51 protein-coding genes (2 of these 51 only partly in view) are annotated in these 57,204 nt (G+C 71.7%); 16 read left to right on the top strand and 35 right to left on the bottom strand.

The annotated features are described in order from the left end of the window. The 9 genes from ACBJ32_RS44325 to ACBJ32_RS44285 all read right to left on the bottom strand — a co-directional run. Positions 1 to 251, bottom strand: the start of a protein-coding gene (locus ACBJ32_RS44325) for an MBL fold metallo-hydrolase (protein WP_375131940.1). Its footprint begins 496 nt before the window's first position; the window shows 251 of its 747 coding nt (coding positions 1-251); its start codon is at positions 249 to 251; its stop codon lies off the left edge, out of view. Further along, a complete protein-coding gene (locus ACBJ32_RS44320; RefSeq protein ID WP_375131939.1) occupies positions 248 to 1,018 on the bottom strand; it encodes a hypothetical protein in 771 nt (256 codons plus the stop codon). The genes ACBJ32_RS44325 and ACBJ32_RS44320 overlap by 4 nt, the downstream gene beginning before the upstream one ends. Positions 1,019 to 1,034: 16 nt before the next feature. After that, complete coding sequence (locus ACBJ32_RS44315) at positions 1,035 to 1,661, bottom strand: helix-turn-helix domain-containing protein (RefSeq protein WP_357877638.1); 627 nt, start codon at positions 1,659 to 1,661, stop codon at positions 1,035 to 1,037. A 14-nt stretch (positions 1,662 to 1,675) separates the two neighbouring features. Next, entirely contained in the window at positions 1,676 to 2,821 is a 1,146-nt protein-coding gene (locus tag ACBJ32_RS44310) for a pyridoxal phosphate-dependent aminotransferase (protein WP_375131938.1), read from the bottom strand. Between the two features lie 101 nt (positions 2,822 to 2,922). Beyond that, positions 2,923 to 3,363, bottom strand: a complete 441-nt coding sequence (locus tag ACBJ32_RS44305) for a hypothetical protein (protein WP_357877644.1) — start codon at positions 3,361 to 3,363, stop codon at positions 2,923 to 2,925. Between the two features lie 8 nt (positions 3,364 to 3,371). Further along, entirely contained in the window at positions 3,372 to 5,099 is a 1,728-nt protein-coding gene (locus tag ACBJ32_RS44300; protein ID WP_375131937.1) for a tetratricopeptide repeat protein, read from the bottom strand. A 200-nt stretch (positions 5,100 to 5,299) separates the two neighbouring features. Beyond that, positions 5,300 to 6,547, bottom strand: coding sequence for a DMT family transporter (locus tag ACBJ32_RS44295; RefSeq protein WP_375131936.1), 1,248 nt, complete (start codon positions 6,545 to 6,547; stop codon positions 5,300 to 5,302). Between the two features lie 320 nt (positions 6,548 to 6,867). Continuing rightward, positions 6,868 to 7,356 carry a GNAT family N-acetyltransferase gene (locus ACBJ32_RS44290; protein ID WP_375131935.1) on the bottom strand — a complete coding sequence of 163 codons (489 nt, stop codon included), beginning with the start codon at positions 7,354 to 7,356 and terminating at the stop codon, positions 6,868 to 6,870. Continuing rightward, positions 7,353 to 8,903 carry an XRE family transcriptional regulator gene (locus ACBJ32_RS44285; protein WP_375131934.1) on the bottom strand — a complete coding sequence of 517 codons (1,551 nt, stop codon included), beginning with the start codon at positions 8,901 to 8,903 and terminating at the stop codon, positions 7,353 to 7,355. The genes ACBJ32_RS44290 and ACBJ32_RS44285 overlap by 4 nt, the downstream gene beginning before the upstream one ends. Positions 8,904 to 9,177: 274 nt before the next feature. On the opposite strand from ACBJ32_RS44285, the gene ACBJ32_RS44280 reads away from it, so the two are divergent. The 4 genes from ACBJ32_RS44280 (at position 9,178) to ACBJ32_RS44265 (ending at position 12,817) form a co-directional block, all read left to right on the top strand. Then, positions 9,178 to 9,462, top strand: a complete 285-nt coding sequence (locus ACBJ32_RS44280) for a hypothetical protein (protein WP_375131933.1) — start codon at positions 9,178 to 9,180, stop codon at positions 9,460 to 9,462. Between the two features lie 552 nt (positions 9,463 to 10,014). Continuing rightward, positions 10,015 to 10,878: a mechanosensitive ion channel family protein gene (locus ACBJ32_RS44275; protein WP_357877662.1), complete on the top strand. Its 864-nt coding sequence runs from the start codon at positions 10,015 to 10,017 to the stop codon at positions 10,876 to 10,878. Positions 10,879 to 10,888: 10 nt separating this feature from the next. Further along, a complete protein-coding gene (locus ACBJ32_RS44270) occupies positions 10,889 to 11,269 on the top strand; it encodes a globin (protein ID WP_375131932.1) in 381 nt (126 codons plus the stop codon). 18 nt (positions 11,270 to 11,287) lie between these two features. Beyond that, complete coding sequence (locus ACBJ32_RS44265; RefSeq protein ID WP_375131931.1) at positions 11,288 to 12,817, top strand: alpha-amylase family glycosyl hydrolase; 1,530 nt, start codon at positions 11,288 to 11,290, stop codon at positions 12,815 to 12,817. Here the strand turns inward: ACBJ32_RS44265 and ACBJ32_RS44260 are convergent. The 3 genes from ACBJ32_RS44260 to ACBJ32_RS44250 are packed head-to-tail and all read right to left on the bottom strand — an operon-like array spanning position 12,780 to position 15,831. Next, positions 12,780 to 13,943: an MFS transporter gene (locus ACBJ32_RS44260; RefSeq protein ID WP_375131930.1), complete on the bottom strand. Its 1,164-nt coding sequence runs from the start codon at positions 13,941 to 13,943 to the stop codon at positions 12,780 to 12,782. The two genes, ACBJ32_RS44265 and ACBJ32_RS44260, sit on opposite strands and share 38 nt — an antisense overlap. Next, positions 13,940 to 14,377, bottom strand: coding sequence for a thioesterase family protein (locus ACBJ32_RS44255; RefSeq protein WP_357877674.1), 438 nt, complete (start codon positions 14,375 to 14,377; stop codon positions 13,940 to 13,942). Before ACBJ32_RS44255 ends, ACBJ32_RS44260 begins: the two co-directional genes overlap by 4 nt. 23 nt (positions 14,378 to 14,400) lie before the next feature. Then, complete coding sequence (locus tag ACBJ32_RS44250) at positions 14,401 to 15,831, bottom strand: MFS transporter (RefSeq protein WP_375131929.1); 1,431 nt, start codon at positions 15,829 to 15,831, stop codon at positions 14,401 to 14,403. 74 nt (positions 15,832 to 15,905) lie between these two features. Between ACBJ32_RS44250 and ACBJ32_RS44245 the strand changes: the two genes are divergently transcribed. Beyond that, positions 15,906 to 16,805, top strand: a complete 900-nt coding sequence (locus ACBJ32_RS44245) for an SDR family oxidoreductase (RefSeq protein WP_375131928.1) — start codon at positions 15,906 to 15,908, stop codon at positions 16,803 to 16,805. A gap of 6 nt (positions 16,806 to 16,811) precedes the next feature. Further along, on the top strand, positions 16,812 to 17,630 hold the full coding sequence (locus ACBJ32_RS44240) for a MaoC/PaaZ C-terminal domain-containing protein (RefSeq protein ID WP_375131927.1): 819 nt from the start codon (positions 16,812 to 16,814) through the stop codon (positions 17,628 to 17,630). 237 nt (positions 17,631 to 17,867) lie between these two features. On the opposite strand, the gene ACBJ32_RS44235 is transcribed toward ACBJ32_RS44240, so the two are convergent. Further along, a complete protein-coding gene (locus tag ACBJ32_RS44235; protein ID WP_357877685.1) occupies positions 17,868 to 18,479 on the bottom strand; it encodes a helix-turn-helix domain-containing protein in 612 nt (203 codons plus the stop codon). A 109-nt stretch (positions 18,480 to 18,588) separates the two neighbouring features. Between ACBJ32_RS44235 and ACBJ32_RS44230 the strand changes: the two genes are divergently transcribed. Together ACBJ32_RS44230 and ACBJ32_RS44225 are read left to right on the top strand one after the other, a co-directional pair. After that, the gene (locus tag ACBJ32_RS44230) at positions 18,589 to 19,743 is read left to right on the top strand and encodes an acyl-CoA dehydrogenase family protein (protein ID WP_375131926.1); all 1,155 of its coding nucleotides are present in this window, start codon (positions 18,589 to 18,591) and stop codon (positions 19,741 to 19,743) included. Positions 19,744 to 19,748: 5 nt separating this feature from the next. Continuing rightward, the gene (locus ACBJ32_RS44225) at positions 19,749 to 21,830 is read left to right on the top strand and encodes an acetate--CoA ligase family protein (protein ID WP_375131925.1); all 2,082 of its coding nucleotides are present in this window, start codon (positions 19,749 to 19,751) and stop codon (positions 21,828 to 21,830) included. 129 nt (positions 21,831 to 21,959) lie between these two features. Here ACBJ32_RS44225 and ACBJ32_RS44220 read toward each other — a convergent pair whose 3' ends face one another. From ACBJ32_RS44220 to ACBJ32_RS44205, 4 genes are all read right to left on the bottom strand, one after another. Beyond that, complete coding sequence (locus tag ACBJ32_RS44220; protein ID WP_357877694.1) at positions 21,960 to 22,211, bottom strand: SCO4226 family nickel-binding protein; 252 nt, start codon at positions 22,209 to 22,211, stop codon at positions 21,960 to 21,962. 64 nt (positions 22,212 to 22,275) lie between these two features. Beyond that, entirely contained in the window at positions 22,276 to 23,403 is a 1,128-nt protein-coding gene (locus ACBJ32_RS44215; RefSeq protein ID WP_375131924.1) for a thiolase, read from the bottom strand. Beyond that, on the bottom strand, positions 23,400 to 23,807 hold the full coding sequence (locus ACBJ32_RS44210; protein WP_357877700.1) for a Zn-ribbon domain-containing OB-fold protein: 408 nt from the start codon (positions 23,805 to 23,807) through the stop codon (positions 23,400 to 23,402). Before ACBJ32_RS44210 ends, ACBJ32_RS44215 begins: the two co-directional genes overlap by 4 nt. A gap of 56 nt (positions 23,808 to 23,863) precedes the next feature. Further along, a complete protein-coding gene (locus ACBJ32_RS44205; RefSeq protein ID WP_375131923.1) occupies positions 23,864 to 24,376 on the bottom strand; it encodes a VOC family protein in 513 nt (170 codons plus the stop codon). A gap of 220 nt (positions 24,377 to 24,596) precedes the next feature. On the opposite strand from ACBJ32_RS44205, the gene ACBJ32_RS44200 reads away from it, so the two are divergent. Continuing rightward, a complete protein-coding gene (locus ACBJ32_RS44200; protein WP_375131922.1) occupies positions 24,597 to 24,902 on the top strand; it encodes a hypothetical protein in 306 nt (101 codons plus the stop codon). 159 nt (positions 24,903 to 25,061) lie between these two features. Further along, entirely contained in the window at positions 25,062 to 26,381 is a 1,320-nt protein-coding gene (locus tag ACBJ32_RS44195; protein WP_375131921.1) for an MFS transporter, read from the top strand. 153 nt (positions 26,382 to 26,534) lie between these two features. On the opposite strand, the gene ettA is transcribed toward ACBJ32_RS44195, so the two are convergent. The 11 genes from ettA to ACBJ32_RS44140 form a co-directional block, all read right to left on the bottom strand. After that, positions 26,535 to 28,199 carry an energy-dependent translational throttle protein EttA gene (gene ettA, locus ACBJ32_RS44190; protein WP_375131920.1) on the bottom strand — a complete coding sequence of 555 codons (1,665 nt, stop codon included), beginning with the start codon at positions 28,197 to 28,199 and terminating at the stop codon, positions 26,535 to 26,537. Between the two features lie 200 nt (positions 28,200 to 28,399). After that, a complete protein-coding gene (locus ACBJ32_RS44185; RefSeq protein WP_375131919.1) occupies positions 28,400 to 29,557 on the bottom strand; it encodes a GGDEF domain-containing protein in 1,158 nt (385 codons plus the stop codon). Between the two features lie 888 nt (positions 29,558 to 30,445). Continuing rightward, on the bottom strand, positions 30,446 to 31,453 hold the full coding sequence (locus ACBJ32_RS44180; protein WP_375131918.1) for a single-stranded DNA-binding protein: 1,008 nt from the start codon (positions 31,451 to 31,453) through the stop codon (positions 30,446 to 30,448). 335 nt (positions 31,454 to 31,788) lie between these two features. Beyond that, complete coding sequence (locus ACBJ32_RS44175) at positions 31,789 to 33,411, bottom strand: GTP-binding protein (RefSeq protein WP_375131917.1); 1,623 nt, start codon at positions 33,409 to 33,411, stop codon at positions 31,789 to 31,791. Further along, on the bottom strand, positions 33,408 to 36,020 hold the full coding sequence (locus ACBJ32_RS44170; RefSeq protein ID WP_375131916.1) for a dynamin family protein: 2,613 nt from the start codon (positions 36,018 to 36,020) through the stop codon (positions 33,408 to 33,410). Before ACBJ32_RS44170 ends, ACBJ32_RS44175 begins: the two co-directional genes overlap by 4 nt. After that, positions 36,017 to 37,249, bottom strand: a complete 1,233-nt coding sequence (gene cobA, locus ACBJ32_RS44165) for a uroporphyrinogen-III C-methyltransferase (RefSeq protein ID WP_357877726.1) — start codon at positions 37,247 to 37,249, stop codon at positions 36,017 to 36,019. Before cobA ends, ACBJ32_RS44170 begins: the two co-directional genes overlap by 4 nt. A 79-nt stretch (positions 37,250 to 37,328) precedes the next feature. Further along, entirely contained in the window at positions 37,329 to 38,279 is a 951-nt protein-coding gene (gene speB, locus ACBJ32_RS44160; RefSeq protein WP_375131915.1) for an agmatinase, read from the bottom strand. An 89-nt stretch (positions 38,280 to 38,368) separates the two neighbouring features. Further along, entirely contained in the window at positions 38,369 to 39,439 is a 1,071-nt protein-coding gene (cobT, locus tag ACBJ32_RS44155) for a nicotinate-nucleotide--dimethylbenzimidazole phosphoribosyltransferase (protein WP_375131914.1), read from the bottom strand. A gap of 87 nt (positions 39,440 to 39,526) precedes the next feature. Then, entirely contained in the window at positions 39,527 to 40,372 is an 846-nt protein-coding gene (locus ACBJ32_RS44150) for a sirohydrochlorin chelatase (RefSeq protein ID WP_357877735.1), read from the bottom strand. 70 nt (positions 40,373 to 40,442) lie between these two features. Continuing rightward, positions 40,443 to 41,618, bottom strand: coding sequence for a precorrin-6Y C5,15-methyltransferase (decarboxylating) subunit CbiT (locus ACBJ32_RS44145; RefSeq protein ID WP_375131913.1), 1,176 nt, complete (start codon positions 41,616 to 41,618; stop codon positions 40,443 to 40,445). 132 nt (positions 41,619 to 41,750) lie between these two features. Next, a complete protein-coding gene (locus ACBJ32_RS44140; protein ID WP_375131912.1) occupies positions 41,751 to 42,830 on the bottom strand; it encodes a GNAT family N-acetyltransferase in 1,080 nt (359 codons plus the stop codon). Between the two features lie 77 nt (positions 42,831 to 42,907). Between ACBJ32_RS44140 and ACBJ32_RS44135 the strand changes: the two genes are divergently transcribed. After that, positions 42,908 to 43,315 (top strand): DUF2795 domain-containing protein, encoded by a 408-nt coding sequence (locus tag ACBJ32_RS44135; protein WP_357877744.1) that lies wholly within the window; start codon positions 42,908 to 42,910, stop codon positions 43,313 to 43,315. A 3-nt stretch (positions 43,316 to 43,318) separates the two neighbouring features. Next, positions 43,319 to 44,341, top strand: coding sequence for a Vms1/Ankzf1 family peptidyl-tRNA hydrolase (locus ACBJ32_RS44130; protein ID WP_375131911.1), 1,023 nt, complete (start codon positions 43,319 to 43,321; stop codon positions 44,339 to 44,341). Between the two features lie 63 nt (positions 44,342 to 44,404). Here ACBJ32_RS44130 and ACBJ32_RS44125 read toward each other — a convergent pair whose 3' ends face one another. The 3 genes from ACBJ32_RS44125 to ACBJ32_RS44115 are packed head-to-tail and all read right to left on the bottom strand — an operon-like array spanning position 44,405 to position 47,068. Continuing rightward, positions 44,405 to 44,962 (bottom strand): lactate utilization protein C, encoded by a 558-nt coding sequence (locus tag ACBJ32_RS44125; protein WP_375131910.1) that lies wholly within the window; start codon positions 44,960 to 44,962, stop codon positions 44,405 to 44,407. Beyond that, on the bottom strand, positions 44,949 to 46,340 hold the full coding sequence (locus ACBJ32_RS44120) for a lactate utilization protein B (RefSeq protein WP_357877753.1): 1,392 nt from the start codon (positions 46,338 to 46,340) through the stop codon (positions 44,949 to 44,951). Before ACBJ32_RS44120 ends, ACBJ32_RS44125 begins: the two co-directional genes overlap by 14 nt. Further along, positions 46,337 to 47,068 (bottom strand): (Fe-S)-binding protein, encoded by a 732-nt coding sequence (locus ACBJ32_RS44115; protein ID WP_357877756.1) that lies wholly within the window; start codon positions 47,066 to 47,068, stop codon positions 46,337 to 46,339. Before ACBJ32_RS44115 ends, ACBJ32_RS44120 begins: the two co-directional genes overlap by 4 nt. Positions 47,069 to 47,156: 88 nt before the next feature. Between ACBJ32_RS44115 and ACBJ32_RS44110 the strand changes: the two genes are divergently transcribed. Continuing rightward, positions 47,157 to 47,855: a FadR/GntR family transcriptional regulator gene (locus ACBJ32_RS44110; protein WP_375131909.1), complete on the top strand. Its 699-nt coding sequence runs from the start codon at positions 47,157 to 47,159 to the stop codon at positions 47,853 to 47,855. On the opposite strand, the gene ACBJ32_RS44105 is transcribed toward ACBJ32_RS44110, so the two are convergent. Beyond that, entirely contained in the window at positions 47,852 to 49,282 is a 1,431-nt protein-coding gene (locus ACBJ32_RS44105) for a sulfatase (protein ID WP_375131908.1), read from the bottom strand. The two genes, ACBJ32_RS44110 and ACBJ32_RS44105, sit on opposite strands and share 4 nt — an antisense overlap. An 82-nt stretch (positions 49,283 to 49,364) precedes the next feature. Here ACBJ32_RS44105 and ACBJ32_RS44100 point away from each other — a divergent pair, with 82 nt between their 5' ends. Next, complete coding sequence (locus ACBJ32_RS44100; protein WP_375131907.1) at positions 49,365 to 50,366, top strand: LLM class F420-dependent oxidoreductase; 1,002 nt, start codon at positions 49,365 to 49,367, stop codon at positions 50,364 to 50,366. On the opposite strand, the gene ACBJ32_RS44095 is transcribed toward ACBJ32_RS44100, so the two are convergent. Both ACBJ32_RS44095 and ACBJ32_RS44090 read right to left on the bottom strand, forming a co-directional pair. Continuing rightward, on the bottom strand, positions 50,363 to 52,303 hold the full coding sequence (locus tag ACBJ32_RS44095; RefSeq protein WP_375131906.1) for an FtsX-like permease family protein: 1,941 nt from the start codon (positions 52,301 to 52,303) through the stop codon (positions 50,363 to 50,365). The genes ACBJ32_RS44100 and ACBJ32_RS44095 overlap by 4 nt on opposite strands. Then, positions 52,300 to 52,983, bottom strand: a complete 684-nt coding sequence (locus ACBJ32_RS44090; RefSeq protein WP_357877770.1) for an ABC transporter ATP-binding protein — start codon at positions 52,981 to 52,983, stop codon at positions 52,300 to 52,302. The genes ACBJ32_RS44095 and ACBJ32_RS44090 overlap by 4 nt, the downstream gene beginning before the upstream one ends. Positions 52,984 to 53,075: 92 nt before the next feature. Here ACBJ32_RS44090 and ACBJ32_RS44085 point away from each other — a divergent pair, with 92 nt between their 5' ends. Together ACBJ32_RS44085 and ACBJ32_RS44080 are read left to right on the top strand one after the other, a co-directional pair. Continuing rightward, a complete protein-coding gene (locus tag ACBJ32_RS44085) occupies positions 53,076 to 53,723 on the top strand; it encodes a response regulator transcription factor (RefSeq protein WP_357877773.1) in 648 nt (215 codons plus the stop codon). 46 nt (positions 53,724 to 53,769) lie between these two features. Continuing rightward, positions 53,770 to 54,495 (top strand): DUF4328 domain-containing protein, encoded by a 726-nt coding sequence (locus ACBJ32_RS44080; RefSeq protein ID WP_357877776.1) that lies wholly within the window; start codon positions 53,770 to 53,772, stop codon positions 54,493 to 54,495. On the opposite strand, the gene ACBJ32_RS44075 is transcribed toward ACBJ32_RS44080, so the two are convergent. Next, positions 54,492 to 57,204, bottom strand: partial view of a DNA polymerase III subunit alpha gene (locus ACBJ32_RS44075; protein ID WP_375131905.1) — the 3' portion only. It continues 944 nt past the right edge of the window; only the last 2,713 of its 3,657 coding nucleotides appear in the window; the start codon falls outside the window, past its right edge; its stop codon occupies positions 54,492 to 54,494. The two genes, ACBJ32_RS44080 and ACBJ32_RS44075, sit on opposite strands and share 4 nt — an antisense overlap.

The following is a 57,204-nucleotide window of genomic DNA, read 5'->3' as shown; positions in this document are numbered from 1 at the left end:
GGCGGGGCCGGGTCGTCGGCCAGCGCGCGGGCCCGCAGCAGCGGGTTGAGGTCGGCGCAGTGGTCGGGGTGGCCGTGGGTGACCAAGACCGCGTCGATCTCGTCGGCGCCCATGAGCGCCAGCAGCCTGGGCAGGGTGGCGTACCCGGGATCGACGAGGACGCGGAATCCCTCCTCCTCCACGAGGTAACCGCTGCACGCCTGACCGGCCCCCGGCCACGCTCCGCAACCGCCCAGCACGGTCAACCTCACGAGCCCAGCTCCTTCTTCGTCGTCGTCATCAGCCCGCGCAGCAGCGTGCCGGACACCTTCTCGTGCTCCGCCTCCACGGGCAGGCCCTTGCCCACATTCTCGCGGTAGACCTCGCGCTCGTGCGGGTCGGTGTAGGGCAGCGCGGTCATCGCGACGATCACGCTCACCCTGGTGCCGCCGCGCGGCTGGACGACCACGGCGTGCGTGCGCAGGACGGTCTCGTCGGGCGCGCCGTACCAGCCGCACTTGACCGCGGCCTGCGGCCAGCCCAGCGCCTCGCGCGCGCCGAACGCCTGCGGCTCGGCCACCTGCCCCATCCACTCCAGCACGGTGCCGGCCACCGGGTCGCCCGCGACGGCCGCCTGGGCGAGCACGGCGTAGGCGGCGCTCACCTCCCCGGCCGTGACCTCGACGGAGCCGAACCTGGACGGGTCGCCGTTCGGCAACGCCCAGGCCACGCCCGTGCGGTCGCGCAGGTCGTCGAGGATGACGCGGGGACCGACCGCGAGCCACAGGTTGAGCGTGTCGGAGTTGGAGGAGACGACGACGGCGGGCTCCGCGTGGCGGCGCCACCGGTCGGTGTCGGGGATGCGGGCCGCGCTCACCCACGCGTACAGGGGCTTGAGCACCGAGGCGCAGCGCAGCCGGGTCATGCCCGCGGTGAAGCTCACCGCGCGCGCCGGCGGCCCGCCGTAGCCGCGTCTGATGCCCGCTGCCTGGGCGGTGGCACTGTGATCAAGGTCGTCGAGCAACTCGTTGAAGCCCACGCACCCCACCGTAGACCTACGGGGGGCTTCCCCAGCGCCGTTCGTACCACTCCATGGCCGGCGCTTCACCCGGCAGCTCCGTCCGGCCGGGCGCGCGCAGGCCGTCGAGGGCGATGGCCAGCAGGCGCTGCTTGACGTGCTCGTGCTCCGGGCGGGGCGGCCCCGCCGCCGGGCGGCTGAACTGCTCCATGAGCAGCGAGATGTCCAGCATGGTCACGTCGCTCCTGAGCACGCCGGCCTCGTGCGCGCGGGCCACCAGCCGCTCGGCGGCCTCGTCGGCGCGGCGCGAGGTGCGCCACATCTCGTCGGTGACCTCGATCGTGCCCGCGACCGGCGCCAGCGCGCCCGACCTGTTGGCCACGCAGGTGCGCACGTAGAGCGCCAGGCCCTGCCACGGATCGGGCTCCGCCAGCGCCGCCTCGGCCGCCTCCACCACCCGCTCCATGGCGATCAGGCACAGGCGCTGGAGCAGCTCCTCCTTGGTGCGGTAGCGGCGGTAGAGGCTGCCCATGCCGACGCCCGCCTGCTTGGCGATGGCCGACACGGGCGCGTCGAAGCCCTGCGTGGTGAACACCTCGTGCGCCGCTTGCAGCAGCCGCAGATCGTTGCGTGCCGCCTCGGCCTGCCTGCCGCGTGTGCCCATGCGGTACAGGATATTCAGGCCAGCGCGGCCTCGAACCTGGCCCGCAGCCCCGCCAGCCGTTCGACCGGCTCGTTGCTGAAGACCAGGCGGACGAACCGCGGCGCCACCGTCTCGCCCCACGCCGTCATGGGGGTGGCGGCGACGCGGCCGCGGTCGAGCAGGCGGGCCGACAGGTCGGCGGCCGTCAGCCCCATGGCCTCCGCGTCCACCAGGCACGACCAGCCGCCGCCCGCCCGCACCAGCGGCAGGCCGTCGAGCTGGGCGGCCACCGTCTCGTGCCGGGCCTGGTACTCGGCCACCGCCTCCGCCACGCCTGACGGGTCCCTGAGCGCGGCCGCGGCGCCGAGCTGGTGGAAGCCGCTGGCCACGGTGGTGTTGTAGATGGTCGCGACCATGACGCGGGACATGATGTCGGCGGGGCCGGCGACCCAGCCGATCCGCCAGCCGATCATGCGGTACTCCTTCGACATCGAGCCGATGATGATCGTGCGCTCGGCCAGGCCGTCGATCCGGCACGGGTGGATCCGCGGATGGCCGTCGAAGACGATGCGCTCCATGGCCGCGTCGTAGATCAGGTACGCGCCGGTCCGCTCGCACACCTGGGCCACCTGCGCCCAGTCCTCCCGGTCGAGGACGGCGCCCGACGGCATCGACGGGCTCATCAGCAGCAGGGCGGCGGCCCGGCTCACCCTGGCGAGGGCCTCGCGGTCGAGCCGCCAGTGCCCGCCGTCCACGCGCAGCGGCACGAGGTGGGGCCGGGCTCCCGACAGCCGTACGCGCTGGAGCAGCCCCGCGTACGTGGGGTCGGTGAGCACCACCGGGTCCCCCGGTTCCGTGGTGGCCAGCAGCACGGGCATGACGGCGGACGTGCCGCCCGAGGTGACGGCGATCTGGCGCGCCGCGTCGTAGTCGTGCCCGGTGCGGACCCGCAGGTCGGCGGCCACCGCCGCGCACAGCTCGGGCAGGCCGGTGAACGGCAGCCAGCTGTTGCCCGTGCCCTCCGCCAGCGAGCGTCTGGTGGCCTCGACGGCCCCGGGCGGGGGCGGCACGTCGGTGTCGAGGTTCTCCATGCGCAGCACGCCGGGGTCGGTCCCGGCCGCGGCGGCCACCCTGTCGATGTCGATCGGCTGCACGTGCGCGAAGCGGGTGTTGGGTCGCATGACAGCACCTCCGGGGGAAGTGTTCCGTATATGGAACACTCCGCCGCCGCAGCCCCGCTGTCAAGGGAGCAGCGTCCCGGATGCCGTGCCTGGTGAGGGTCTCAGAGGCCGTGCCTGGTGAGGGCGGCGACAAGTGCGATCGGCAGCAGCGCGGCCACGGCGAGCGCGGTCCACACCCGCCGCCGCCGGGACGCCCCGGACTCCGTCACGAACGCCGCCAGCGCCCCCGCCCCCGCGAACGCCACCCCGGCCACGGCCGCGTCCGCGAGCGACGACGTCCAGGAGGGCAGCGACTCCGCGGCCAGCCGCAACACGACCAGCACCCCGGCCGCCGTCAGCGCCACCCGCCGCCCCGGACGCACCGCCACCCGCTCCAGCGCGAGCGCGGAGCCGGCGAGCAGGGCCAGGCTGATCACCACGACGACGCCGACGGCCGGCACCAGGCAGCCCCAGTCCTCGCACCCGACGCCGGCCCAGGCCAGCCGTACCGTGGCCCACCACAGCACTCCCAGAGCGGCGCACACCGCGGCCGCTCGCCCCATTCGCCCCCTCATACGCCAATGTTCCCATCAGCCGTCCCCGCCGCCCGATGGTCGTCCGCCTCCGCCTCGGCGTGACGGCCCAGGGCACGCAGGGCGACCGCGCGGTTGGCGTACAGGTCGGGCTGGGGATGCAGCGCGATGGCATGCGTCAGGTCGCCGACAGCGCCTTCCAGATCGCCGCTCGCGAACCGGAGCGCTCCCCGGCTCCCCCAGGCCGACACCAGCTCCGGCGCCCGCTCCAGGGCCCGCTCCAGCGCCACCTCGGCCTCGGCGTACCGGCCCGCCGCCGTCTCGAGCTGGCCCAGCACCGTCAGCAGGTACGGGTTCCCCGGCGCCAGCCGGAGCCCGGTCTCGACGTCGGCCCTGGCCTCCTCGTCCCGCTCGCAACCGGCCAGCAGCCCGGCGCGGTTGATGTAGGCGTCCAGGTAGCCGGGGTCGAGCTCGATCACCCGTCCCAGGTCCGCCAGCGCCGCCTCGACCTCCCCCCGCACGGCGCACAGCTCCGCCCGGTTGTAGTAGGCCTCCGGCAGCGGCGGCCCGGCCCGCATGGCCTGCTCGAAGTCCGCCATCGCCTCCTCGTGGCGGCCCAGCTTGAACAGCAGGTTGCCCCGTTCCAGGTACTGGTCGGGAAAGCCGGGATCGATCGCGATCGCCGCCCCGTAGTCCTCCAGCGCCTCCTTGGTCCTGCCCAGCCCGGCCAGGAGCTGGGCCCGGTTGGCCAACAGCACCATCCGGTGCGGCCGGTGGCGCTCCCCCAGCTCGCGCGCCAGCTCGATGGCCGACTCCACCAGCGCCAGCGCGGCGTCGTGGCGGCCCTGCCGTAACTCGATCAGTGCCAGGCCGTTGCGGTCGAAGCCGAGCTTGAAGGCCCGCTCGGCGGGGTCGGGCAGGATGGTGGAGATCGCGATGGCCTCGTTGATCCAGGCCCTGGCCCGGGTCAGGTCGCGCCGGGCGGGGTCGGGGTGGCGGGCGTCGAGCATGGCGGTGCCGTACGCGGCGGCCGCGTGCATCGCCGGATCCTGGCTGACCAGGCGCACCCGGTCCCAGATCGCGCGGGCCTCGCCGGTGCGCCCGAGGCCGCCGAGCGCGGTCGCGGTGCGCTGGGCGAAGCGCCACCAGCTCGTGCCGCCAGGGGGCGAGGCCGCCATGCCGAGCTCCCCCAGCTCCGCCACGGCGTGCAGGAAGCCCTCGCGGGTGCAGCGGTCCACGACGGCCCAGAGCTCGCCGGCGTCGCGGGTGTCGGGCGGGGGCTCGGGGCCTCCGGAGTACGTCATGATCGTCAGGGTGCCGGGCGGGATCCGCCGCATCATGACGTCCAGCAGCTCGGTGTCCGTCGGGTCGGCCGCGTCGGCGTTGCACACGGCGATCGCCCGCCCAGGCCGTACGGCATCGCGGACGAACTCCGCGATCCCGTTGGCCAGCCGCAGCGTGCGGCGGGGCGCGGGCACGAGGATGCGCTCCTCGTCGGGCAGCTCCACGTCGATGGTGACCCGCCTGGCCCGCACGGTCGCGGCCAGTTCGGGGGCGGCTGCCAGGATCTCGATGTCGTGCGCGGCCACCAGCTCAGGGGAGCGCCGCAGCACCGGCGGCACCAGCCGGCGCAGCAGCCCGGCGGCGAAGGTGTAGGGGCCGTGCGGCCGGCGATGCGCGTCGATCAATGGCGTCAGCAGCCGCACGGCCCCCCATCGGGCGGGTGGTTCGCCCTGGACCCTGAGGTGGGACCTCTCCTCAGTCACCCCTTGTGAATGACGCTGGAGGTCCCAGCCAGCCTCGCGGTTCCAGGCTTGCGGACGACGATGCGCTTCATGATGTGCCTCTCCACTCGGGGTTGAACACCCATTATTGGGTCACCCCACCGAATATCAAGGTTTATCGCTAATAAGTGGGAGACTAATGGATAAAATGCACTTGCCTTTTGTGGGGCATATCTAACCTATTAGGACCGAAACCAACGCTGCAATCGTGTGGTATGCACCTGCCCGGATTCCTCCATCAAGTCGCACAGGCACCTGCCCAGCAGCGTGACCGACTGGCAGCAGCCGGGCCCCGGGAGGGTCCTCGCCCGCACGATGTGGGTGGCCCGCTCGATCAGCCGCTCCAGGCTCGGCTCGGCCCCTCCCTTGAGCGAGCGCGTCTGCCAGGGACAGGAGGCCGAGTCCAGGCAGGCGCTCTTGGCGATGTACGGCGCCGCGCCGCTCTGGAGGCGCAGCGGGTCCTCACGCTTGACCCGGTGGCCGGCGAGCACCTGGGCGGCCCGGTTCGCGACGAACAGCAGCCGGCGACGCTGTTTTCCCCTGACCTCGCTCCTGCTCGGCAGGGCGAGCAGCATCGCCCCGGCCATCAGCACCCCGCCCACGACCATGCCCCAGCCCAGCCGCTCCTGGAACCAGATCACCGCGATCGCGGCCACCCAGAGCGGCTGGGACGACATGAGGATCTGGCTGGGCACCGCCGGCAGGTGCGCCTGGGCGTGGGAACGTGCCAGGAAGCCCAGCGCGCACGAGATCACGGACAGGTGCAGCAGGATCATCCAGTCGGACGGCTCGACCGGCACGGAGATCCCGTCGTGCACGGCGAAGCCACCCGTGAGCACGCCGATGGTGAAGAGCTGGATCACGGTCAGCGCGTACGCCGGGAAGCCGGCGGGACGCTCGGACAGCCGGCCGAGGAGCAGGGTGTGGCCGGAGTAGAGCGCGGCGGCGGTGAGCGTGACCCCGAGCGCGAGCAGCGAGATGCCGTGCTCCTCCACCCCGCGCACCATCGTGAAGACGGCCATGCCCGCCACCGCGAGCACGACGCCGGCCCAGATGCGCCGCCGCACCGGCTCCTTGAACAGCACCAGCGACAGGATCGGCGTGATCACCACGCTGCACCCGACGGCGAACCCGGACACCGCCGACGGCAGGCTGCCGAGCGCCATGGCCTGGCCCACCTGCCCCACCCCGAACATCACACCCAGCAAGGCCCCGTTCAGCCAGGTGTCGCGCGACAGCCCCCGAAGGCAGCCGGGCCTGATGAGGAACAGCGTCAGAGCGGCCAGCAGGTAACGCTCGGCGAGCAGGTCCTCCACCGGTAAACGGTGGATGAGATCTTTCATCAGCGGGAAGGCCGACCCCCAAGCGGCGCTGACGAACAACAGAAGCACGGCTCCCAGAAGGGGGCGGGGAGCGGCCACGACTGCCATAGGAAAAGCATGGCACTACTATTCGCAGCCCTAGATGTACAGGGAGCAGCCGGTGATGTTTGCTTACACCTGGGTGGTAAGAGCCTCACCCGCGGGTTCGTACATCCTTATCCGGGGAGCCGCTTTACGGCGCCTCCGACATATCGCTCATGGGAATTAGGCGAAAGTTGTCGGGTGCAGCGGCCGGGGAAACGTCACTCAGCGTGACGGCGAAGGCTCGGCGGGAACGTCACGCCGGGCGGGCCCGGGACAGGTCACCGGGAACGACGGGGGTGGCGGCCCCTGGAGGGGAAGGGCGGGGCCGTGCTTCGAGGTGCGGTCTACAGCTCCAGGACCGCCGGTGGGACCAGGCGTTTCTCACCGTAGACGACCGTCAGGCCGCCGACCCGCTCCCTCGACACCTCGCGCCAGCCCTGGCGTTCGTACAGCGCCAGCGCGGCTTCCTGGTTGAGTGTCGTGTCTCCTCTGACGCTGTGGAACCCGAGCTCCACCGCACGCCGTTCGAGCGCGAGGAGCATGGCCGCGCCGTGGCCGCGCCGCTGGAACTCGGGATGGACCCGCAACCGGCAGATCTCCGCCGTGCCGGTGTCGACGGGTCTCAGCCCGCCCATGGCCACGACCCGCGAGCCGATCTCCCCGACGAGGAAGTCGCCGCCGCAGGCCAGGTAGATCTCCTGGATGCGCGGGAAGTCGTCGTCGTAGTAGACGCCGTCACCGGGCACCAGGCCCACCTCGGCGAGGCAGATCCGATGGAGCGCGAGAATGGTGTCGAGATCCGACCACCGGTAGCGTCTGATCGTCAGTGTCATCCATCGCCCCCTTTCAACTCGGGCTGTCTGGACCGCCGGAGGGCGGCCGACAAGCCGTCCAGTCCTGGAACGCTGGCGTCCCGCGCGAGGATCGCCCGTTCGAGCTGCAGCGCGGGCCGCATGATGAGGTCGGTCAGGTATTCGTCGGTGACCAGGTTGAGCGCCCTCGTGGCGATGGACACCGCCTCCTCGACGTCTCCGTCGATCAGCCGGCACTGGGCCTGGTCGAGCCTGATCAGCGTCTGGTCGAGGATGTGGTCCTGGTACTTCTCCAGCGCCTGGTCGAGCACGACCTCGGCCTCGATCGTCTGGCCGAGCTTGGTGAGCACGTCACCCTGGTAGAAGTAGAGCTGCTTCTCGGTGTAGCCGAACGCCACGTCCTCCTGGTCCTCGGGGCGCATGTGCGCGAAGGCGTTCCTGGCCCGCGCCAGCGCGCGCTTGGCCTGGTCGACGATCTCCTTCTTGCTCTCGCCGTTCGACATCATGGCCAGCGCCCTGGCCTCGACGACCGGCGCCATGGCCTGGGCCGCGCACGGCGTGGAGCCGGCCATGTCGCGGCTCTTCTTGGCCAGGGTGAGCGCCTCGCGGGCGTCGCCGAAGTAGAGGGGCACGAGCGACTCGCGAGCCGCGATCCACGCGCGCAGCGCCCGGTCGCCGGTCTCGTCGGCGGCGGTGCGGCCCGTGCGGAAGAACGACCGCGCCAGCCGGTGATCGCCCAGGTTGATCATGATCATGCCGGCCAGCCCGGCGAGCTGGGCGGCCATCCTGCACAGCCGCTCCTGCAGGTCGATGGGCTGGCGCCGGGACATCGCCGTGCGTACGGCGCTGAGCTCCAGCAGCACGTCGCACAGCAGCCGCAGGGGGGCCGTGGTGGTGTACTGCCGGCCGAAGCTGACCGTCGACTCCTCCCACTGGTCGAGCATCGCGGCGGACACGGTGGCCGAGACCAGCGTCTCGTCCATCCTGCGCCTGATGCCCTCGCACGCCCCCAGCACGGGGCCCTCCAGATCGGTGAGGTTGGCGTCGGCCTGGAGGGAGTTTAAAAGGGTGCGGCGGAGGATGTTCTCGTTCTCCTCGTCCTCCGGGTCCGTCTCCATCGGCGCGAGCAGCAGCTCGCGCTCCGGGGGCCGCTGAGCCCGCTCCTTGACCTCCACCGCGCCGAGCACCCCCGGCATCCGGTGGCCGTGGCCGCAGATGCAGGGCGCGTCGTACCCGAGCGCCCCGGGCTCGACCCGGTAGACCGTGCACAGGTAGTGCAGATATTCGGGGCCAGGGCGCTTGAGCCCGCTCTCGTACGCGGACAGCAGCGTCTCGCCGATGCCGGGCATCGCCTTGCCGTCGCGTTCGAACAGGGCTCGCACCTGCTCGATGACGTCCGCCAGCGCGATGCCGTAGGCCAGCCGATGCGCTTTGATGCGGCTCGTGCTGAAAGCCGCGCACGCCTCGTGGATCTCATCAGCTATCTGAGCCGACGTGCGCCCGGCGGCCAGGCCCTTGGCCCTGATCTGCCGGGCGATCTCCGTCTCTCTGTGCTGTCTGCCGGACATCCCGGCCCCTCTCACGCATGTCTCGACCGGTCCGCAACTGGTGACTCAGCGTAGCCCTCAAGTTGCCCTGCGCCTACCCATGACTATGAAGCAATGCCGAGTTGATTGGAACGCCCACACCGAACCTACGGTTAAGGAACATCCTCCCCGGGACTGTTTCTTACACCCCATGAGGAAGAAGCGACTCCCCGTGAGCGAATCGGCTCGTTGCGCGAACTCTTGACTTGGGCCATCTTTGGCCCACCAGCAACGATTCCCGAGGGAGGAACGAACGGTGGGGGACGACAACTTCGAGCACCTTGAGCGTCTCGTGGCAGAACTGGACGCGCGTGGTCTGCTCGCACGAGTGGTCCGGACCCAGAGCGGACGGACGTTCGTACGGGTCATCAACCCGAGCGCCACGAGCCTGTCCGAGAACGTCACCTGCCGGTCGGCGTCCGTCTCCGACATGCGCGACTGGTGGTACTGCTGGTCCTGGGGCGAGCGGATGCACACGGCCGACGACCCGGCCGGCGCCGCGACGAAGGTCGCCCGCGTGCTCGCCGCCGTGGGGGAGTGACGACCCGGTGAACCGGGTGGAGCGCAGCCACCACGGCTCACCGTACCCACGGCGGCTACTGGGAGCCGGCGGAGTGGCCGGTGCGGAGGGTCTTCCGCACGTCGGAGCCCTGGTCACTCCGCCGGTTCCGGGTCACCTGCGTGCCACGCGGCGCCGCGCGCCGCGTCCACAAGCCGCCCGCCCGGGTCAGCCGGGCGGGTGTTCGGGGGATCCCTCCCGGAACCGGCACGGGACACGCTTCCGGGTGCGTGTCCCGTTCCGAGCCGTCCGTCATCGGAGCGTCTGCTCTCTCCCTCCGCGGCCCAGAGAGCGGGCGACCCCGTCTTCCCCGGCGTGATGTGACGGCGGGCGGTTCGGTCAGCGGTATTTTTGGATCGAAACGGTCCATTTTCCTGACCGAACCGCTTCCGGAGGGGATCCACCATAGTGTTACTGCTGGTGACGCCGTCGCCACCGCCGACGACTCCATCGGTACTGCCCGATATTGACAAGGTGACCTCACAAGTGGCCGTGACCTGCCAAAACGACCCGGTTTGCTCGACGATCGCCGGGGTGTTCAACAACGCGGCCTGGGCACCACTGGCAGCCATGCTGGTCGTCGTCTTCCTGATCCTCGTGTTCGCGATCGTGCTCCGCAACGTCGCGCACCGGGTCATCACGCGGGTGGTCAACCGGGCGGCCACGGGTGGCTCCCTCACCAGCCGGTTCCGTAAGGGGGTGGCGACCGACGGCATCGACGCGCTGCTGCACGAGCGGCGCAAGCAGCGGGCCGAGACGATGGGGTCGGTGCTCAAGCACATCGCCTCCGTCGTCATCCTCGGCACCGCGGTGCTGACGGTGCTCGACAGGCTGACGATTCCCATCGCGCCGCTGCTGACCAGCGTCGGCATCCTCGGCGTGGCCATCGGCTTCGGCGCGCAGGAGCTGGTGAAGGACTTCATCGCGGGCATGTTCATGCTGCTGGAGGACCAGTACGGGGTGGGTGACGTGATCGACGCGGGCCCGGCTGTCGGCACGGTCGAGGCGGTCACCCTGCGCGTCACGAGGCTGCGCGACGTGGACGGCCGCGTCTGGTACGTCCGCAACGGCACGATCACCCGGGTCGGCAACGAGTCGCAGGGCTGGTCGCGCGCGTTCATGGACGTGCCGGTGGCCTACGACGCCGACGTGGTCACCGTGCGGGTGCTGCTGGAGCACGTCGCCGAGGAGATCTGGGCCGACCCCGAGCTGCGCGAGGTCAAGATCGTGGAGCAGCCGCAGGTGTTCGGGGTCGAGCAGCTCTCCGACAGCTCGCTGGTGTTCCGCATCACGGCCAAGACTCTGCCGTCCGCGCAGGCGGAGGTGTCGCGTGAGCTGAGGCTCAGGGTCAAGACGGCACTCGACGGCGCGGGCATCTCGATGGTCGCCACCGCCTAAGCTAGGAAACGTGACAGAGACCTCCTTTTACGACGCCGTCGGAGGCGAGGAGACCTTCCGGCGCCTCGTGCACCGCTTCTACGAGGGGGTCGCGGAAGACCCGACCCTGCGGCCGCTCTATCCGGAGTCCGATCTGACGGGCGCCGAGGACCGGCTGCGGGGCTTCCTGATCCAGTACTGGGGCGGTCCCAACACCTACAGCCAGCAGCGCGGCCACCCCCGGTTGCGCATGCGGCACATGCCGTTCGTGATCGGCGAGCCCGAGCGGGACGCCTGGCTGCGGCACATGCGTGACGCGGTCGATTCGCTCGACCTGCCCGACGAGCTGGAGACCAGGCTTTGGGACTATCTGGTCTACGCTGCCCACAGCCTGGTGAACTCGCCCACATAACGGGGCATGACACGCCACATGGATATCCCCTGGTGGCGTGACGCAGTCGTCTACGAGATCTATGTCCGCAGCTTCGCCGACGCCTCCGGAGACGGCGTCGGCGATCTGGCGGGGGTGCGCGAGCGCCTTCCGTACCTGCGGGGGCTGGGTGTCGACGCGATCTGGCTCACCCCGTTCTACCGCTCCCCCATGGCCGACGGCGGCTACGACGTGGCCGACTACCGCGACGTGGACCCGCTGTTCGGCACGCTCGGCGACTTCGAGGCGCTGGTCGCCGACGCGCACGAGCAAGACCTGCGGGTGATCGTGGACATCGTGCCCAACCACAGCTCCTCGGAGCATCCCTGGTTCCAGGCGGCGCTGCGGGGCGACGGGCGCGACCGGTACATCTTCCGCGACACCGTCAACAACTGGCAGTCCACGTTCGGCGGGCCGGCGTGGACGCGAACGCCCGACGGGCAGTACTACCTGCACCTGTTCGCTCCCGGGCAGCCCGACTTCAACTGGCGCAACCCCGAGGTGCACGCGGAGTTCCTCGACATCCTGCGGTTCTGGCTGGACCGTGGCGTCGACGGCTTCCGCATCGACGTGGCGATGGGCCTGTACAAGGCGGAGGGGCTGCCCGACGTGGGCGACCAGTCGTTCAAGTCGGTCTCGCCGGTGTGGGGGCAGCCGGAGGTGCACAACGTCTACCGCGACTGGCGGCGCGTGCTCGACGGCTATCCGGGCGAGCGGATGGCCGTGGGCGAGGTGTGGACCGACAGCCCCGAGGACCTCGCCCTCTACCTGCGGCCCGACGAGCTGCACCAGAGCTTCAACTTCGCCTGGCTGCAGGCGCCGTGGTCGCCGACGGCGTTCAAGAAGGTGATCGACGACACCATCTCCACGGTGCCGTTCGCGACCTGGGTGCTGTCCAACCACGACGTCGTACGCCATCGCACCCGCTACGGCACGGCCGACCCGGGCACGGGCCTGGCGCGGGCCAGGGCGGCGCTGCTGACGATGCTGGCGCTGCCCGGCTCCGCCTACCTCTACCAGGGCGAGGAGCTGGGGTTGCCCGAGGTGACCGACCTGCCGGACGAGGCCAGGCAGGACCCGGTGTTCCTCCAGTCCAAGGGCAAGCTGCCGGGGCGCGACGGGTGCCGGGTGCCGATCCCGTGGACGGTGGACCCGCCCTCCCACGGGTTCTCGCCCGGCGGGGTGGAGCCGTGGCTGCCGCAGCCGGAGTCGTTCGCGGAGCTGAGCGTCGAGAAGCAGGAAGGGGTCGCGGACTCGACGCTGGAGTTCTACCGGCGGGCCCTGGCCTGCCGCCGCGAGCTGGTGCGGAGCATTCCTTACACCCTGGAGTGGCTGGATTCTCCCGAGGGAGCGCTTTTCTTCGCCCGTGGGCCGCTGATCTGCGCGGTCAACTGCGGCCCCCAGCCGGTACGCCTGCCGCAGCACGAGGAGGTGCTGCTGTCGAGCACGCCGCTGAAGCGCGGGCTGCTGCCGCCCGACACGGCGGTGTGGCTCAGGAGCGCCTCGCCCGCTCCCAGCGCCGGGGAATGACGGGCAGCGAGGCCACGGCGCAGGCCAGCCCCGCCGCGAAGCCGGCCCAGTAGCCCGCGCCGACGATCAGGGCCCCGGCCACCGGCGTGACGGCCAGGGAGACGGTGTTCTGGATCGTGTTGTGGGTGCCGAGCACCTTGCCCGCCCAGCCCGGCCCGGCCAGCTCGCCCGCCGCGAGGTAGGCCAGCCCGTTGCCGGACACCGTCATCACCGAGGCCAGCACGAGCGCCGCCACCCCGAGCCGGGTGGCGGTGAGCGTGCCGGCGACCAGCAGCGCCAGCACCGCGAGGTTGCCGAGGGTGAGGATCAGCAGGGGCCGCATGCGCAGGCCGGTGCGGTCGGACCAGCGCCCGGCCGCGACGCGGATCAGGGCCCCGCCGATCGCGGCCACGCCGAAGAGCCGGCCGGCCGCCACGTCGTCCCAGCCGTAGGTCGTGACCAGGCAGTCCACCCCGTACGTGCTGACCACGACCTGCGGCACCACGTGCAGGGCGCTGGTGGCGTGCACCCGCCACAGGGCGGGCTGCCGGTACGGCGAGCCCGCCCGCTCCGCGCCCGGCCCGGAGATCGCACGCGGCGGCTCGGCCATGAACAGCGCGGCCAGCACGGCGGCCAGCAGGCTCACGCCGGAGCAGAGCAGCAGCACGCCCGGTAACCCGTGGGCCCGCGCCATGGGCGGCAGCGCGAAGGCGGCCACGGCCATGCCGAGGGTGAAGGAGACCTGGCGCACCCCCATGGCGACGCCGCGCTCCGCCGACTCGAACCACCGCAGCACGATGCGCCCGCCGCCCACCATCGCGGCCGAGCCGGCGGCGCCCGCCAGTGCCAGCAGCGTGATCACCGCCCAGGTGCTCCCGGCGAAGGCCGTGGCGGCCAGCGCCGCGGCGGCCACTCCCACGCCGGCGCCCAGGACGACCCGCTCGCCGTACCGGTCGGCCAGCGCGCCCCAGGCGACGAGGGCGCACATGACCCCGATGGCGGGGGCGTTGGCGATGAGGCCGCCCACGGGCAGCGAGACGTTGAAATGTCGCAAAATTTCGGGCATGACCAGCGGCAGGCCGAACAGCCCCAGGGTGACGCCGGCGTGCGCGTTGACGCCCAGCGCCAGCATCCACCAGCGTTTCATTCCGCCGCGTAGCGCTTCAGGTAAGCCCGTTCGTGCTCGGTCAGCCTGCGCGGCGCGGCCCGCTCGACGTCGTAGGCCGCCATGACGGACTTGGCGGTGACGTAGAGCCCCTCCTCGTCGCGGATCTCGTACTGCAGCGTGAACCGCACCGCCCTGATCTCCGTCACCCAGGTCTCGACCCGTACGGGCTGCGCGCGGAAGCCCAGCGGGCGGCGGTAGTCGATCTCGTGCCGGGTCACGACCAGGCCCTTGAACGGCTCGTCGCCCGCGACGTACGGATCGATGCTCAGCATGCCGAAGCGGGCGTCCTCGAGGTAGTCGAGGAAGCGCACGTTGTTCACATGCCCTTGGGAGTCGATGTCGCCGAATCTCACCGCGCGGGGATAGACGTGCCGTTCGGCCGGGGTGCTTTCGGACGGGGTGCGTTCAACCACGTCCGCCACCGTACCCGTCCGGGTCAGGTGGCCCTGCGCCGGGCCAGGCAGGACAGCACGGTCAGCACCGAGATCGCGGCCATGGAGCCCAGCGCCCAGCGGTAGCCGGTGACGAGCTGTTCGACCGCCCCGCCCGACAGTTGCGCGAGCGTGCCGGCGAACACGCTCTGGTGCAGCCCGGCGGGGAGCGGCGCGGTGATGATCGACAGGACCAGGCCGGTGCCGACGACGTTGCCGGTGTTCTGCAGCATGAGGCGCATGGCGTTGACGATGCCGAGCCGGTTGGAGGGCAGGCCGTCCAGGATGGCGGTGGTGTTGGAGGGCAGGAACGCGCCCGAGCCGAGCCCGATGAGCACGAGCCCCGCCGCCACGGCCGGGTACGGCATGTCCGCCGACATCACCGACAGCATGACGACCAGCCCGCACGTGGTCGTCGCGGCGCCGGCCACGGCGAGCGTGCGCGCGCTCATCAGGCGCTGCAGGAAGCCCGAGCTCACCGAGCCGATCATGGCGGCGATTGCCAGCGGCAGCACCTTCAGCCCCGCCTGCACGGGATCGTCGCCGCGCACGGCCTGGAAGTAGAGCGCGACCAGGAAGACCATGCCCATGCGCGCCACGGCGTTGAGGAACGAGGCCAGCGTGCCGAACGCGAAGGCCCGCTCCCTGAACAGGGTCAGGTCCACGACCGGATGCTCCGCCCGCGACTCCCTGAGCAGGAACAGCGGCAGCCCCGCCACGAACGCCGCCAGCCCGCCCAGCACCACCGGATGGTCCCAGCCGAGCCGGGTGAACTCCGACAGCGCCAGCAGCAGCCCGCCGAGGGTGGCCAGGACCAGGACGTTCCCCGGCCCGTCCAGCCCGCCCTCACGCTCGGCCCTGGGCGGCCTGGGCAGCACGAGCACGCCCCACAGCAGGCAGAGCAGGCCGACGGGCACGTTGAACCAGAACACCCACCGCCAGCCCAGGCTCTCGGCCAGCACCCCGCCCAGCGTCGGCCCGATCAGCCCGGCGATGGAGAACGAGGCCACGTACACGCCCATCCCCTCGCCCAGCCGCTCGCGCGGGAAGGCGTCGCTGATCAGGGCGGCGCTGTTGGTGAGCAGCATCGCGCCGCCCACGGCCTGCAGCACCCGCATGGCCACGATCACCCACGCGTTCGGCGCCAGGCCCGCGAGCAGGGCGGCCAGCGTGTACGTGGCCAGCCCCAGCAGGTACATCCTGCGCCTGCCGAACAGATCGGCCAGCCGGCCGAACACCACCATGAGCACGGTCGTGGTCAACTGGTAGCCCAGGAGGATCCAGCTCGCGGCCGTGGCGCCGGCCCCGGTGTGCCTGGCGATCTCGGGCAGCGCGACGTTGATGGCGCTGCCGCTGAGCCCTGTCAGCACGCTCGCCAGGCTCACGACCGACAACGTTCGCCAGGCGTCACGGGTGGGGGTGGTCGTCGCCGGCAAGGGCCCTGTCCTTTCTAGATTTTAATACTAGAATCCAATTCAAAACGTCAGCCGGTCAAGGATCGAGGTGTCGGATGAGCGGGATCGTCGAAGGCCGCGTGGTGATCGTCACCGGTGCGGCCAGGGGCATCGGACGGGGACACGCGCTGGAATTCGCCAGGCAGGGGGCGAAGGTCGTGGTCAACGACCTGGGCGCGGAGGTGGACGGCACCGGTTCGTCGGGCGCGGCGGCCGAGGTGGTGGCGGAGATCGAGGCCATGGGCGGGCAGGCCGTCGTCAACGGCGAGGACGTCTCCGACTTCGACGGCGCCGAGCGGCTCGTCCGCGCCGCCGTCGACCACTTCGGCGACCTGCACGTGCTGGTCAACAACGCGGGCATCCTGCGCGACCGGATGCTCGTCAACATGACCGCCGACGAGTGGGACGCCGTCATCAGGGTGCACCTGCGCGGCACCTTCGCCCCGCTGCGCCACGCCGCGGCCTACTGGCGGAACAAGGCCAAGGCGGGCGAACGGGTGGACGCCCGGATCATCAACACCACCTCGTCCTCCGGCATCTACGGCAACCCGGGGCAGGGCAACTACGGCGCCGCCAAGGCCGGCATCGCGGGCCTGACGATCATCGCCGCCAGGGAGCTGGAGCGGTACGGCGTCACCGTGAACGCCATCGCCCCCGCCGCGCTCACCCGCATGACCGAGAACCTCATGCCCGCCGGCGCCACCGGCGCAGACCCCGACGACATCGCGCCGCTGGTCGTCTGGCTCTCCAGCGCGGAGGCGCGCGGGATCACCGGGCGCGTGTTCAACGTGCGGGCCGGCAAGATCAGCGTGGCCGAGGGCTGGCACGCCGGGCCGGAGGCCGACAAGGGCAGCCGCTGGGACCCGGCCGAGCTGGGCTCCGTCATCCCCGCCCTGGTGGAGAAGGCCGCGCCCAACGCGCTGACGAACGGCCGCATCCCCGGACGGGAGGACTGACCCGCCATGGCACTCGACCACTCGCTGATCGGGGCCGACGGGCCCGTGCACGAGCGTACGTGGACCGCGAAGGACACCATGCTGTACGCGCTCGGCGTCGGGGCGGGCACCTCGGAGCTGGAGTTCACCACCGAGAAGGAGCAGCGCGTGCTGCCCACGTTCGCCGTCCTGGCCGCCCAGGCTCCCGGGCGGCGGCTCGGCGACTACGACCCGGCCATGCTCGTCCACGCCGAACAGGGCTTCGAGCTGCACCGCGAGCTGCCCGCGGCCGGTGGCGTGCGGACCACGTCACGGGTGACCGGCATCTACGACAAGGGCTCGGGCGCGCTGGTCACCTCGGAGGCGCGGGCCGTGGACCTGGAGACCGGGGAGCTCGTCATCGCCTCGCGGAGCTCGGTGTTCATCCGGGGCGAAGGCGGCTTCGGCGGGGACCGGGGGCCGCGTGACACGTGGGCGCCGCCCGACCGGGCGCCCGACCACAAGGTCACCTACTCGACCCTGCCCGAGCAGGCGCTGATCTACCGGCTGTCGGGGGACTACAACCCGCTGCACAGCGACCCGTCGTTCGCGGCCAGGGCCGGCTTCGACCGGCCCATCCTGCATGGGCTGTGCACGTACGGGGTGACGGGGCGGGCGCTGCTGCACGCTGTGGCGGGGTCCGATCCGGGACGGTTCAAGGCCATGTCGGGGCGGTTCTCCAGCCCGGTGTTCCCCGGGGAGTCGCTCACGGTGTCGATCTGGGTGGACGGGGCCGACGTGCTGTTCAGGACCGCCAAGGACGACGGGACCGTGGTGATCGACCGGGGCCGCGCGACCGTCACCTGACCCTCCGGCCCGACGCCTCCCGGCGGGCGGGTGGCCCCTTCCCCACCACGCCACCCACCCGCCGGCGGGACGGCACTCCCCTCAGCGTCGCCCGCGTCGCGCCGAGCACCGACCCGGCGAGGGCGCTCGCCCATGACGCGCCCAGAAACGGCGCACCTACCTACGGGCCGCCCGCTCCGCCGCCGCGCGCCTCGGCACCGCCGGCGGCATGTGGGGCGGAGAGGGGGTGGGAGGGGTTCAGGTCTCGTCGAGGGCCCGGAGGGGGTCGAGGCGGTGGATCAAGGTCATGGCGGCCTCGATGACCTCCCGGGCCTCCTCCTCGGTGTCCGAGGTGGCGACCTCGCGGGCGGCCTCGCCGATGATGCTGGTCAGGACGGCCACGGTGAAGCGGTCGAGAGGGTCGCCCCCCGCGCCCAGCAGCACCGCGTTCTGCCGGACCCACTCGCGCCCCCGCGTGCGGCGGATGAGCTCGAAGCCCGGAGGGCCGTCGCCGTCGATGAAGAGGCGGACCAGGTCGCGCCGCTCCCACGCCCCCGCGAGGTACGCCCGCGCCCCCGCGATCAGCAGCTCCACCGGGTCGCAGACCCCTTCCTTCCTGGCCTTGGCCACGCTGGAGGCGGAGGCCTGCTCGTGGGCGGCCTGGTGGTCCTCGTACAGGGCGAGGAAGAGCTCGGTCTTGCCACCGAAGTGGTGGTAGAGGCTGCCCACGCTGGAGCCGGCGCGGGCGACGACCTCCGAGACGTTGGCCTCGGCGAAGCCGTGCTCGCTGAAGACCTCGCGCGCCGCCTGCAGCATGCTTTTGCGGGTCTGCGCCGTACGGCTCCACTCCCACGAGGACTTGCGTGCCATGACGCCATCCTAGCCGCCGAAATTCTAGAATCAGATTCTTGACACAGAGCCGTGACGGTTAGAATGTCTTCCTAGAGAAAGATTCTAGAAATTGCACCAGGAGGCGGCTGTGGACTTCTCGCTCACCCCCGAGGAACGCCAGATCCGCGACACCGTCCGCACCTTCATCGAGAAGGAGGTCATGCCGCTGGAGCCCGAGGTCCTGCGCAACGAGCGCGAGGGCCGCCCGGGCCTGGACCCCGACGTCCTGCGTGACCTGCGCGCCAAGGCCAGGAAGTCCGGCTTCTGGGGGATCAACACCCCCGAGGAGTACGGCGGAGCGGCCCTCGGCCCGATCATGTCCGCGATCATCGCCATGGAGATCGGCCGCACGTTCGTGCCGTTCTCGTTCGGCGGCAGCGCCGACAACATCCTCTACGCCGGCAACGAGGAGCAGAAGCAGCGCTACCTGATCCCCACCATCGAGGGCGAGCGCCGCTCCTGCTTCGCGATCACCGAGCCCGGCGCCGGCTCCGACGCCCGCAACATCCGCACCAAGGCCGTACGCGACGGCTCCGAGTGGGTGATCAGCGGCGAGAAGACGTTCATCACGGGCGGGAACGAGGCGGACTTCGTCATGGTCTTCGCCGTGGCCGAGGAGCACGGCGTCACCTGCTTCCTGGTGGACCGCGACATGGGCTGGAAGTCCGAGCCCATCCCCACCATGGGCCAGTGGGGCCCGGCCTCGCTCGTGTTCCAGGACGTGCGGGTGCCGGAGGAGAACATCCTCGGCGAGCTCGGCAAGGGCTTCGAGCTGGCCATGCAGTGGATCGGCCAGGGCCGCTACATGATCCCGGCACGCGCCATCGGGTCGGCCGAGCGCATGTTGCAGATGGCCGTCGACTACGCCAAGATCCGCAAGTCCATGGGCCAGACCATCTCCAACTACCAGGCCATCCAGTGGATGATCGCCGACTCCCAGGTGGAGATCGAGGCGGCCAAGTGGCTGACGCTGTACGCGGCCTGGCGGGTGGGCGAGGGCCTGGACGCCCGGCACGCCTCCTCGATCGCCAAGCTGAACGGCGCCGTCATGGCCAACCAGGTCGTGGACCGGGTGCTGCAGATCCATGGGGGTATGGGGTACACCAAGGAGCTGCCGATCGAGCGGTGGTACAGGGAGCTGCGCCTGCTGCGCATCTTCGAGGGGACCGACGAGATCCAGCGCCGTACGATCGCCCGCAACCTCATCAAGGGCCACGCCCGGCTCGGACTCATCGGGGAATGACGTACATGTCGGTTGGGGAGCTGTTCAATCCGCGCTCGATCGCCCTGGTGGGGGCCACGGACAAGTCGGGGTGGTCGATCAGCACGCTGGCCAACCTGCGTGCGCACGGGTTCCCCGGGCCCGTCCACCTGGTCAACCCGCGGGGCGGCGTGGTGCACGGCCAGGCGGCGTACCGGAGCCTGACGGAGATCCCCGAGCGGGTGGACCTGGCGTACGTGATGGTGCCGACCGCGGCCGTGCTGGGCGTGCTGCGGGAGGGGGCCAAGCTGGGGATCCGGTGTTACGTGATCCTCACGGCCGGCTTCGGGGAGGCCGGGGAGGAGGGGGCGCGGCTGGAGGCGGAGATCGCGGCCTTCGCCACGGAGAACGGGCTGACGATCCTGGGGCCCAACGGCAACGGTTACATCAACGCGGCCGCCGGCGTGACACCGTACGGGCTGCCCATCCCGCCGCCGCTGCTGCGCGGCGCGGTCGGCGTGGTGCTGCAGAGCGGGGCGCTGGCCAGCTCCGTGCTGGGGTTCGCGCAGGCCCGCAACGTGGGGATCAGCCTGCTGACGTCGATGGGCAACGAGTCGGTCGTGACCGTCACGGACGTGATCGGCTACCTGGTGGACGACCCGGCGACCAGGGTCATCGCGCTGTTCCTGGAATCGATCAGGAACCCGGCCGAGTTCTCCCGCGTGGCACGGCGGGCCCTGGAGGCGGGCAAGCCGATCGTGGCGCTCAAGATCGGGCGCAGCAAGCTGGCCTCGCACACCGCGCAGGCGCACACGGGCGCGCTGGTGGGCGACGACGACGTCATCGACGCGGCGCTGCGGCAGCTCGGCGTGATCAGGGTGCGTTCGCTGGAGGACCTCATCATCACGGCCGGGCTGCTGGCTTCCTCGGGGCCGTTGCCGGGACGGCGGATCGGGGTCGTCACCCCGTCGGGCGGCGCCTCGGAGATCATCGCGGACCGGGCCGAGGACGAGGGGCTGGAGCTGCCGCCGTTCGCGCCGGAGACGGTGGCGCGGCTGGCGGAGATCGTCCCGGCCTTCGGCACCGTGCAGAACCCGCTCGACGTCACCGGGTACGTGCTCATCGACCGGACCCTGCTCGGCCGGGCGCTGGAGGCGGTGACCGCGGACCCCGGGATCGACCTGATCATGCTGTTGTCGGAGCCGCCCAAGGTGGCGCCGCCCGATCCGGCACCGGTGCTGGCCACGTACGCGGCCAGCGCGGGGCGGATCGCCTCCTCGCCGGTGCCGGTCGTGGTGGTGAGCAACGTGCTGACCGACGTGACCGAGTTCGGGCGGCGGGTGCAGGCGGAGACCGGGTTCCCGTACGTGGCGGGCGGGATCGAGCACGGGCTGCACGCCATCGGGGCAGCCGTGCGCTGGTCGGAGCAGCGTGAGCGGGTCCTGTCCCGGCCGGCCCCGCTCCCCCGCGCCGTCGCGCCGCCCGAGGGGGCGAGCGGGGTGTGGGCCGAGCACCGGGCCGCCGCGCTGCTGGCCTCCGCCGGGCTGCCGGTGGTGCCGTCGGAGCTGGCCCGCGACGAATCGGCGGCGGTGGCGGCGGCGGAGCGGTTCGGCTGTCCCGTGGTGCTCAAGGCGGCCGCCGAGGGCCTCGGGCACAAGAGCGACGTCGGCGGGGTCCGGCTCGGGCTCGGCGGGGCGGAGGAGGTGCGGCAGGCGTACCGGGAGATCGTCGCCGCGGTGCCGTCGCTGGACGGCGTGCTCGTCCAGCCGCAGCGCCGTGGCGGGATCGAGCTGCTGGTCGGCGTCGTACGGGATCCGGCCTGGGGACTCACGCTGGCCGTGGGGCTGGGCGGGGTCTGGGTGGAGGTGCTGCGCGACACGGCGCTGCGCGTGCTGCCGGTGGACGCCGGCGAGGCGCGTACGGCGCTCACGGAGCTGCGCGGCGCGGCGCTGCTGAACGGGGTCAGGGGCAGCGAGCCCGCCGACCTGGACGCGGTGGCGGACGTGGTGGCGCGGGTCGCGGCGTTCGCCGAGTCGCTGGGCGACGGGCTGGAGTCCCTGGAGATCAACCCGTTGCTCGTCAGCGGCTCCCGCGTCGAGGCCCTGGACGCCCTGATCACCTGGCGCTGAGGCGATCCCGAGCGGGACGGTGGCGCCGGGGCGATCTGCCCTGGATCGATCGGCGCTGTGGCGATCGGCGCTCAGGCGATCGGCGCGCGAAGCGGGCGGTCCTGGGGCCGCCCGTTTCGTTTCGGCGGGTTACTCCACCTCGACCGGCAGCTCGTAGATCTCCGTCGTCGGGTGCCCGGCCTTGTCGTGCACCCGCAGCACCGCCTCCTTCGACGGCCCCGACGACAGGCAGAACACCTTCCCCGAGTCCGGGTCGAGCCAGGCGCGCTCGAAGTGCACCCCCTCCCCCGCCTCGATCGCGAGGTCACGCTCGTGGGCGGCGCGGAGCTGCTCCTCCGTGGCGCCGACGAATCCACTGTGCACGTCCATGAACTTCGGCATGGCGCATCCCTCCTCCTGGGCAGAGTGTCCCTCTACCCAGGAGGGCGTTCCATCCCGTGCCACCTCAGGGCAGGCGGTTGGCGAGCACCAGGGTCGCGGCCGAGGCGAACATGCCGCCGTTGCCCAGCACCACGCTCACCTCCACGTCCGGCACCTGGGCCGCCGCCTCGCCGCGGAGCTGGCGTACCGACTCCTGGATGGCGAACATGCCGTACATGCCGGTGTGCGTGTACGACAGGCCGCCGCCGTTGGTGTTCAGCGGCAGCCGTCCGCCGGGCGAGGTGTGCCCTTCCGCGATGAACGCGCCGGCCTCGCCCCGGCCGACGAAGCCCAGGTCCTCCAGGCCGTAGATGGGCACGTGGGCGAAGGCGTCGTACACCATGAGGTGGTCCACGTCCTCGTGGGTGATCTTGGCCTCGGCGAAGGCGGCCTCGCCCGACAGGCGGAAGCCCTTGGAGGTGGTGAAGTCCTCCATCTGCGAGATGATCGGCGACTCGGCGGCCTCACCCGAGCCCAGCAGGTGGACCGGGGAGCGGCGGGCGCGCTCCGCGGAGGTGACGATCAGCGCGCCGCCGCCGTCGGTCACCAGGCAGCACTCCAGCAGGTGGAACGGGTAGGCCACCAGCCGCGACGCGAGCACGTCCTCGACCGTGATGAGGTCGCGGTACAGGGCGCGCGGGTTGCGGTGCGCCCACCGCCGCTGCGCCACCGCGACCTCGGCGAGCTGCTCGTGCGTGAGGCCGGTCTCCTTCATGTAGCGCAGCGCCGTGATGGTGAACGAGGTGGGCGGCCCGACCACCCCGTACGGCAGCTCGAACTGCCCCAGCAACGAGTCGGCCCCCAGCCCGAACCGCCCTGCCCCGACCCGCGACCGCCCCGACTCCCCATGGGTGATCAGCACGGTACGGCACAGCCCCGCCTTGATGGCCGCGGCCGCGTGGCGGACGTGGAACAGGAACGACGAGCCGCCCACCCCCGTGCCGTCCAGCCAGGCGGGTGTGATGCCGAGGGCGTGGGCGATCTGGATCGGGCCGGGGGTGCCGACCGTGGCGACGCCGTCGATGTCGTGGATGGTCATGTTCGCATCGGCGAGGGCGTTCCTGGCGGCCTCCAGGTGCAGTTGCATCGTGGAGTGGCCGGGCAGGCGGCCCACCTCGTCGGTCTCGGCGGCACCCGCGATCACGACGGTCATCCGGCGCCTCCCACCGGCTCGAAGAGCGGCACGCTGACGTCCCCGCGCCGCTCGAACACCACCCGGAGCTCCATGTCCAGCTCCAGGTGTTCAGGGGTGTTCGGCACGCCGACGAGGTTCGTCATCATGCGCACGCCCTCCTCCAGCTCGACGACGGCGATGGCGTACGGGGCCTCGTCCTCGAAGCCGGGCGCCGGGCGGTGGTTGATCACGTAGGAGTACAGGGTGGCGCGACCGCTGGCGCGCACCCATTCGACCTCGTCGCCGCCGCAGCGGGGGCAGCTCGGCCGTGGGTAGAAGTAGTGCCGCGCGCACGGTTTGCAGCGCTGGATCCTCAGCTCGCCCGCGGCCGTGCCGTCCCAGAACGGCTGGGTCTCCGGTGTGGGCTTAGGTGCCGGCTTCATCGGCCTCCCCAATCCTAGTTCTAGAATCACACTCTAGATCTAAGTTCTGCCGGGGCTCAAGGGCTCGGGATGCCGTTGCCGTTCCTGCCCCGTCCGGCCAGCACCTCCTCCAGGGCCGGGCGCGGCTCGTGCGGGTCGCGGCGCCCCGGCTGGGCGAGCTGGATCAGCACGCCGTGCGCCTCCTTGGGGTGCAGGAACACCTCCTGCCAGCGCGCGTCGGAGCGGTTGAGCCCGTGCAGGCGATAGCCGCGTCCGGTCAGCCTGGCCACGGCCGCGTCCAGGTCGTCGACGTGGAAGTTCAGGTGGTGGACGCCGCCCCGGCCCCTCGTGAGCTCGAAGAAGCTGTCGAAGAACGTGGACCCGGCCAGGGGCTCCATGAGCTCGACCTTGTTGCCGTTGCCGTAGGTGAGCTGCAGGGTCCGGTAGCCGGCGATCCGGTTGTCACCACCGCCGCCCAGGTGACGGCCGCCGAGCAGGTCACGGTAGATCGGCAGCAGATCCCTGATCCGGGGCGCGGCCACGGCCGTGTGGTCGAAGTGTACTTCCAGCCCGTCCAGTTCCAGGTCCACGCGGGGGCTCCTCACATTCGGAATCCTAGAATTTCATTCTAGCCGCTCACCTTTGACGGGCACTCGGCGCGCGGAGCAGCATCACAGAAAGGGATTCTAGAGTGAACTTCTAGAACGTACGGGGGTCCAGCCCGACCAGAAAGGCTAGCCATGAGGCCGTCCTACGTCCGTGAGCTCGACGAGTACCCGACCGGCGCCCGCCGCATGAAGATCCCTCACGATGGCCGTGCCGGCCATCCTCATCGGCTCCTACGAAGGGCAGATCGCGCCCGTCGTCCCCCTGCTGCTCGAAGATCTCGACATGACGCTGACCACGTACGGCGCCGTGTCAGGCGCGGCGGCCGTGGCCGGCGCGACCGCCTCCATCCTCGGCGGCCGGCTCACCGACATCGCGGTGCTGCACCGCGGGGAGCGGCAGCTTGGGGCGCGCGGCATCGCGGGGAGCGCTCCGGGCGGGGACGCTCGCAGTCCATCACGGCGCGGCAACAGCTCGGCACTCGCCGTACATCATGAGCCCCACGCATGATGGCCAGGCACACACAGGTACTGGACTGTATCCCCTGGGGTCGCGCAAACTTGACGGGCTGATCACGTCGCCGTGTTCGGGGGAGCGGGCGACACCACGGACGTGCCCACACCCGCCACGCCCGATCCTTCTCCTGCGCGCATCAAAAGGATCCGCACCATGCCCGACAGCACCCCCGCCGCGCGTCACAGCAGACGCGCCACGATCGCCTCGTTCATCGGCACGGCGGTCGAGTGGTACGACTTCTTCATCTTCGGCACCGCTTCGGCCCTGGTCTTCGGCACCCTGTTCTTCCCCGAGTCCGACAGCGGGACCGGGACGCTGGCGGCGTTCGCCACGTTCTGGGTCGGATTCCTGGCCCGCCCGCTCGGCGGCATCGTGTTCGGGCACGTCGGTGATCGCATCGGGCGCAAGAACGTCCTGGTCATCACCCTGATCCTGATGGGATCGGCCACCACGCTGATCGGCGTGCTGCCCACCTACGCGTCCATCGGGTACGCGGCGCCGCTGTTGCTCGTCCTGCTCCGTGCCCTGCAGGGCATCGCGGTGGGCGGCGAATGGGGCGGGGCCGTCCTGATGGCCACCGAGAGCACCGCGCAGGGGCGGCGCGGCATGGCCGGCATGTGGGTGCAGCAGGGCTCGCCCGCCGGCGCCATCCTGGCCACCCTCGTCTTCCTCGTGGTGGGGCGGCTGCCCGACGGTGCCTTCCTGGAGTGGGGCTGGCGCGTGCCGTTCCTGCTGTCGGTGCTGCTCGTGGTGATCGGGCTGGTGATCCGGCTCACGGTGCACGAGCCCGCCGAGTTCCGCGCGGCACGCGAGGCGGAGCCGGCCGTCAGGGTGCCTCTCGTGACGTTGTTCCGGACGGCATGGCCGCTGGTCGTCCTCGGTATCGGGGCGAGTGCGCTGGGAATCTCCGCGGCCTACTTCACGAACACGTTCGTCGTGTCGTGGGCCACCACCGACCTCGGCATCGCCCGCCAGACCATGCTGGACATCCTGCTGGTCATCTTCATCCTGCAGTTCTTCTGGCAACCTGTCGCCGCCCTCGTCGCCCGCAGGGTCGGCGCCGTGCGGGTCATGGCGGGCGCCCTGGCCGGCAACATCCTGGTCGCCGTCCCGATGTTCCTGCTGATCACGAGCCGGGACGCGCTCCTGGTCGGGGTCGCCCTCGCGCTCAGCGTGGTCACCGGGGCCTCGTACTACGCGTTGCTCGCCAACTTCCTGGCCCAGGCGTTTCCCGTACGCGTGCGCTACACCGGCATCTCCGTCTCCTACCAGCTCTGCAGCACGATCATCGGCGGGTCCACCCCGCTGGTCGCCCAGTGGCTGCTGATCAGCGGGGGCGGCAGCCACTGGCCCGTCGTGGGGTACTACATCGCCCTGCTCGTCCTCACGCTCGGCTGCGTGCTCGCGCTCGCCCGCCGTACCGGGGACGATCAGCACCCTGCCGTCGCGCAAGCCGCTCTGACCAATCCCTGAGCAGCCGTCCCGGCCGCGGTCTCCATCCGCCGGCCGGCTCCTTGCCTCCGCGAGCTCCTCCCGCACAGCCGGACAGCCGCCCACATGCGGACAACCCGTGGATCACGCCGCCAGGGGCATGATCCACGGGTTGTCAGCCGGCCGCAGCCGATATCAGTCGCGGTGCAGCTTGCGGTAGGTCACCCGGTGCGGACGTGCCGCGTCGGCGCCCAGCCGCTCGATCTTGTTCTTCTCGTAGTCCGCGAAGTTGCCCTCGAACCAGAACCAGTTGGACCCTTCCTCCCAGGCCAGGATGTGGGTCGCGATGCGGTCGAGGAACCACCGGTCGTGCGAGGTGATCACGGCACAGCCCGGGAAGTCGAGCAGCGCGTTCTCCAGCGACGACAGGGTCTCGGTGTCGAGGTCGTTGGTGGGCTCGTCCAGCAGCAGCACGTTGCCGCCCTGCTTGAGCGTGAGCGCCAGGTTGAGCCGGTTGCGCTCGCCACCGGACAGCACGCCGGCCTTCTTCTGCTGGTCGGGGCCCTTGAAACCGAACGCCGCGATGTACGCCCGCGACGGCATCTCCACGTTGCCGACCTTGATGTGGTCGAGCCCGTCGGAGACGACCTCCCAGACGTTCTTGGTCGGGTCGATGCCGCCACGGCTCTGGTCGGCGTAGGAGATCTTCACGGTGTCGCCGATCGTGATCGAGCCCGTGTCGGGGGTCTCCCCACCGGTGATCATGCGGAACAGCGTGGTCTTGCCGACGCCGTTCGGGCCGATGACACCGACGATGCCGTTACGCGGCAGGTCGAACGTCAGGTTCTCCATGAGCAGCCGCTCGCCGAAGCCCTTGGTGAGCTCGTCGGCCTTGATCACCGTGGTGCCCAGGCGCGGGCCCGGCGGGATCTGGATCTCTTCGAAGTCCAGCTTGCGGAACTTGTCGGCCTCGGCGGCCATCTCCTCGTACCGCTGGAGTCGGGCCTTGCTCTTGGTCTGGCGGGCCTTGGGGTTCGACCTGACCCACTCCAGCTCGTCCTCCAGGCGCTTCTTGCGCTTGGCGTCCTTCTGGCCCTCGACCTTGAGCCGCTGCGCCTTCATGTCGAGGTACGTGGAGTAGTTGCCCTCGTACGGGTAGCACCGGCCCCGGTCGAGCTCGAGGATCCAGGTGGCGACGTTGTCGAGGAAGTACCGGTCGTGGGTGACGGCCAGCACCGTGCCCGCGTACTTCTCCAGGTGCGACTCCAGCCACTGCACGCTCTCGGCGTCGAGGTGGTTGGTGGGCTCGTCGAGCAGCAGCAGGTCGGGCGCCTCAAGCAGCAGCTTGCACAGCGCGACCCGGCGCCGCTCACCACCGGACAGCTTGCTCACCTCGGCGTCGGGCGGCGGGCAGCGCAGCGCGTCCATGGCCTGCTCGAGCTGGCTGTCGAGATCCCACGCGTTGCGGTGCTCAAGCTGGTCCTGCAGCTTGCCCATCTCGTCCAGCAGCTCGTCGCTGTAGTCGGTGGCCATCTGCTCGGCGATGTCGTTGTAGCGCTGGAGCATCGCCATCGTCTCGGCGACGCCTTCCTGCACGTTGCCGAGGACGGTCTTCTCCTCGTTGAGCGGCGGCTCCTGCTGGAGCATGCCCACCGTGAAACCCGGCATGAGCTTGGCATCACCGTTGGACGGCTGCTCCAGGCCGGCCATCATCCGGAGCAGCGTCGACTTTCCGGTGCCGTTCGGCCCCAGGACACCGATCTTGACCCCGGGCAGGAACGACAGCGTGACGTCGTCAAGCACAACCTTGTCGCCGTGCGCCTTGCGCACGCGCTGCAGCGTGTAGATGTACTCCGGCATGCTCTCTAGCTTAGGGGCTCCCAACCCAGGCTTCCGCCGCTCCTCTCCGGTCGCCGCCCTTCCACCCCGGCGAGACAGAAGCGGGCGGCCCGGATGCACGACGGAGGAGGCGCGGATGCCGGAGCGTCTGCGCGTGGCAGCGAGAGCGGGGGAACGGGACGAGGGAGGGGCTACGGGGTGGAGGGGTCGTTGGGGAGGGGCTACGGGGTGGAGGGGTCGTTGGGGAGGGGGTGGGGCGGAGGTTGGACGGCGGGGATGCAGACGCGGTCCCGGCCCAGCTCCTTGGCGCGGTAGAGAGCCAGGTCGGCCGCCGCAAGCAGGTCGATCAGATCGTCACCATGGACGCTCATCAGCGCCACCCCGGCCGAGATCGTGACCCTGACCAGGGTGTCGTCCACGGGGATGGCCATGTGACCGATGCGGACGCGCAGGCGCTCCGCCACCCGGCGGGCCTCGTCGATGTCGGCCCCCGGCAACAGGACCACGAACTCCTCACCCCCGAACCTGCCCACCACGTCGTAGTCGCGCAACTGGCTGCGCAGCATGGAGGCCACCCCGACCAGCACCTGATCGCCGACGAGGTGGCCGTGGGCATCGTTGACGCGTTTGAAGTGGTCGATGTCGATGATCAGGAGGGCCAGGGTGTCGCCGGTGCGGCGGGCCCGGACGATCTCGGTGTCGGCCTCGCGCTGCCAGGCCGCCGCGTTGAGCAGCCCGGTCTTGGCATCGGTACGGGCCGCGGCCTGGAGCTGGGCGTGCAGGAGGCTGCGCTGCAGCAGCACCACGGGCGGCAGCGTGAGAATCAGCAGGCCGAGGTTGAGGCCGCAGCCGATGGAGACGATGACGCCCAGGCAGAGCTCCACGACGTCGAGCATCACGCTCTCCCTGTCCCACAGCACCTCCCGCCAGGCGCTGTCGGGGTTGGCCGTATGCGCGGCGATGGCGATGAGAGCGATGTTGAGCAGGGAGAACAGCACGGCGGCCAGCACCGCGAAGAGGATCGGCGGCCCGCTGCCCTGCGACAGCGCCCATGGATCCTCCACGAGCCCGTGGAACACGATGGACGCCGTACACCCGGCCAGGCCGATGGCCGCGGAGCTGAACACCCGGCGATAGACCACCGTCGCCCGCACGCGCACCTGGAGCAGTATCTGCAGCACAATAGGCGCGAAAAGGGCATATACCGGCGGCAAGAGCAGCGCCACCGGCAACCACCAGGCCGACAACAGGTCACGTGACACACCGGCGGGCATGCCCAGCCGCCTGCTCGCCTCGATGCACACCGCGCCACAGCCCATGAGAGCGGCGAACGTGAGCGCGTCCCGCCACTGGAAGACCGTGAACGCCGAGAGCGTCACGATCGCCGCAAGATCGAGAGCGACAATCGCACACAAATAGATGACAAGCGACCGACGTTGCCCTAGCAACGGCCAGCGGTCGGCCAGCGTTGACACACCGTCGCGAGACTTTATCGATGCGTGACTGGTCACCGCCATCTTGTCCCCTCTCCGACTAACGATGTGTAACACAATAATTGCGGAGTGTGCGTTATGCGATGGGAACCGATACGTTGGCAGTGACCACACCTGCTCGCTGTTTGAGCGGGCCGTGACAAGGAGCAGTGCTGGAAAGGAGCAGCCATGGTGCGGGGCGTGACCTGGACCTGACAGATGCTCTAGCCATCTGACGCGGGCAACACACCATCGGCCGCCCCTCGGGGTGTCAACGGGACCCGGCCGGTGCCCCCTCCCCCCTTCATCCCGGCTGTTACCCGCGCCCTCCGCTACGCTCCCCTCCGCCCTCTCCCCTACCGGCACCCCTCCGCCCTCCCCAACCGGCACCCCTCTGCCCTCCCCTACCGACACCTCTGATCTCCCCTACCGGCACCTCTGATCTCCTCCTCTACCAGCGCCCCTTCTGCCCTCCTCTAACGGCGCCCTCCGTCCTTCCCATTGCCCCTCCGCTGCTGCTCCCCTGCACAATCTCCCGGCTTCTTCCTTGCGCTCTGTCCGGTTTCTCCGCTCCCTCCTCTCACCAGCCAGACATGGCGGGGCACGCGATGACTCCGCACCGCACTGGCGCCGCACCCACTGGCTCAGCGCCCCACTGGCGAAGGCACCCACCGGTGGAGACGCCGCAGTGGCGAGGCGGCGGGGTGGTGGGGGCACCGTCAGTGGAGACGCCGCAGTGGCGGGGTGGTGGGGGCACCGTCAGTGGCGGTCGGTGCCCCCTGCGCGTGCTCGTTGCTAAGCCGCTGCCTTCTCTGCCATCGTCAGCTGCTTGCCGTCCCTGCCGGCCTTCTTGCTTCCCGCAGCGCGTCCCTTCCCGTCGGCGTCGCCGCCCAGGATGCGGGCCGTGTCACCCTCCACTCCCACTGCTCGGACAGCGCCGCCCCTCGGCCCCCGCTTCCGTGCGGGGCTGCCCTCGGAGTCCAGCGGGAAGGCAGCGTCGGTGCCCGGTCCCAGCGGGCCGGCCGTGTCGCCACCCGAGCCCAGCGAGCCGGCCGTGTCGCCACCCGAGCCCAGCGAGCCGGCCGTGTCGCCACTCGAGCCCAGCGAGCCGGCCGTGCCGTCACCCCACCCCAGCTGGCCGGCCGTGTCGGCGCCCGAACCCGAGGCGTGGGCGGCTGCCGGTTCGAACACGCTCGCCGCGTCGTCGAACGGCTCCGGTGCGGACGCCGGGCCGTCGTTGGAAGCGGGCATGGGAGGCAGGCCATCGTCGGCGTTCACAGGTCGCGCCCTCTCCGCAACGGCGTCGTCCGCGTGGAAGGGGTTGGGCTCGTCGCGGGCGACTGAGCGGGCCTGGGAGCGGTGGGCGCGGGGGCCCATGGCCCAGTCGCGGGTTTCCTCGTCCAGGCGGTCGCGCATCTCCTTGCTCACCGCCCCGCCTCCGCCCCGCTCCGGCTTGGTGAAGGCGCCGGTGCCCCAGCGCAGATCGTGGCCTACCGCGCTCGCCTCGATCTCGGGCATGAAGCGGCGATCCCCCTCGGCGCCGAACTCGCGGATGCGTAGCTTGCCCGACACCACCACGGGCTGGCCCGCCCGTACGGATGCCGCGACGTTCTCCCCCAGTGCGCGCCAGCAGCGGACCGCGAAGCAGACCTTCTCCCCGTCCACCCACTGGCCTGTCTTCTTGTCGAAGTAGCGATGGGTGGTGAGCACCCTCAGCGAAGTGACCTTGACGCCCTCGTCGAAGCTGTACTGCCTCGGCTCTGCCGCGACGTTGCCGGTGAGTGTGATGTAGATGTCGTTCATCCCATGCCTCCCATGTGGCGGGCCGGCTGCCCGCGGTCTGGGGAACACGGTGCCGTGGAGGGTGGGGGACGAGGGAGGCCGAACACGGTTCTGTGGATGGGAGTGCGAGGGGGCGGCGGAGGCTGTGGAAGGAGGATGCGAGGGCTGGTGGCGGCTGCGGATGGCCGTACCAGGGGCGGGGTGGATGGAGGGGGAGGCGTGCTGGACCTGTGGACGCGGGGCGAGGCGTGCTGGACCTGGGGATGCGGGGCGAGATTGGTGGACGTATGGATGGCTGTGCGAGGGCAGGTGGGGCGGTGGGAGCGCGTAGCGCCGGCCGCCCGCCCCACCTCACCTCATACCGACAGATCCCTCATGGCCGTGTAGAAGGCATGGTGACGGCTCAGCTCCCGCTCCACCGGCTCCACCACCATCGTGCCCGCCACCGCCGCGACCCTGCGGCGCATCTCGCGTTCGACCCGCTCACGCTCCCGGGACGCCCCGAGCTCCACGAAGTTGCGGGACGCGATGCCCGACAGCGCGCCGAGCCCGAGCACCGAGGCCATCATCAGCCCCACCCACGGCAGCGTGGCCGTGTCGCCCAGCAGCTCCAGGGACGGCGGGAGCTGGCCGGGCATGAGCAGCCCGACCGCCAGCCAGGCCAGCCCGGCCACGAACGCCACCACCAGGAAGTACTGCCACACCTTGAGCGCCCGCCACCAGCCCGGCACGCGGTCGAGCTGCGGCGCCACCTCCGCGAGGTCCTCCGTGAGGGCCTGCGGGAGCTGGGCGGCGCGGGATCTGGCCGCCTGGTGCACGGCCGTGCGCCACACCGGGTGCATGCCCATGGACAGCCCGTCGGCCAGCGCCTGGACCGCGTTGGCGACCTCGGCCGACTGGGCGCTCACCGAGGTGGTGGAGATGCCGCGGATCTCCTCGCTCACGTCGTCGAGCCGCAGGCTCTTCAGCGGGTCGCCGCGCAGCTTGCCGATCCAGCGCGGGTACGGCCAGCCGACCCACCGGCTCGACCGCTCCGCGTACACGTTCTCCATGGCCTCGCCCACGGCCGGCACGCCGACCGCGTCGCACAGCGCGTCCGTCAGCCCCATCCTGCGGGCCTCGTCGACCGCCGAGGGCGCGGACAGCGCCTCACCCAGCGGCATGGCCTGGCTGAGCTTCTGCTCCAGCCGCTGCAGGTCGGCCTCGAGCTTCTGGATGGCGGCACGCCTCCGGGCGACCGCGGTCGCGATGACGCTCTTGAGGCTCTCGATGCCGCGGCCGGTGACCGCGGAGGTCGGTACGACGCTCGGGTGCTCGACGCCCTCCCTGCGCAGCAGGTCGTTGAGGTCGATGACCAGCTCGGCCAGTTCCTCGGTGGTCAGCCGGTCGGCCTGGTTGAGCGCGAACACGGTGACCGCGTCGTGCCCCGCCAGCTCCGTCACGTAGCGCCGGTGCGTGGAGGCGTCGGCGTACTTCTGCGGGTCCAGCACCCACACCACCAGGTCGGCCAGCCCGATCAGCCGGTCGGCCTCCGTGTCGGTGAGCGCCCTGATCGAGTCGTGGTCGGGCAGGTCGAGCAGGATCAGCCCGTGGAGCTGGCTTTCCGCCTTGTCGAGCGCGCTGGCGCGGGAGAAGCGGTGACGCCACTGGATCTGCAGCCAGTCGAGCAGCGGCCCCGCCCCGTCCAGCCCCCACACGCAGGCGTGGGTACGGGCGGTGGTCGGCCTGCGCACGCCGGTCGGCGAGAGCTCCAGCCCCGACAGCGCGTTGAACAGCGACGACTTGCCGCTGCCGGTGCCGCCCGCAAGGGCGACGACGGTGTGCTCGGAGGAGAGCTTGAGCCGGTTGCCGGCCCGCTGCAGCAGCGTGCCGGACTCGGCGAGCAGCTTCTTGTCCAGCCGCCCCGGGCCCAGCTCCACCACCTTGGTGAGCGCGGTCAGCCGCGGAGCGAGCCCCGGCCTGGTGGTCGTGGTGGTCATCGAGCGACCTCGAGGTTGTACGTTGCCTGGTAGAGCCGGGTTGCGACGGACTCGTCGGGGATGCCCGCGGAGTCGAGTGCGTGCACGTAACGCATGGCCTCCTCGTCGAACAGCATGCCGAGCCTGGCCCGCAGATCGCTGAGCGCCTTGGCCCCGATGCCGCGCAGCGACTCGGCGCCGAGCAGGGCGTTGACCAGCCGGTGCGGCACGCCTTCGCCGTTGCTCCCGCTGAACATGGCGACCATGAAGATCACGGCGAGCGACTCGGGGTCGAACGAGACCAGCTTCGACACCGACCGCTTGGCCACGCCTTCGGTGCGTACGAGCTCGCTCAGGTGCTCCTGCCAGGACGCGATGGCCCGCCCGGTGTGACGGATGAGGTCGTCGGACGGCCGGTCGAGGTCCTCCGCGAGCTTGGCCCCCAGCTCCGCGCGGTGCCGCCAGCGCGTCACCACCTCCTCGCAGGCGCGGTTGGCGGCGGCGACGATGACCGACTCCAGGCCGGTGCGGATCGCCGCCTTGAACGCCAGCACCCGCTCCGGCGCCTGCTTGGCCGCCCGGCCGCGCTTGCGCAGTTGCAGCGAGCGTACGAGGTCGCCGGACCCTGCGAAGTCCTGCCACCGGGCGAGCACCTCGCCGTGCAGCAGGGAGCCGTTCCTGGACGCCTTGTCGATCTCGCTGAGCGCGCTCAGGAAGGCCGCCTCCACGTCGCCGCGCAGCTCGGCCCTGAACGCCACCTGCGCCTCCAGGTGCTTGGCCAGCGCCGGAACGCGGGTGCGGAAGCTGTTGAGCACGCCGTTGAGGGTCTCGCGTACGGCCTGCGCCCGGCGCTCCTCGTCCACCGACAGCTCGGCCAGCCAGAGCCGCAGGTCGGTCACCTCGGCGTCGGGCAGCCTGCCGTCGGTCACCTTCGCCTCGTGGATGACGAACCTGTCGATGTCGCCCAGGCCGTACTCGGTGAGCATGCGGACGAAGTGCTTGAGCACCACGTCCGCGGAGCGCTGCTGCACCCGCGACAGGACGATGGCCAGGCGGGCGCCGCGCTCCTTGGCCAGGCGCAGCAGGTTCCACGCGGGGGCGTCGGCGTAGCGGGCGGCCGTGGTCACGAAGATCCACAGGTCGGCGGCGTCGAGCATGCGGTGGGCGATCTCGTGGTGCTCCTCGACCACCGAGTCGATGTCGGGGGTGTCGAGCAGCGCGACGCCCTGCGGGAGCTTCTCGGTCGGGACGATGACCAGGCTGCCCATCCCGGCCTCGCGGGACGGCTTGTCGAGGCGTTCGAGGCCGCCGAGCAGCTCGCCCTCCGCGAACCACTCCCGGTCCTCCGGGTGGCAGACCAGGACCGGGGTGCCGGTGGTCGGGCGGCGTACGCCGGTGCGCGAGACGTTCTTCTCGGCGAGGCTGTTGACCAGGGTGGACTTGCCCGCGCCGGTCGAGCCCGCGATCACGATGAGGGCCGGGGCCGTGCGGGTGCGTACCCGGGGCAGGACGTAGTTCTCGAGCTGGGCCAGCAGGTCCGCCTGGGCCTGCCTCGCCTCCTCCGAGCCGGGCAGGTCGAGGCCGAAGCGGAGGTCGGCGACGCTTTCGCGGAGGGCGTCGAGAGCCGCCATGAGCGCCTCCGCGGCCTCCGCCGGCAGCTCCTCCAGGCTCTCCCCCGGCTGCGCCCGTTGCTCCGCCGGTTCCTCTTGCTTCCCGCCCGGCTGCGCCTGTTCATCGCCCGGCTCTTCGCCTTCGGACTCCGGCTCGGAGGCGGAACCGAACTCGGACTCGGTGTCGGTGTCGGTGTCGGTGTCGGACTCCGGCTCGGGGTGGGTGTCGGTGTCGGACTCCGGCTCGGGGTGGGTGTCGGTGTCGGACTCCGGCTCGGGGTGGGTGTCGGTGTCGGACCGCGGCTCGAGGGCAGGGTCGGACTCCGGCTCCGGGGCGGTATCGGACGCGGGCTCGGGCTCGGGGTCTGGCTCGGGGTCGGACGCGGGCTCAGGATCGAGGTGGGGTTGGGGGTCGGGATCGGCTGCGGGCTCCGACCCGGACGCGGCCTCGGAATCGGCCACGGTGGCCTCGGGATCTGAGGCAGCCTGAGCCTCCGGCGCGGGTTTGGGCTCGCTCTCATCGGCCGCGTCGTTGGACGGCGCTTCAGAGACGTCCGAGGACGGCGTGTCCTCCACCTCCTCCGCGACCGGCGCGGCGCCGGGCCCACCGAGCGAGGCAGGCTTCACGAAGAGGGAGGGCCGCTCGGAGGAGGGCTCGTCGGAGGCGGGCGGCGACGGCCGGAACGCCGGGAACGGCTCGTCGCCGGACGGGGGCCGCCGCAGGATGGCCGGCTTCTCGAAGAGGGAGGGCCGGCGAGCAGGCGGCTCCTCGCGCGCATCTCGGCCTTCCCATGCATCCCGGCCTTCCCGCGGATCGCCGGCCTCGTCGCGCAGACCCCGCGCCGACGCCCCGTCCCTGCGACCGCCGCCGAGGCTGCCGTCGGAGCGGCCGTCGGGGTCGCCGTCTGGGCCGTCGTCGCCCCGGACCTCCGGGTCGAGGTCCTCGTCCGTCACCGGCCGGAAGCTCAACGTCTGCTCCCCAGGTGACTCCTGCCGCCCGTCATCCATGGCCGTGTTCACGGCAAGCGCTCCGCTCGTACCATCTCGACCTCCTGGCCGACCCGCACGACGTCTCCGACGATGACGATCGCCGGCGGCCGTATCCCAGCCGCGGACACGCGGTCAGCCACGGTGGAAAGCGAAGCGATGACCGCCCGCTGGGTCGGAAGGGTACCGTCCTGTACCACCATTACGGGAGTCTCCGGCGAACGTCCGTCGCGCACGAGCGTCTCGGCCACCTTCGCCAGACGCTCGACGGCCATCATGAGCACCAGCGTGCCCTGGGAACGGGCCAGGCCGGGCCAGTCGACGGTGGACTTGGGGTCGTCGGGCGCCACGTGCACGGAGATGACGTGGAACTCCTGGCTGACGCCGCGGTGGGTCACCGGCACCCCGGCCGCGGCGGGCACCGCGACGGCGCTGGTGATGCCGGGCACGACCAGCACGGGGATGCCGGCCTCGGCGCAGGCGATCATCTCCTCGCCGCCGCGGCCGAACACGAACGAGTCTCCGCCCTTGAGCCGGACGACGAACTTGCCCTGCCTGGCGCGATCCACGAGCAGCTCGTTGATCGTCTCCTGGGACAGCGACCGGCCGTAGGGCACCTTGGCGGCGTCGATGAGCTCCACGTCGGGGGCCAGCTCGTCGAGCAGGGCGCGGGGCGCGAGGCGGTCGGCGACGACCACGTCGGCCTGGGCGAGGAGCTGGCGCCCGCGCACCGTGATGAGGCCGGGGTCGCCGGGACCGCCGCCGACGAGGGCGACGCCGACCGGCTTGGTGCGGTTGCGCCGGGCGTCGACGGTGCCGTCGCGCAGCGCCTCGACCACGGCGTCCCTGATGCCGGCGGCCCGGCGCGGGTCGCCGCCGGCGGTGACGGCCACGCTGACCTCGTCAACCCGCCCGGTGGCGGGTGTCCAGGCGGCGGAGGCGTCCTTGTCGTCGGCGCGCACGCACCACACGCGCTTGGCCTCCGCCTCGGCGGCGACCGCGGTGTTGACGGACCTGTCATCGGTGCAGGCCTGTACGAGCCAGGCCCCGTCGCAGTCGCCGACCTCGTAAGGCCGGGCGTGCCACGTGACCCTTCCGGCGGCGATCAGATCGTCGAGGGCGGGCGTGACGCCCGGCGACACGACGGTGACCTCCGCACCGGCCTCTAGCAGCGCGGGCACCCGTCGCTGCGCGACGCGGCCGCCGCCCACGACGAGGACCCGGCGGCCGGAAAGCCGCAGGCCGAGGAGGTAGGGACCCATGGGGGGAATCTCCCGTTCGCGAAGGTTGTGTTAGGAGGTAAACCTACCGGCTCCACATGTGTCATTTGCTGCGCACGGGTCAACGCCCGTCAAGAAGGGGCTGCCGCGGATCCCAGCGAGGCCCGCCCTCATCGTCCTTGCGGCGTCTGGCCATCGCTGACAAGGCCTCAAGGATAACCCGGTTCCCGAGGAACGCGGTGATGTCCGCGTGGTCGTACGGCGGTGCCACCTCGACCACCTCCATGCCGGCCACCGGCATCTCATAGCAGATCCGGCGCACCGCATCGAGGAGCTGCCGGGCCGTCAGGCCGCCCGGCTCGGGTGTCCCGGTGCCGGGGGCGTGGCCGGGGTCGCAGACGTCGATGTCCACGGACAGGAAGATCTGGTCGCACTCGTCGAGCGCGATCCTGAACGACTCTGTCAGGCATTCGTCGAGCCCGCGAGCCACGATTTCCGTCATTTCATAGGAACGCATGTTCTGCCGGGCCATCCAGCCGAGCGTCTCCGGCTCCGGCCAGTACCCGCGCAGGCCGATCTGCAGGAACCTGTCGCCCCTGATGGCGCCGGACTCGATGAGCCGCCGCATCGGCTGGCCGTGCCCGTACAGGTGGCCGAAGGTGATGTCGCCCGTGTCGGCGTGCGCGTCGAAGTGGATCATCGAGGTGCGCCCGGCCGCATACGCCCTGGCGGTCCCCCGCGCGTCCGGCAGCGCCACCGTGTGGTCGCCCCCGAGCACCATCGGGATCGCCCCGGAGGACGCCACCCGGTGCACCGCCTCCTCGATGGCCGCCAGCGAGCCCTCGACGTCCCCCGAGTAGCACTCCACGTCACCGGCGTCCAGCACCCTCAGGTCGCGCAGGGCGTCCACGCGCAGCGCGAGGCTGGGCCTGGAGCCGTCGTGCGGCAGGTAGCAGGCCTGGCGCAGCGCCATGGGCCCGAACCTGGCGCCGGGCCGGTTCGACGTGCCGCCGTCGAACGGGGCACCGATGATCACCACGTCGGCGTCCGCGTAGCTGGCCGGATCGTTCACGTCGCAGCGATCCACTCCGAGAAACGTGATGTCGGGGCCGTACATGGGTCCGTAACGAGACACTGTGCCTACCTCCAGTGCCTCCATCATCACACGGGCTTTTCGGTCACTCCTGCCGAGTCGAACGTCGCCACGTCGTGCATCACGCGCACCGCCGCGCACACCATCGGATGCGCCAGCAGGCCGCCCGTGCCCTCGCCGAGCCGGAGCTCCAGCTCCACCAGCGGGCGCAGCCCGAGGTGGGCCAGCGCGGCAGCGTGACCGGGCTCGGCGGAGCGGTGGCCCGCCACGCAGTGGTCGAGCGCGGCCGGGTCGAGCGCGGCGGCCACCAGGGCGGCGGCTCCGGCGATGACGCCGTCGAGGATCACCGGCACCCGCTGCGCCGCGCCGGACAGGATGAAGCCGGCGATGGCCGCGTGCTCGAACCCGCCGACGGCCGCCAGCGCCCGCAGCGCCTCGCTGGGCGAGGAGGAGGCGTCCGTCACCGCGTTCGTGTGCAGGGCCGCGCGCACGATGCCGACCTTGTGCTCGTAGGTGTCGTCGTCGATGCCCGTGCCCCGCCCGGTCACCTCGGCGGGGTCCCTGCCGGTGAAGGCGGAGACGAGCGCGGCGGAGGCGGTGGTGTTGGCGATGCCCATGTCGCCGGTGATCAGGCAGCGCGCGCCCTTGGCGACCAGGTCCCTGGCCACGACGATGCCGGCCTCCAGCGCCTGGACGGCCTGGTCGACGGTCATGGCGGGGCCCTGCGACAGGTCGGCGGTGCCGTACGCGATCTTGTGGTTGACCAGGTTCGGGGCGTCGGGCAGGTCGGCGGCGACGCCCACGTCCACCACGGTCACCGACGCCCCGGCCTGGGCGGCGAAGGCGTTGGCGACGGCGCCGCCGGCCAGGAAGTTGGCGACCATCTGCACCGTGACCTCCTGCGGCCACGGGCTGACGCCGCGCGCGTGCACGCCGTGGTCGGCGGCGAAGATGGCCAGGGCCGCCGGCTCGGGCATGGGCGGCGGGCTGACGCCGGCCGCGCCCGCCAGGCGTACCGCGACCTCCTCCAGCACGCCCAGCGAGCCGCGCGGCTTGGTGAGGCGGTCCTGGTGGGCGCGGGCCTCGGCGAGCGCCCCCGGGTCGGCGGGACGGATCTCCGCCAGCGTCTCAGCGAACACGGAACCTCCAAGAGCTAAGCGTCACGGGCCGAACTTCAAGAGCCGAGCGTCACGGGCCGAACTTCCAAGAGCTACCAGAGCTGGACGTCAGTGGACGAGTTGGAGCGCTTCCTCGTAACGGTCGATCACGACGTCGGCCAGGGTCTCGCAGTCGCCGATCACCTCGGCGCAGCGGATGTCGAGGTCGGGGTGGCCCGCGCCGTACGCCAGCGCCTGCGCCCACACCCGCTCCAGCAGGCCGCCCGCGAACAGCAGGTACGGCACCACGATCACCCGCTTGGCCCCCAGGCGGCGGCAGCGCTCCAGCCCGCCGGGCACCCCGGGCGGGGTGACGGAGACGAACGCGGTCTCGACGGTCATGAAGTCGTAGGCGTGCGTCTCCCAGAACAGCCGGGAGACCCGGTGGACCTCGGCGTTGGCGGTGGCGTCGGTGGAGCCCTCGCCGACCAGCACGACGGCGGTCTCCCCCGGCTCGATGTGCTGGAGGTGGTCCTCGGCGGGCAGGGAGTCGACGGCGCGCAGCCTGGGCCTGGCGCCCGCCAGCTCCAGCGCGCGCGGCCTGGACAGCTCGGTGGCGGCCTCGTTGAGCCGCTCGGCCAGCAGCGCCAGCACGCGCGGGTCGGGGCCGAGGGGGCGGCCGTAGTCGTACATCAGCGTGGGGTGGCGCTGCTGCTCCAGCGCCATCGCGGCGGGGAACTCCTCGCCCAGCCTGCTCAGGCTCAGCGGCAGCGCCACGAGCCGGTGGTGCCCGCGCGCGACCAGGGAGGCGACGGACTCGCTCAGCCGCGGCGTGGCCCGCTCCAGGTAACCCCCCGACACGTCGGCGCCGGCCTGGTCGAGTCGGCAGCGCAGGCGGTGTACGAACCTGCCGAACTCGGCTGCGTAGGCGTCATCCTGGGAGCCCTGCCCGATCAGCAGGAGCGGCGGCTTCATCGTGAGGGATTCTCCGGTGCGGTGGACAAAGACACGCGAGGATAACCGATGCGCCCCTGTGCGGAACAGGTCACGCTGCGTGCGCGGGCGTCGCGTGCACCACGAAGACCGGGTCGGAGGCGGCCAGGCTGTGGGAGCCGTCGGGGTCGAGCACCAGCTTGGAGGCCAGGATCTGGGTGCCCTCGCCGCGGTAGCCGTGCTCGCGCAGCCGCCCGAGCACGGCGGCGACCTGCTCGACCTTGCGCAGCGCGCACACGAGCACGCGCGGGCCCCTGGCGGCGCAGGCGACGATCACGTCGAGGCCGCCGCCGCCCACGAAGACGGCGTCGGGGTCGGGCAGCGGCTCCAGCGCGGGCGGCGCCTGCCCCCTGGTCAGGGCCACTTTGACGCCGTGTTCGAGCACGTTGGCGCGCAGCTTGGCGCAGCGTTCCTCGTCGCGTTCGACGGCCACGACGGCCGCGCCGAGCCGGGCGCACTCGACGGCGATCTGGCCGGTGCCCGCGCCCACGTCCCACACCAGGTCGCCGAGGCGGGGGCCCAGCTTGGCCAGCACGTACGCCCGCGCCTCCGGCGGCATCCCGCCCTCGAACGGCAGCGCCCACTCCGACGGCCCCGGCTGCGCCCCGGCGACCCAGCTCGGCTCCTTGGGCTGGTGCAGCGGGTCGATGACGAGCACCACGTCGGGGTCCTTCCACGGCCTGGTCGTGGCCTCGCCCATGCGGCTGTGCGTGACGCGCTGGTCGGGCCCGCCGAGGTCCTCGCAGACGATCAGCGCGCGCGGCGTGGTGGGCGCCAGCTCCCTGGCGAGCTCGCCGGGGCCGACGCCGGGCGCGACCAGCAGCGCGACCTTGGGGTGGGCGCGGCAGGCGTTGACCGCCCTGTTGAGCTGGCGCGGGCCGGACGGGGCGACGACCAGCGCGTCCTCCCAGTTGAGCCCGGCGCAGGCGAAGGCGCGGGTGACGAGCGAGATGGCCGGCAGCACCTCGGGTTTGAGGCCGTGCGCGCGCAGCCTGCGTACGACGCCGAAGAAGCCGGGATCGCCGGGCGCGAGCACGACGGCGGGGCCCTCGCCGTGCTCCAGGTGGTCGTCGAGGGCCTCCAGCAGCGCCCCGTCGGCCGCGGTCGCCGCGGTCAGCTGGAGCTGTCCGAGAACGGCGTCGGGGCCCACGACGAGCCTGGCCTCCCGTAGCTTGCCCACCGCCTTGGCCGAGAGCTCGGATCCGTCCCAGCCGACAACCGTGATCATGCGCCTCACCGTCCTCACCTCAAGGGTGACGGCTGCGGGGTGGTTTCACAAAGGGGTGCCGGGGTCAGTCCGGTGTCCCCCTCAGGCGGGGCGGTCCGGTGTCCCCTCAGGCGGGGGCGGTCCGGTGTCCCCTCAGGCCAGGTCCGAGGGGATGATGCTGTAGACGACCAGGTCCTCGCCCCCGAGCGAGGCGCGGGCGACCCCCTCGCGGACGAATCCGGCCTTCTCCGCCACCCGCTGGGAGGCGGTGTTGGCGGGGGCGGCGCGGAGCTGGAGCCGGTTGAAGCCGTGCTGCTCGAACAGCCAGCGTGCGATCTCCCGCACGGCCTCGCCCGCGTACCCGTTGCCCCTGGCCCAGGGGGCGGTCATGTAGCCGACCTCGGCGGTCCTGCTGCTCCAGTTGACGTCGCGCAGGTCCACGTTGAGCGCGAAGCGGCCGGTGGCCAGCTCCTCCGCCGTCCAGGCGGCGCCCAGGCCCCTCATCTGCGTGCGCTCCGCGTGGGCGACGTACCCCCGCGCGTGCTCCTCGTCGTAGCCGCGCGGCACCCCCGTGTACGCCTGGGTCAGCGGGTCCGCCCCGGTGACGGCCAGGTCGGGGACGTCCGCGAGCGTCTGCGGGCGCAGGAGCAGCCGGTGCGTGCGCAGCTCCGCCCTCGGCAGGGTGACGGCGGGCAGGCGCCTGTCGTGGCGCAGCAGGCCGAAGATGACGAGGTCGTGCGCCCCGTCCTCGTCCAGGACGGCGTCACGCAGCACGCCTTCCCAGGTGAAGCCCGCCTTGCAGGCGACGCGGAGCGAGGCGAGGTTGTCCAGCCTGGCGGTCAGGTCGATCCTGCGCAGCCCCATGGTGTCGAGCGCCCAGGCCGACAGGCCGCGTACCGCCTCGGTGGCGAAGCCGCGGCCCCGGTAGAGGGGGTGGACGCCGTACCCGACCTCGGTCGTGCCCGCGCTCCACGAGGTCTTGAACAGGCTGATCGCCCCCACGATGATCCCCTCGGCGTCGGTCATGGCCAGGTGGACGCCCTGGCCCGAGCGGCGCAGCTCGTGCACGCCGTGCATCAGCCATGGGGCGATCCCCGAGACCTTGCCGGGCGCGCCCGGCGGGAGGAACCGGGCGCCGGACTGCACGATGGAGCGGATGCGGAGGGTGTCCTTGGGGCCGAACGGCCGGAGCGTAAGCCGTTCCGTGGCGATGCTCACGTCGGGATCGAACACGCTGTGGAGGGTACACAGTCGCGATGTTTGCCCACGAAAGCGGGGGTAGGGGCGAATTGAGAGGAGTGAGGCTAATTATGGAACGTGGGAGCGACAAGCACGGACCCCGCCTCGACGACGAGCAGAAGCACGAGACCGAGGGCATGGTTCGCGGCGGCGGCACGACGCACGCCCAGGAGTGGAAGGAGCCCGAGGCCATGCCGGCGCCCGGTGAGGAGTCGCTTCACTCGTACCCGCCAGGACACGAGCCCGGCGTCCCGGAAGGCATGACGCAGCGGGACGTCGACATCCGCAGCGACCTCGCCAAGTGGCTGAGCGACACCCATTGGCCCTCGTCCAAGCGCGAGCTGCTGGCCCGCGCCCGCCGCGAGGGCGCGCCGGACCCGGTGATCGACATGGTCGAGTCCCTGCCGGAGCGCGACTACACGAACATGGCCGACATCGCCAAGGCGCTCGGCATCGGCGTGGAGAAGCGGAGGTGGTGAACGGTGCGGCTCGACTTCATCCGGCCGCTGTACGAGCGGCGCGGCCCGTACGCGTCGGTGTACCTGGGCGCGCTCACCGGGCCCGAGCGCGAGAGCCACTGGCGCGGCGTGCGGGACCGGCTCGACGGGCACTCCGGCCAGGCCGACAAGGCGACGCTGGACGCCCTGGAGGGCGAGGCCCTGAGCGCGGCCGCCGGGCGGGCGCTGTTCGCCACGCACGGTGACGTGGTGCTGGCCGAGTCACTGCGCGAGGCGCCGTCCGAGCTGGCAACCTGGACGCCGCTGCCGCACGTCACGCCGCTGCTCATGCGGCGCGGCGAGAACGTGCCGCACATCAGGGTCATCGTGGACCACGCGGGGGCGGAGGTGACCGTGTTCGGCGGCGGCTCGCCCCGCAAGGCCACCGTCGAGGCCGCCTCGTGGCCGCTGCAGAAGACCGCCCAGGGCGGCTGGTCGCAGAAGCGGTACGAGCGCGCCGTGGACGAGGTCTGGGAGAAGAACGCCCAGGCCGTGGCCCATGAGATCGACGAGCAGGTACGCAGGATCGGCGCGGAGCTGATCCTGGTCGCGGGCGAGCCGAAGTCGCGCTCGTACCTGCTGCACCACCTCGGCACCAAGTCGGCCGACCGGGTGACGATGGTGGAGCACGGCAGCCGCGACGACCACGGCCAGTTCGAGCAGGACGTGGAGCAGGCGCTCGACGAATGGCTCGACCGCAGGCGCGCCGAGCTGCTCGAACGCCACCAGGAGGCCTCGGGCCCCACCGGGATGGCGCGGGTCTCGCAGGCGCTGCGCGAGGGCCGGGTGCACGCGGTGCTGCTGCCCGGCGAGCTGCCCGACCCGGTCTGGATCGGCGAGGGCGGCACGCAGCTCGCCACCGACCGGGGCGAGCTGCAGCGGTGGGGCGTGAGCGAGCCCGTTCAGGAACGCTCGGACTCCGCGCTGGCCAGGGCGGCCGCGATGACGGACGCCGAGCTGTGGTTCACCGACTCCGTGACGGACGTCGCCGCGGTGCTCAGGTACTGATCACCCGGGCACCCGGAGCCGCGGTGCTCGGGTACCGATCACCCGGGCGGCCGGGCCCCGTGCTCAGGTACTGATGATCACTTCCAGGGTGCGGGGGCCGTGCACGCCCTCGACCCGGTTCAGCTCGATGTCGCTGGTGGCCGAGGGGCCGCTGATCCAGGTGAGGGGGCGGGCCGGGTCGAGCCGGGCGACGGCCTCCGGCACGCCCGGCACGATCTGGTCGGCCCGCACCACGCACAGGTGGTAGTCGGGGACCAGCGTCTGCGCCCTCGTGCCCTGGCCGGGGCCGTGGTCGAGGACGATGGTGCCGGTCTCGGCGATGGCCACGGCGCAGTTCGTGACCACGCCGTCGGCCGTGTTCACGTCGTCCCAGCCGCCCGCCCGGCCGAAGCCGTCGGGAACGATCATGCGGCGCTCGCCGAGGCATTCGTCGATCTTGCCGGGGACCTCGGCCGCCGGGACGACGTGCACGATCGCCCGGTAGTCGTCCACCCGCTCGGCGAACAGCCCGACCAGGTCGTCCACCTGCCGTTCCGTCCGGTAGGCGCGCGGGATCTCGACGTCCTGCGCCCCGGCGACGGCCTTGCGGACCCTGGCGAGGATCTCCTCACGCGCGCTCATTCCGCTCCCACCAGTCTCTGAAGGATTCTTCGGGAATCTCGGGCAGGTCCCGGGTGTCCGTCCAGGCCGCCAGCGGCCCGGGCAGCCGCTTGGGGACCAGCTTGCGTACGCGGGTGGCCGCGCGCTGCGCCTTGGCCAGCCGCTCGTGGTCGTTGAGTATCCAGCCGGCCACCTTCATGCCGGCCTTCTCCGCCGCCGCGTGCGGTGCCTTGGCCCGCAGGTCCACCAGGACCTCGGGGATGTCGATGGCCACCGGGCAGGCCTCGTAGCAGGCGCCGCAGAGGCTGGAGGCGAACGGCAGCGAGGCGTCCAGCTCGGAGGACATGCCCCGCAACTGCGGGGTGAGGATCGCGCCGATGGGGCCCGGATACACCGAGCCGTACGCGTGTCCGCCCGCGCGCTCGTACACGGGGCACACGTTCAGGCAGGCCGAGCAGCGGATGCAGCGCAGCGCCTGGCGGCCCACCTCGTCGGCGAGCACGTCGGTGCGGCCGTTGTCGAGCAGCACCAGGTGGAACTCCTGGCCCTCGACGGCGCCGGTCCACATGCTGGTGTAGGGGTTCATCCGCTCGCCTGTGGAGCTTCTCGGCAGGAGCTGGAGGAACACCTCCAGATCCCGCCAGGAGGGCAGCAGCTTCTCGATCCCGACGACGCTGATGAGGGTCTCGGGCAGGGTCAGGCACATGCGGCCGTTGCCCTCGGACTCCAGCACCACCAGCGTGCCGGTCTCGGCCACCATGAAGTTGGCGCCGGAGATCGCGACCTTGCTCCTGAGGAAACGTTCGCGCAGGTGGAGCCGGGCTGCCTCGGCGAGGGCGGGCGGGTCGTCGGTCAGGTCGGCGGAGACGTGCGGCATCTTGTCGAGGAAGATCTCGCGGATCTCCGACCGGTTGCGGTGGATCGCGGGGACCAGGATGTGGCTGGGGAAGTCGTCGCCGAGCTGGACGATCAGCTCGGCCAGGTCCGTCTCGTACGCGGTGATGCCATGCTCGGCCAGCGCCTGGTTGAGCTCGATCTCCTGGGTGGCCATCGACTTGACCTTGACCACCTCGGTCTCGCCGGTGGCCTTGACCAGGTCCGTCACGATGCGGTTGGCCTCGGCGGCGTCCCTGGCCCAGTGGACGGTGCCGCCCGCCCGCGTCACGGCCGCCTCGAGCTGGAGCAGGTAGCGTTCGAGGTTGCGCAGCGTGTGGTCCTTGATGGCCTTGCCCGCCGCGCGCAGCTCCTGCCAGTCGGGCAGCTCGCCGACGACGCTCGCCCGCTTGCCGCGAATGGTGTGGGTGGCCTTGCGGAGGTTGAAGCGGAGCTGCGAGTTCTGTACGGCCTCCCGGGAGTTCTCCGGGAAACTTCCTGGCATGCCGAGGAATGTCGCGCTCATTGGGCCTCCTCCGTCGATGCGAGGATCTCTGCCAGATGCATGGTCCTGACTCCGGTCTGCTGGCGGCTCAGGGTGCCGCCGATGTGCATGAGGCAGGAGTTGTCGGCCGCGCACAGCACCTCGGCGCCCGTGTCCATGATGTGGCGGGTCTTGTCGGCGCCCATCGCGGCGGAGACCGCCGGGTTCTTGACCGCGAACGTGCCGCCGAAGCCGCAGCACTCCTCGGCGCCCGGCAGCGGCACGAGCTCCAGGCCGCGCACGTTCCGCAGCAACCTGGTGGGCCGGTCGCCCAGGTGGAGGCCGCGGAGCGAGTGGCACGTCGGGTGATAGGTCACCCGGTGCGGGAAATAGGCGCCGACGTCCTCGACCTTCAGCACGTCGATCAGGAACTCCGACAGCTCGTACACCCTGGGCGCGACCTCCGCGATCGCCGCCGCTCCCCTGCTGCCCGGCTTGGCCAGCTTCGGGTACTGCTCGCGCACCATGGCCGCGCACGACCCCGACGGCGCGACGACCGCGTCGTACCCGGCGAACACCTCCGTGAAGTGCCGGGCCAGCCGCACGCCCTCCTCCCGGTAGCCGGTGTTGACGTGCATCTGCCCGCAGCACGTCTGGGCGGCGGGGAAGTCCACGTCGCAGCCGAGCCTGCGCAGGAGCGACACCACGGCCTTGCCGGTGCCCGGGAAGAGCGTGTCGTTCACGCACGTGATGAACAGGGCGACTCGCACGGCTCTCCTTCCGAAGTATGGTCCGACCACAGTATGGTCAGACCATATCGAACCACAACGTTTCCGGCCAGCATGAGGAGGCTCCGGGGTGGAGGACACCGGCTGGCGTCCCGTCAAGCGGACGCGGACGTTCGAGGACGTACTCGCTCAGATCGAGCGGCGCATCGCCGAGGACGGCCTCACCGTGGGCGACCGGCTGCCCGCCGAACGCCAGCTCGCCGAGCAGCTCGGCGTCAGCCGCTCCTCGGTACGCGAGGCGATGCGCGTGCTGGAGACCCTCGGCGTGGTCTCCTCCCAGGTCGGCCGGGGCCCCGACGCGGGCGCCGTGCTCACCTCGCGGCCCGACTCCGCGCTGACCGACCTGCTCCGGCTCCACCTCGGCCTGGCCAGCCTGGAGATGCGCGAGGTCATCGACACCCGGCACATGATCGAGCAGTGGGCCGCCGCGCAGGCGGCCGCGACAGGGGCCGACACCTCCGCGCTGGCCGCCGCCCTGGCCGGCATGGACGGGGCGCGGACGGCCGAGGAGTTCGTGGAGCACGACACGGCCTTCCACTGCGCGATCGCGGACGCCTCGGGCAACCGGCTCATCGCCGCCATCATGCGCTCGCTGCGCGACTCGATGCGCAGGTACTCGGTCGAAGCGGTGCAACGCCTCGGAGACACGTCCATCCTGCGCGCGGACCACGTACGGATCCTGGAGGCCATCGAGCGGGGCGAGGCGGACGAGGCGATCCGCGCCGTGTCGGAGCATCTCGCGCACGCCTACCCGTCGCTGTTCCGCTAGCCCTGCCTGTCGGCCTGGCGGCAGCTCGCTCCCGCGCACCCGACCATGCCGGCCAGCCGCTGGTCCAGCCGCGCCACCAGCGCCGGGTCGGCGGTCGCCGCCAGGTTCCTGAGCTGGTAGGGGTCGGTGTGCAGGTCGTAGAGCTGCCGCTCCCCCGTCTCGTACCGGACATAGGTGTGCTGCTCCGTACGCAACGCCTGGTATGCGGGCACGGGTGTCTGGGCCGCCGACGACCGGTCGGCGGGCCGGGTGAACTCCACCAGCACGTGCTTGCGCCATTCCGCGGGCGGCCTGCCGCGCAGCAGCGGCACCAGCGAGCGGCCCTCCGCGAACGGCGGCACCGCGGCCCCGCCCAGCTCGGCGAAGGTCGGGGCGAGGTCGATCGTGGCGCCCATCGGGGTGATCGTCGAGCCGGCCGCGACGCCGGGGCCGCGCACGACGAGCGGGATCCTGATCGCCTCCTCGAACGGAGTGGTCTTGCCCTGCTTGAGGCGATGTGTGCCGAGGTGGAAGCCGTTGTCCGAGGTGAAGAAGATGTAGGTGTTGTCCAGCTTCCCGGCCTCCTGCAGCGCGCTGACCACCGAGCCGACGAGGTCGTCCACGCCGAGCATGGCGCGCAGCCGCCTGCGGTAGTTCTCGTCCACGTCCGCCTGGGCGTCCAGCGAGAGCGGGCGCCTGTTGCGCAGCCACAACGGCTCGGCGCTCACGTCCGCCTGGTTGAACGACGGCGTCCGCGGCGCCATGGCCAGCGGGAAGGCGTGCGCGTGCCGGTGGGCGGGGTTGGCCGGGTTGTGCGGGCCGATCGGGGCGAGGTAGAGGAAGAACGGCTCGTCCCCGTCGGCGATGAAGTCGCGGGCCTTGCGGGCCAGCACGTCGGACAGGTAGTCCTGCTCCTCCCAGCCGTAGTCGCGCGGCACGCCGTTCTCGTTGAGCCGGTAGCCGTACTCTTCGTAGAGCCCGCGCACCGGGACGTCCCACTCGTTCCACCCCGGCGGCACGTACCTGCCCTCGGCCGTCTCGCCCGGGTAGTGGTTGAGGAACTTGCCCATCATGCCGGTGCGGTAGCCGGCCTGCTGCATCCAGGTGCCGATCGTGGAACGTTCCAGCCCCAGGGTGTGGAAGCGGTCGAAGCCCCCTTCCGGGGCGGTGTTGGTCAGCACGCCGTGGCTGTGGACGTGCTGGGAGCGCAGGATCGACGCCCTGGAGGGGCAGCACCAGGAGTTCGTCACGAAGAAGCGGTCGAACGAGGCCCCCTGGCGGACGAGATGCCGCGAGATGTTCGGGAAGAGCGGCAGGGTGCCGGCCTCGAGGTCGTCGGCCAGGATGAGGACGACGTTGGGCCGCGAGTCGCCCGCCGCGACCGTCGGCTCCGCTGCCGGCAGGAGCAACAGCAGCAGGCAGGCGAGTCGAGCGAGAGCCTTGAGCACAGAGTGTGACTACCCCGGGAGGTCCTCCATTGACACTTGGGACATCCCCACCCGTAATAGAACTTAATTCCGGAGGTGTCCCATGAAGCTCGGTCTGAACCTCGGCTACTGGCAGCGCAACGCCGACGACGCAACCGAATCGGTCCTGGCGGCCGAGCGGCTCGGCTACGACTCGGTGTGGACGGCCGAGGCGTACGGCAGCGACGTCTTCACGCCGCTCGCCTGGTACGGCGCGCGTACGTCCCGCATCAAGCTGGGCACCTCGATCGCCCAGATCTCGGCCAGGCCCCCGGTCACCACCGCGATGACCGCCATGACCCTCGACCACCTCACCGGCGGCCGGTTGCTGCTGGGCGTGGGCGCCTCGGGGCCGCAGGTGGTGGAGGGCTGGTACGGCCAGCCGTTCGCCAGGCCGCTGGCCAGGACCCGCGAGTACGTCGAGATCATGCGCAAGGTGTGGCGCCGCGAGGAGCCGGTGACCAGCGACGGCGAGCACTACCCGCTGCCGCTGCCCGGCGGGCTGGGCAAACCGCTCAGGTCCATCACCCATCCGCTCCGCTCCGACATCCCCCTCTATCTCGGGGCGGAAGGGCCGAAGAACGTGGCGCTGGCCGCCGAGGTGGCGCAGGGGTGGCTGCCGCTGTTCGCGTTCCCCGAGAAGATCGAGGAGATGTACGGCGAGGCGCTGTCGGGCGCCGAGCCGGGCTTCGACGTGGCGGCCATGGTGATGGTGCTGATCTCCGACGACCTGCGGGCCGCCCTCGACGTGGTCAAGACGATGCTGACGCTCTACATCGGCGGCATGGGCGCCAGGCAGCGCAACTTCCACGCCGACATCATCGGCCGGATGGGCTACGCCGAGGCGGCCGAGCACATCCAGGCGCTGTACCTGGCGGGGCGCAAGGACGAGGCCTTCCGGGCGATCCCGGACGAGCTGGCCGACGGCATCTCGCTCGTCGGCCCGCCCGGCCGGATCAAGGAGCGGCTGGAGCTGTGGCATCGCAGCCCTGTCACGAGCCTGCTCGTCATGGGGGTGCGGGACGAGCCGTCGCTGAAGCTCGTCCGCGACCTCGTCCTGGGCTAGTCGGGCCGGGGCGCCGGATCCGAGGTGACGGAGCGGAGCAGCGGGCGGCTCAGCGCGCCCGCCGCGATCACCCCGGCGAAGCCCGCCACGACGCAGCCGGCCAGCGTGAGCGTGCCGGCCACGTTCATGCCGCCGATCATGAACGGCACCGCGCAGAACGCCCCGACCAGGATCGCCCCGCCGCCCATGACCGTCAGCGGGACGAGCGTCTCGGCGCGGCGGGCCCGGTCGAGCACCTCCAGCGGCGTGCCCGCCAGGCGCAGCAGCCCGTACGTCTGCCGCCGGTCCAGGATCGACGACGTGGCCGTGATCCCCGAGCTGGCGATGGCCACCAGGAACGACACCGACAGCACCACGATCGTGCCCACCCGGACGTCGGCCAGGAGCTGGATGCCGAACCGCTGGTCGTCGCGCTCCGTGGTGGGCGTGCGGCCGGGCACCAGGCCGGCCATCGCGGTGCGGGCGCGGTCGAGGGTGGCGGTGTCGGCGGTGCTGCCCAGGGCCGCGACGACGACGTCCTTGACGGGCTTCACGTCGGCCCGCACGCCGGACGCGCGCAGCCGCTCGCGGGCCTGCTCGGCCACCTCCGCCGCCTGCCCGGCGGGCGCGGTGACGCGCAGCTGCGGCGGGCCGGCCGCGTCGCCGTCGAACGCCGACGGGCTGAGCAGGCCGAGGAAGCCCGCCACGAAGCCGGTCAGCGCCACGCCGCTCACCGTGCGCCAGGCCGAGCGCGGGTCGTCCACCAGCCGGCGGCCTGCGAGCAGCCGGGCAGGACCCCGCGCGCTCGCCGCCGTGATCCGGCCGATCACGCCGACCACCCACGGCCCCGCCAGGTTGATGCACAGGAACGCCAGCGCGAGCGCCACCGCGATGATCGTGACGCTGGTGCCCCTGGTCAGCATCGGGAACACGGCCAGCACCGCCAGCAGGGCGAGCACCCGTACGAAGCGCATGGCGGGCGGCGTCTCCCGCCTGGCCACGCCGAGCGGGCTCACCACGACCCGCCGCAGGCCGGCCACCGCGGACAGCCCCACCAGCAGCGGCACCGCGACCAGCACCCCGGCCAGGACGAGCGGCCCGGGGAACAGGTCGGCGGCGAACCACGGCCCGCCCTGCATCTCGATCCCGGCCAGCAGCGGCACGGCCAGCGCGAAGGCGACGGCCCCCGCGAGCGCGCCGGCCAGCGCGACGATCACCGCCTCCGCCACGGTCATCCCGACGACCTGCGCGGGCGTGGCCCCGACCAGGCGCAGCGCGGCCAGCCGCTGGTCACGCCTGGCCACCGTGAGCCGGGCCGCCGCGCCCCCGAACACCAGCAGCGGCACCACCATGAGCACGCTGGCGACGAGCGAGAGCACCCGGTACGCCTCCGCGTCCTCGCTCGGCTGCCCCGCCAGGCTCGCGACCTTCACGGGCGGCTTGGCGACGACCCAGTCGTCGGTGCGGGCCGCGGTCATCGCGGGGCTGTCCGGCGCGTGGCCGACGACCGCGACCAGCTCGTCCGGATGGACCAGCCCCTCGTCGCCGAGCACCCCCTCCGGGCCTGGGTAACGGTCGCCCAGCTCGCCGGCGGGCAGCTCCCTGGCCAGCTCGGCCAGCGCCGGCGACAGCCACACCTCGCCGGGCGCGGGGAAGCGGGGCAGGCCCGGCGGCGGCGCGGGCGACTTGCCCGGGAGCGCGGCCAGGTCGATGACGGTGATGGCCTGGTCGCGGACGAAGTCGAAGCGGGACGCCTCCACGGCCACCGCGCCGGAGGCGGCCGGGACCGGGTTGCGCCAGGCGCCGCGCTCGGCCCTGGCCTGGAAGGCGGAGTTCGCCGCCACGGCGAACAGCAGCAGCGCCGTGGCCACCGCGACGGCGCCCAGCGTGAGCCAGGTGCCGAGCAGCCCCCTGCGGCCGCCGCCCTTGAGCAGCCGCCAGGTCAGGTCGAGGTTCACGCCATCGCCCCGCTCGTGCGCGCCAGCAGCCGGCCGTCGCGGACCTCGACCGTGCGGTCGCACCAGGCGGCCACGTTCGGGTCGTGGGTGACGACGATCAGGCTGGCGTCGTTGTGCTTGGTGGCCTCCACCAGCAGCCGCATCGTGTCCTGCCCCGTCTGCTGGTCGAGCGCCCCCGTTGGCTCGTCGGCGAAGACCACGGCCGGCCTGGTGACCAGCGCCCTGGCGATGGCCACCCGCTGCGCCTGGCCGCCGGACAGCTCCCCCGGCCGCCTGGACTCCATGGAGTGCAGGCCGAGCGGGGCGAACCACTCGCGAGCCTGCCGTACGGCCTGGGTCCTCGGCACGCCGCCCAGCATGAGCGGGAGGGCCACGTTCTCCTCGGCGGGCAGCTCGGGCAGGAGCTGGCCGAACTGGAAGACGAAGCCGAAGCGGGTGCGGCGCAGCGCGCTGCGCTTGCGCTCGCCCAGCGAGTCGATGCGCTGGCCGAGCAGGTGCACCTCGCCCCCGTCCGGCTTCATGATGCCGGCCAGGCAGTGCAGCAGCGTCGACTTGCCGGAACCGCTCGGCCCCATGATCGCCACGGCTTCGCCCGCCCGTACCGCGATGTCCACGCCGCCCAGGGCGACCGTCTGCCCGAACCGCTTGGCCAGGGCATGTCCAACAAGCACGTCGTTCATGCCGTCCAGGCTCCCGCCGGAGGAGGTGCCGGGGGATCGGCCGTGCGTCCATATCCGCCTCGGCCGAACGGCTGATCCCTAGAGTTGGGGCCGTGACTATTCGGGTTCTCATCGCAGACGACCAGCAACTGGTGCGCACCGGCTTCCAGATGATTCTGGATGCCCAACCGGACATGGAGGTCGTGGCCGCGGTCTCGGACGGGGCCGAGGCCGTCTCGGAGGCCAGGCGGCTGCGGCCGGACGTGTGCCTGCTCGACATCAGGATGCCCAAGCTCGACGGGCTGGAGGTGACCCGCGTGCTGGCGGGCCCCGGCGTGGAGAACCCGATGCGGGTCGTCATCGTCACCACCTTCGACCTGGACGAGTACGTGTACGGAGCCCTGCGCTCCGGCGCCACCGGCTTCCTGCTCAAGGACAGCGGGCCCACGCTGCTGATCGAGGCGGTCAGGGCCGCGGCGGCGGGCGACGCGCTGGTGTCGCCGTCGATCACCGTGCGGCTGCTGCAGCACCTGGCCCAGCCCCGCCGCGCCGCGCTGCCGGTGAACGACCCGCTGACGGACCGCGAGCTGGACGTCGTGCGCCTGGTGGCCAGGGGGCGGACGAACCAGGAGGTGGCCGGGGAGCTGTTCGTGTCACTGTCCACCGTGAAGACGCACCTGGGCAGCATCCAGGCCAAGCTCGGTGTCCGCAATCGGGTTGAAATCGCAGCTTGGGCGTGGGAATCCGGCGTGGTGAGCTGATTAACAGCGGGGCTGCCGGGATACAAGTGAATCAGAACCTCAGCGCATGGCCCGGGGGGAGATCAACGTGCGCTACACCCAGGCATCGCCCGCCAGAGCCGCCTCTGCCGTTTACGTGACGCTCACCGCCCAGATCCTCTCCCTCGGCGCTCTCGTGAGCTTCGAGCTGTCGCGCGGGCGCCGGCTCGCCGCCGAGCTGGCCGCCTTCGGCGGACGTCCGCAGGGCGCCGACGCCGAGGCCGTGGTCGGGGCGGTGACGATGTTCGCGGTGCTGATGATGCTGGTGGCCGGCACCACGATCGCCGCCGCTGCCGCCTACGTGACCTGGCTCGTACGCGCCAGGCAGGCCAACGACCGCTCGGCCGCGACCGGCCCCGTCGCGGCGGCCTGGCTGCTTCCCGGCGTCAACCTGATCGCGCCGGCGGTGCTGGTCGACGAGATCTGGCGCGGCACCCGCCCGCCGGCCGGGCGCCGCGGGCGGTGGCTGGCGCTGCTGGCGGGGTGGTGGGCGGCCTGGCTGGCCGCGCTCGCCCTGGTGACGATCCGGCTCCCGCTCGGCGCCTCCGCGGGCGACCTGACGGGGGTGGGGGTGCCGGAGCTGGCCTGCGCCTCGGTGGCCGCCCTGCTGTGCGCCTGCACCGTGCGGGAGCTGACCCGGCTGCAGCGGGCGGCCCGCTCGGCCCGTCCCGTCGAGGCCGGCACCGTACGCACCTTCTCGCCGCAGGCACCGCAGCCCGCCCCGGGGTCCACGGCGATGGGACGTACGAGCTAGGCCGCCGTGGGCCCGGAGCTGCCCGGGCTGGCGTGCCAGAGCTGCCTGGGCGGGTTGGCGGTGATGGCCGGGCCGAGGTCGGAGTAGGGCGAGAGGCGGAAGCCGTTGGCGTACTCGATCTTGCGTCCGCCGACCCCCGCCAGCTCCTCCGGCGCCCGCTCGACGACGGCGCGCACCGCCTCGATGCCCCGCGAGCGCCACAGCGCGTCGAGGTCGGCGAGGTTCCAGCAGTCGACCGCCCGCAGCGACACCGCCCGCGTCCCCGTGCGCCGGACCACCCCCCTGGCCAGCATGAGCCACGAGCCGAACACGATCGACGCGCACCGCCCCTGCACCGACTCGAAGAACGTCAGGTCGACCGGCCCCGTCGAGTCGTCGAGCGTGGTGAAGATGACGCGCTGGCCCGAGCGCACGGCCGGCGTCTGGGTGGCCACCTTGACCCCGGCGACCAGGATCTCCGCCCCGTTGCGCTGGGCGAGCAGGTCTCTGGAACGCACCACCCCCAGCGCGTCGAGCAGCTCGTCGTGGAAGCTGATGACGTGCCGGCTGACGTCGATGCCGAGGATCTCCAGCTCGGCCTCGACCATCTCCGTCTCCGTCATCTCGGGCAGCTCCCCCGGCGACAACCTCTCGCCGAACCCGAGCGGAAGCTGTGCCGCCGGGGGAGCCGCGTTCCTGGAGAGATCCATGTGGGAGTTGTAGCGCCTGGACTTGCGCGGGCCCGCCTGCACGCCGATCGCCGAGGCCCGGTCGAGCGCGCCGACCTGGGCGATCAGGTCGCGCCTGGTCAGCTCGCCGGGACGCCAGCGCTGGTGCCCGCCCGGGTGCAGGTCGTGCAGCGCGTCGAGGCCGCCGACCTGGACGATCCGCTCGATCGTGGGCCGCGAGGGCCTGGCGCGGTCCCAGAAGTCGGCCAGCGACGTGTACGGCTGCCCCGCCACCATCCGCTCGACCTCGGCCTCGCTCACGCCCTTGATCGCCGAGAACGGCACCCGCAGCGCGTATCCCCTGCCGATGTCGCCGATCTTGAAGTCTCTGACCCGCCGCCGCGCGTCGTCCGGGGAGCCCAGCTCGGCGGCCCGCACGCGGACCTGGACGCGCGGCCCGAGCCGCTCCACCTGCCAGTCCTTGCCCGACTTGTTGATGTCCAGCGGCAGGATCTTCACCCCGCACTGCCTGGCCTCGTCGATGATGACCCGCGGCGGGTACATGCCGGGCTCGTGCGTGAGCACCCCGGCGAAGAACGCCGCCGCGTGGTGCCGCTTGAGCCAGGCCGACTGGTACGTGGGCAGCGCGAACGCCGCCGCGTGCGCCTTGCAGAACCCGAAGGAGCCGAACGCGTCCAGCACCTGCCAGGCCCGCTCCACGGCCGCGTCGTCGAACCCGTTGGCCTTGGACAGGGGGACGAACGCCCTGCGTACCCTGGCCCGCCCCTCGGGTGTGTCGAGCGTGCGCCGCAGCTTCTCGGCGTACGACAGGTCGCGCCCGGTCATCACCGAGATGATCTTCAGTACCTGCTCGTGGAAGACGACGACGCCGTGCGTCTCGCTCAGCGCCTCCCGCAGCCGCTCGTGCGGATAGTACGGCTGCCGCCACCCGTGCCTGGCCTCCAGGTAGGGGGTGACCATGTCGGAGTTGACCGGCCCCGGCCGGAACAGCGAGATGTCCACGATCAGGTCGTGCATCCTGCGCGGCTCCAGCTTGGCCACCAGCTCGCGCTGCCCCGGCGACTCGATCTGGAAGCAGCCGAGGGTGCGGGAGGCGCAGATCATGTCGTAGGTGTCCTGGTCGTCGTGCGGCACGTACTGCTTGGCGGGGTCGTCGCCGCTCTGGGTGTCGAGCTCGACCGCGACGTCGTCCACGCGCTTGATCTCGCTCAGCGCGTACGCCAGCGCGGACTGCATCCGCACGCCCAGCACGTCGAGCTTGAGCAGCCCCGCCTCCTCCACGTCGTCCTTGTCGAACTGCGACATCGGGAACTCCAGCAGGCTGCGCTCCACCGGCGTGCGGTCGCGCAGCCCGGCGTTGCCGATCAGCACGCCGCACGGGTGCAGCGCGATGTGCCTGGGCAGGCCGTCGAGCTTCTCCGCCAGCCGGAACACCCGGTCGAGCCCGGCCTCGCCGAGCCGGCTCTCGCGCAGCTCGGGCAGGTCCTCCAGGGACGCGGTGATCTGCCTGGCCCTGATGTGCGGGAACGCCTTGGCGATGGCGTCGATCTCGTGCGGCGGCAGGCCCATCGCCCCGGCGACGTCGCGGATGGCGCTGCGGGCCCGGTAGGTCTCCATCATGGACACGCAGGCCACGCGGGACTCGCCGTAGCGGTCGAAGATGGCCTGGTAGCAGTCGAGGCGGCGGGCCGACTCGACGTCCACGTCGATGTCGGGCAGCCCGATGCGGCCCTCCGACAGGAAGCGCTCCATGAGCAGGCCGTGGTCGAGCGGGTTCACCTCGCCGATGCCGATGAGGTAGTTGACCAGGCTGCCGGCGCCGGAGCCGCGGATGGCGCAGCGGATGCCCATGCCGCGGATCATGTCCGTGATGCCGGCCACGGCGATGAAGTACCCGGACAGGCGCTTGCGCTCGATGATGGCCATCTCGTCGCCGAGCCGGTCCCTGGCGTCGGCGGAGCGGTCGAGGCCGCGCCGGAACAGGCCGTCCTCGACCCGGTGGCGCAGCAGCGGCACGGGGTCGCGGCCGATCTCCGGCAGG

The organism is Nonomuraea sp. GTA35, from assembly GCF_041950525.1.
In the GTDB taxonomy this organism is placed as follows: Bacteria; Actinomycetota; Actinomycetes; order Streptosporangiales; family Streptosporangiaceae; genus Nonomuraea.
Note: the sequence above shows the minus strand (reverse complement) of the source record. Positions and strands in the feature narration are given on the sequence as shown.

Bases quoted from the DNA above. Each gene is read 5' to 3' on its own strand.
- ACBJ32_RS44100 (WP_375131907.1), top strand. From the start codon at position 49,365: ATGAAGCTCGGTCTGAACCTCGGCTACTGGCAGCGCAACGCCGACGAC.
- ACBJ32_RS44295 (WP_375131936.1), bottom strand. From the start codon at position 6,547: ATGGCAGTCGTGGCCGCTCCCCGCCCCCTTCTGGGAGCCGTGCTTCTG.
- ACBJ32_RS44080 (WP_357877776.1), top strand. From the start codon at position 53,770: ATGGCCCGGGGGGAGATCAACGTGCGCTACACCCAGGCATCGCCCGCC.
- ACBJ32_RS44290 (WP_375131935.1), bottom strand. From the start codon at position 7,356: ATGACACTGACGATCAGACGCTACCGGTGGTCGGATCTCGACACCATT.
- ACBJ32_RS44090 (WP_357877770.1), bottom strand. From the start codon at position 52,983: ATGAACGACGTGCTTGTTGGACATGCCCTGGCCAAGCGGTTCGGGCAG.
- ACBJ32_RS44120 (WP_357877753.1), bottom strand. From the start codon at position 46,340: ATGAGCGCGACATTCCTCGGCATGCCAGGAAGTTTCCCGGAGAACTCC.
- ACBJ32_RS44315 (WP_357877638.1), bottom strand. From the start codon at position 1,661: ATGGGCACACGCGGCAGGCAGGCCGAGGCGGCACGCAACGATCTGCGG.
- ACBJ32_RS44200 (WP_375131922.1), top strand. From the start codon at position 24,597: ATGGCCGTGCCGGCCATCCTCATCGGCTCCTACGAAGGGCAGATCGCG.
- ACBJ32_RS44235 (WP_357877685.1), bottom strand. From the start codon at position 18,479: ATGGCACGCAAGTCCTCGTGGGAGTGGAGCCGTACGGCGCAGACCCGC.
- ACBJ32_RS44175 (WP_375131917.1), bottom strand. From the start codon at position 33,411: ATGACCACCACGACCACCAGGCCGGGGCTCGCTCCGCGGCTGACCGCG.
- ACBJ32_RS44245 (WP_375131928.1), top strand. From the start codon at position 15,906: ATGAGCGGGATCGTCGAAGGCCGCGTGGTGATCGTCACCGGTGCGGCC.
- ACBJ32_RS44220 (WP_357877694.1), bottom strand. From the start codon at position 22,211: ATGCCGAAGTTCATGGACGTGCACAGTGGATTCGTCGGCGCCACGGAG.
- ACBJ32_RS44265 (WP_375131931.1), top strand. From the start codon at position 11,288: ATGGATATCCCCTGGTGGCGTGACGCAGTCGTCTACGAGATCTATGTC.
- ACBJ32_RS44180 (WP_375131918.1), bottom strand. From the start codon at position 31,453: ATGAACGACATCTACATCACACTCACCGGCAACGTCGCGGCAGAGCCG.
- ACBJ32_RS44210 (WP_357877700.1), bottom strand. From the start codon at position 23,807: ATGAAGCCGGCACCTAAGCCCACACCGGAGACCCAGCCGTTCTGGGAC.
- ACBJ32_RS44125 (WP_375131910.1), bottom strand. From the start codon at position 44,962: ATGAGCGCGCGTGAGGAGATCCTCGCCAGGGTCCGCAAGGCCGTCGCC.
- ACBJ32_RS44305 (WP_357877644.1), bottom strand. From the start codon at position 3,363: ATGGGGCGAGCGGCCGCGGTGTGCGCCGCTCTGGGAGTGCTGTGGTGG.
- ACBJ32_RS44310 (WP_375131938.1), bottom strand. From the start codon at position 2,821: ATGCGACCCAACACCCGCTTCGCGCACGTGCAGCCGATCGACATCGAC.
- ACBJ32_RS44135 (WP_357877744.1), top strand. From the start codon at position 42,908: ATGGAACGTGGGAGCGACAAGCACGGACCCCGCCTCGACGACGAGCAG.
- ACBJ32_RS44260 (WP_375131930.1), bottom strand. From the start codon at position 13,943: ATGAAACGCTGGTGGATGCTGGCGCTGGGCGTCAACGCGCACGCCGGC.
- ACBJ32_RS44195 (WP_375131921.1), top strand. From the start codon at position 25,062: ATGCCCGACAGCACCCCCGCCGCGCGTCACAGCAGACGCGCCACGATC.
- ACBJ32_RS44225 (WP_375131925.1), top strand. From the start codon at position 19,749: ATGTCGGTTGGGGAGCTGTTCAATCCGCGCTCGATCGCCCTGGTGGGG.
- ACBJ32_RS44240 (WP_375131927.1), top strand. From the start codon at position 16,812: ATGGCACTCGACCACTCGCTGATCGGGGCCGACGGGCCCGTGCACGAG.
- ettA (WP_375131920.1), bottom strand. From the start codon at position 28,199: ATGCCGGAGTACATCTACACGCTGCAGCGCGTGCGCAAGGCGCACGGC.
- ACBJ32_RS44215 (WP_375131924.1), bottom strand. From the start codon at position 23,403: ATGACCGTCGTGATCGCGGGTGCCGCCGAGACCGACGAGGTGGGCCGC.
- ACBJ32_RS44285 (WP_375131934.1), bottom strand. From the start codon at position 8,903: ATGTCCGGCAGACAGCACAGAGAGACGGAGATCGCCCGGCAGATCAGG.
- ACBJ32_RS44145 (WP_375131913.1), bottom strand. From the start codon at position 41,618: ATGATCACGGTTGTCGGCTGGGACGGATCCGAGCTCTCGGCCAAGGCG.
- ACBJ32_RS44150 (WP_357877735.1), bottom strand. From the start codon at position 40,372: ATGAAGCCGCCGCTCCTGCTGATCGGGCAGGGCTCCCAGGATGACGCC.
- cobA (WP_357877726.1), bottom strand. From the start codon at position 37,249: ATGGGTCCCTACCTCCTCGGCCTGCGGCTTTCCGGCCGCCGGGTCCTC.